Origin of the sequence: Janthinobacterium kochi (assembly GCF_051380715.1) — a bacterium.
GTDB lineage: Bacteria > Pseudomonadota > Gammaproteobacteria > Burkholderiales > Burkholderiaceae_D > Janthinobacterium.
This window is the reverse complement of sequence record NZ_JBNYXO010000001.1, coordinates 737,909-794,875: the sequence shown is the minus strand read 5'-3', so window position 1 is coordinate 794,875 and position 56,967 is coordinate 737,909. Positions and strand designations below refer to the sequence as shown.

Genomic DNA, 56,967 nt, shown 5'->3' with positions numbered 1-56,967 from the left:
GCATCAACCTGGCCGAGTATCCCGCTTCGTTCGAGATGGCCCGGCGCCTGCCGCGCCGCTTCATCGCCCTGCTTGGGCCCACCAATTCCGGCAAGACGCACCGCGCGATGGAAGCGCTGGTGAAAGCAAAGAGCGGCATCTACCTGGCGCCATTGCGCCTGCTGGCCCTGGAAAACTACGAACGCCTGCAGGAAGCCGCGCCGCATGGCAAGCCGCTGGCCGTGAGCCTGATCACGGGCGAGGAACGCAGGGTCGTCGAAGGCGCCACGCACGTGGCCAGCACGGTGGAAATGCTGGACACGAAAACCGTCGTCGAGGTGGCCGTCATCGATGAAATCCAGATGCTGGCCGACCCGGACCGGGGCGCTGCGTGGACGGCGGCCGTCTGCGGCGCGCCGGCCCACACCGTGTACCTGGTGGGCGCGCCGGAAGCGCGGCGCGCCATCGAAGCGCTGGCCGAGCGCCTGGACTGCCCGCTGGAAGTGCACGTATTAAAACGCATGGCGCCCCTGTCGATGGAGCCGAGCGCCGTGCGCAAGGTGCGCAACCTGCGCCGCGGCGACGCCGTCATCGCCTTTTCGCGCCGCGAAGTACTGATGTGGCGCGACATGATCACGGAAACGGGGCTGTCGGTAGCCACCGTCTACGGCAACCTGTCGCCCGAAGTACGGCGCGCGCAAGCGCAGCGCTTCCGCGACGGCACGGCCGATATCGTCGTCGGCACGGACGCGCTGGCGATGGGCCTGAACATGCCGATCGCGCGCATCGTCATGACCACCTGCGTCAAATACAATGGCCGCGAAGAGGAAGAGATTTCGGCCGCGCTGGCGCGCCAGATCGCCGGGCGCGCGGGCCGCTATGGCGTGCATGAAGAGGGCCTGGTGGCCGGATACGACAACGAGACGCATGAAGTCATGCGCGCGCTGCTGAAGGAAAAGCTGCACCCGCTGAACACCAGCGGCTTTGCCGTGGCGCCGTCGCTGGAACATCTGCACCGCATTTCCTCGGTGACGGGCGAGCTGTCGCTGTCAAAGCTGCTGCGCCGCTTCATCCACAATATCGATGTGCCGGACGGCTTTTTCTTCCCCCGCATCACGGAAGACCAGAAGGAGCGCGCCGTCTGGCTCGACACCCTGCCCCTGTCCGTGGCCGACAAGTTCACGCTGTCGCTGGTGCCGATATCGAGCAAGGTGCCGTCCTTGCAAACGGCGTGGGAAAACTGGTCGAAGAATCTGTCGCAGGGAAAAACCAGCACCTTGCGCCAGCACGCGTACGGCGGTGGCACGCAGAATTTGCAGCAGGTGGAAGACACTTGCCGCTACTACTCGGCGTATGCGTGGCTCAGTTACCGCCTGCCGGAATTTTTCCCCGATATCGCCGTGGCGCAAAACCTGTCGCGCGATGCGTCCGAGCGCGTCGACTCCATCCTGCGCGCGCACAATGCGGCCTCGCGCGGACGCGCGGGCAAAAAGTTCAAATAAGCGTCAACGAATTTCCCAGAACCACACTTCCGCGCAATCCCAGTAGCAATCGGAACCGCACACCTTCACACCGATGGATGGCAACAGGATGTCGATATGCCCGCCCGCGCCACCCAGGTAACCGGGAATGCGGAAGAAGGCGACGAGGCCCTTGCGCTGGCCGATGCCGGCGATGGCCGCATCGCGGCTGAATTTCTCGGGTGCGCCAAACATTGAGGGGCTGGCCAGCATATGCGCCAGCTTGGCCTGTCCCGGTTCGATCAGCGCGCCCTTGAACGGGCCCTTGCGGATGGCCATGCGTCCCTTGACCTTGACGCCGACCTTGATCAGGGCCAGGCTGACGCGGATGGCGCAGGTGTTGGCAAAGCTATCCTTGCCGATCAAGTCTTCCCAGCCGATTTCGCCGAACAGGGCCGCCTGGTCGACGGCGGCCACGCTCGAATAATTCTCACGCAGCTTGATGAATGCAGGTTTCACGTCAGCCTCCCGTTGGTGGTGGAGTGGAACAGGGAAAACGCCGCGCCAGAATGGCGACGATCAGGGTGGAAGCGTCACCCTGGCGCGCCCGCGCGGGCAGCTTTTTCAGTTCGGCGACGATGTGCGCGTCGATTTCCACCGTTTTCAGGCGGCCCGTGTCGCACCACTGCCGGCCCTGCGCCGCGTCGGCCGTGCCAGCCAGGTAGCCCTGGGCGTAGCGCTGGTTGAGCAGGAAGGCGGGATCGGCGGATGCGCCCTGAGGCGGCACGTCGTGGTAATAGGCGATCAGCTGGTCGGCGCTCAGGCGCGGCGCCGGCAGGTAGCCGGCGGCGGACGCGCACACGGAAAACGCGCTCACGGACAGCGCGGCAAGGAGTACAACATGGCACATGGCCAGCCCGGGTCAGTGGTGGGATGTCTGACCGATTGTAGGGCGCTGCGGCGACCTCGCACTGAGCGAGGTCAAGCGATATGCATTACGGTTTGGCCGCCTCGTAATGCAGCTTGAGCACCAGCCCATTATGGTCATCGGCCATGTAGATATCGCCATCCTGCCCCAGCTTCACGTCGACGGGCGCGCCCCTGCCCTGCTTGCCCTTGCGCTCCCAGTTGCCGATCAACTCGACGGACTTGCCCAGCGGCGCACCGGCCTTGTCGGGCAGCAGGGCCACCAGGCGGTGGCCATTGCTGCGGTAGCCGTGGTAGCCGATGATCAGGCTATTCTTGTACAGCTCGGGGAAACGGCTGGCCGTGTAAAAGGTCATGCCCAGCGGCGCGGCGTGGCCGGGCAGCAGGCGCTGCGGCGCCGCGTATTGCGCGGAGCAAGCCGTCTTCGGATATTCGGGACTGGCGACGTTGTCGTCGTAGCAGTACGGCCAGCCATAGTGCCGGTCGGCCTTGATCAGGTTCAGCTCTTCATGCGGCAGGTTCTCGTCGCTTTTCAGCTGCGGCATGGCGGCCTGGATAGCGTCGCGCGCGTTTTCCGCCTGCCACAAGTCGCCCGTCGCCGGGTGGAAGGCCAGCGCCATCGAATTGCGCAAGCCGCGCGCATGCGTGCGCCAGCCCGTCACCGTGCCGGCCGGCCAGGCCATCTTGTATTCGCGGATGGCGCCCAGGGCTTCCGGACCTTCCGCCGAGGCGCACGGCTTGGCCGGATCGGGTGCCTTGCCATCGTTCTCGCAATGGTCGGTGCTTGAGCCCACGTTCACATACAGGTCGCCTTTGGGGCTGAAGCGCATGGTCGTCAGCAGGTGCAAGCCCAGTCCCGGCAGGCGCGGCGTCTTCGCCGTGCCGCCGATGATATCGGTGAGGGCGTGCGATGGATCGCGCAAGTCGAAGCGGAAGATGCGCCCCACCTCGCCCACGTAGACCATGCCGTCCGGTCCCTGCACGATGCCGTTCGGGCGATCGAGCTTGTCGAGCAGCAGCTTGCGCTCATACCCGGGACCGGCCGCCTTGCGCTGCAACAGCCATAATTTACCCTGCTTCGGCGCCCATCCCGCCATGTCCGTGACGAGGATGCCACCATTCGTCAGCGGCAGCACGCCACGGGGGAATTTCAGGCCGTCAGCCAGCACGGCCACGCAAAAGCCGGCCGGCGTACTGACGTCGAGGCGCGGCATGCCATCGCACTGGGCACCGGGCGCCGCCAAGGCGGGAGCCAACGCGCCGCTCAAACAGGCCGCCAGGGCGCCGGTGATGATCTTCTTGTTCATGAGGGTATTTCCATCAAAGGTAATCGGGGCAGCACGGCGCGCGCATTGGCGCTGGTCGCAGCGGCCACTTGCGCGATATCCAGGCCGCGCAATTCGGCCAGCACGGCGCCGATGCGCGGCAATTCTTCGGGGCTGTTGCGGCCAGGGTGTATCCAGGCAGGGGAAATATCGGGCGCGTCCGTCTCCAGCACGATGGCGTCGAGCGGCAAATCCGTGGCCATGCGGCGTATCTGCAGCGCGCGCGTAAAGGTCATGGCGCCGCCGAAACCGAGCTTGAAACCGAGGGCTATATAACCCTGCGCCTGCTGGAAGCTGCCGTTGAACGCATGCGCGATGCCGCCATTCGGGCGGATCTGGCGCGCATGCTTGAGGACGATGTCCTGCGAGCGGCGCACATGGGTCAGCACGGGTAAATCGAAGTCGCGGGCGATCTTCAGCTGTTCGCGCAGAAAATGCTCCTGCTTCACGCGCATGGCCGGTTCGCACAGCATGGGGAGGAAGAAATCGAGACCGATTTCGCCGATGGCGACGAAACGCGGGTCATTCATGGCCTGCGCCACGGCCTCGCGCAGGGCGATCAGATCGTCTTCCGTAGCATGCGGCACGTAGATCGGGTGGATGCCCAGGGCATAGCAGGCGTTGGGCGCCGTTGCCGCCAGCTCGCGCACGATGGCAGAATTGGCCCGTTCAACGGCGGGAATGACGATCATCGCCACGCCCTGCTGCTGCGCGCGCGCCGCCACCTGCAGCGATTCGCTGCCGAATTCGTGGGCGTCGAGGTGGCAGTGCGTGTCGATCCACAGCATGGCGGCTCCTTAATACTGGTACGGCTGCAGCCCTTCGTCCGTCAGGCGCAGCACGCGGTCGCAGCGCTTGGCCAGTTCAACATCGTGCGTGACGATGACGAAGGCCGTGCCCAGGGTGCGCGACAATTCCAGCATCAGGTCGAAAATCTGTTCGGCCGTGGCGTGATCGAGGTTGCCCGTCGGTTCATCGGCCAGCACGCAGGCCGGCTGCGTGACGAGGGCGCGGGCCAGGGCCACGCGCTGGCGCTCGCCACCCGACAATTCACCCGGCGTGTGCGTGACGCGCTTGGCCAGGTTCACGCGCGTGAGTATCTGCTGCGCCAGCTCGGTGGCGGGCGCGCGCTTCATGCGGCGGATCATCAAGGGCATGGCGACGTTATCGAGCGCGGAAAACTCGGGCAGCAGGTGGTGGAACTGGTAGACGAAGCCCAGCGAGGCATTGCGCAAGTCGCCACGCGCCTTTTCGCTGAGGGTAGCAAAATCCTTGCCCAGCAAGGTCACCTTGCCGCTGGTGGGCGTATCGAGGCCGCCCAGCAGATGCAGCAGGGTCGACTTGCCGGAGCCGGAAGCGCCGACGATGGCGACGCGCTCGCCACGATGCACGTCGATGTCGATGCCGGCCAGCACCTGCACCTTGTAGCTGCCCTGCGTGAAAGTCTTGCCCAGGCCACGGCAGGACAGGACGGCGGAATCGGCGGAAGCGCCGTTGGAAGCGGGTTTGTTCAGATCGGTCATGGTCGTCGTCAGTGGTTTATTCATAGCGCAGGGCTTCCGCAGGTTTGACGCGGGCAGCCCACCAGCTTGGGTACAGGGTCGCCAAAAAGGCGAGGATCACGGCCAGCACGCCGATCTTGCTGACGTCGGGCCAGCGCAGGTCGGACGGCACGGTGCTGATGAAATAGATGTCCTTGGAGAGGAACTGCACGCCCAGCAGGTGCTCGATGAAGGGCACGATGACGTCGATGTTCATGGCCACCAGCACGCCGCCGCCCACGCCCAGTATCGTGCCCAGGATGCCCACCAGCGCGCCCTGGATCATGAAGATCTTCATGATGGAGCGGGGAGATGCACCCAGGGTGCGCAAGATCGCGATATCGGCCTGCTTGTCCGTCACCGTCATCACCAGGGTCGACACGAGGTTGAACGCGGCCACGGCGATAATCAGGGTCAGGATGATGAACATCATGCGCTTTTCCGTCTGCACGGCAGCGAACCAGTTCGCGTTCAGCTTGGACCAGTCGCGCAGCCACAGGTCGCCCGGCATGGTTTTTTTCAATTCTGCTGCCACTTGCGGCGCCCGGTTCATGTCGGCCAGGCGCAAACGCAGGCCGGATGGACCGTCGAGGCGCAGCAAGCGCTGGCCGTCTTCGATATTGATGAAGGCCAGGCCGGCGTCGAATTCATTGTGGCCCGCCTGGAAGATGCCGCTGACGGTGAAGCTGCGCATGCGCGGCAGCACGCCGGCCGGCGTGACCTGGCCCTGCGCCAGCATCAAAGTCACTTTTTCACCGAGGTTGACGCGCAAGGCGCGCGCCAGCTCGATGCCCAGCACGATATTGAAGGTGCCCGGCTGCAGCGCCTTGAAGCTGCCCATGCGCGTCTGGCCGGCCACGTCGGACACGTTCGGCTCTTCCTCGGGCAGCACGCCGCGCACGATGGCGGGGCGCAGCGCATCGTCGCGCAGCAACATGCCCTGCGTTTCCACGAACGGCGCGGCGCCTTTCACGGCCGGATTTTTAAAGGCCTGCGCCGCTTCGGCGCGCCAGTCGGGCATGCTGCCGCTGTTGTCGAACACTTCCACGTGGGCCAGCACGGACAGCATGCGGTCGGTCACTTCCTTCTGGAAGCCGTTCATCACGGACAGCACGACGATCAGCGCCGCCACGCCCAGGCCGATGCCGGCCATGGAAATGAGGGAGATGAAGGAGATAAAACTGTTACGGCCACTGCGCTTGCCGGCCCGCGTGTAGCGCAGGCCGACCAGCCATTCGAAGGGAAGATTTTTTAACATGCTCATTGATTCATTATTTCTAAGGGGTCAGACCCGCCGGGTCTGACCCCAGCAGTTTGTTGATCAGCCAATTACTCATACCGCAGCGCTTCGGCCGGCTTGACTCTGGCCGCGCGCCAGCTCGGGTAGATGGTCGCCACCAGCGCCAGGCCAAAGGCGATCAGGCCGATCTGCGCCACGTCCAGCCAATGCACGTCGGACGGCACGGCGCTGATCTGGTAGATTTCCTTGGAGATGAAATGCAGGCCGAAGATGCCTTCGATGAAGGGCACGATGACGCCCACGTTCAGCGCCAGCACGACGCCGCCGATCACGCCCAAGGCACTGCCCAGCAAGCCCACCAGCGCGCCCTGGATCATGAAGATCTTCATGATGGAGAACGGCGAGGCGCCCAGGGTGCGCAAAATCGCGATGTCGGCCTGCTTGTCGGTGACCGACATCACCAGGGTCGAGACGAGGTTGAACGCGGCCACGGCGATGATCATGCTGAGGATGATGAACATCATGTTCTTCTGGCTTTGCACCAGCGCATACCAGCTGGCGCTGGCGCGCGACCAGTCGCGCATCCACAGCTGGCCCGGCATCGACGCTTTGAGTTCGCGCGCCACCTGCGGCGCCTGGTTCATGTCATGCAGACGCAGACGCAGACCGGACGGGCCGTCGAGCTGCAGCAGCTGTTCGGCGTCCTGCATGTTCACAAACGCCAGGCTGCCATCGAGTTCATTGTGACCTGCCTCAAAAATGCCGGCCACCTTGAGCGCGCGCATGCGCGGCATGACGATGCCAGTGGCCGGATCGCCCGCCCTTGGCTCGCGTTCCAGCATCAGGGTCACGTTCTGCCCCACTTTCACGTCGAGCGCCTTGGCCAGGTCGATGCCCAGCACGATGTTGTACGAGCCTGGCGTCAAGTCCTTGAAACTGCCCTGCTTCATCTGGCTCGCCACGCTGGAGACGGTCGCTTCCTGCTGCGGCAGCACGCCTCGCACGACGGACGGGCGCATGGTTTCATCATTGAGCAGCATGCCCTGGGTTTCCACGAACGGCGACACGGCTTTGACTTGCGGGTTGGCGTAGGCGGCGCGCTCCTGCGCCTGCCAGTTGGGCATGGAGCCGCTGGTGTCGAATACCTCGACATGGGCCAGCACCGACATCAGGCGGTCGGTGACTTCCTTCTGGAAGCCGTTCATGACGGAGAGGACGACGATCAGGGCGGCCACGCCCAGGCCGATGCCGGCCACGGAAATGAGGGAGATGAAGGAGATGAAGCTGTTGCGGCCACTGCGTTTCCCGGCGCGCGTATAGCGCACGCCGACCTGCCACTCAAAAGGAAATTGTTTGATGATGCTCATGCGCTCCCGCGACAACGATAATATGCGAGCGCGCAGTGTGCCACACAAATGACACTCATGCGTGAAACACATCACCGTGGCGCCACTTTCCCGCGCCCGCCGTCAAGGGAAAAACCGCGGGAACTACTCCCCCACCGCCACAATCGCCTACAATCTCGGGATGAATCAACTTACCCTCGTCCTGCCCTTCGCCTTGCCCAATGCCGAACTGGCTGCCGACCTGCTCAAGGTCTTGCAGGCGCCCGCCCTGGCGGCCCTGCTGTCGCGCACTTCCAATTGCAATTTGGAAACTTTTGACAACGCCAACCGCTTGCTGCCGCACGAAGCGTGGCTGGCGCACGCGCTGGGCCTGGCGTCCGCACCCAACGGCGAGGCGGCACAGGCAGCCTTTGCCGCCCAGGCCATGCGCGGCTACGGCCTGGCGCCGGAACCGGGCGCGCGCTACTTCCTGCTGCATCCGGCCCACCTGGCCATCGCCCGCAGCCATATCAGCCTGGAAGACTTGCGCCAGCTCACGTTGAGCGAGGCCGATGGCCGCGCCCTGTTTGACATTGCGGCCCCCTATTTCGACGAGATCGGCCAGCCGCTGGCGTATGGCGACGCGGGCACCTGGTTCATGCGCGCCGATGGCTGGAGCGACTTGCAGTGCGCCTCGCCGGACGCCGCCACCACGCAAGACTTGTCCGTCTGGATGCCGGAAGGCGAGCACGCGCGCGCCGCGCGCCGGCTGCAAAACGAAGTGCAGATGCTGTGGCATGAACATCCCGTCAACGCGGCGCGCGAAGATCGGGGCTTGAAAGCCATCAACTCCTTCTGGATCTGGGGCGGCAGCCTGGCCACGGCTGCATCTGCTCCTGAACCTGCACGCTGCGCCGCCAGCCTGCATACAAAGGACGCGCCCGGCTGGCTGGCGGCACTGGCGGAACCATCACGGCGCGATGCCAGTCCAAGCAGTGTGCTGGCAGACCAATCCGACGCGATCGTCGTGCTGGGCGGCTTGACCCAAGCGGCGCAAGCCCAGGAATGGGGCATGTGGCTGCAGCAGTTGCAAGCACTGGAAGCGGACTGGTTCGCCCCCCTGCTGGCGGCCCTGAAAGATGGCCGCCTGGGGCAGCTGCGCCTGGTGCTGAGCCACCGCGACGCCTGGCTAGCTTGCACCACCAGCAAGCATGCGCAGCGCAAATTCTGGCGCGCGATTACCCTGAACAAGTTGAAAGCATCATGACCCGTACCCGCATCGCCACCCGCCCCTGCCCTTACCGCGAATCCGAATCGCTGCGCCAAGGCGGCATCCACCCCGTGCTGGCCCGGCTGTACGCCTCGCGCGGCCTGTCCGACGCGAAGGAACTGTCGAGCGAACTGGCGGCCTTGATGCCGCCGTCCGGCTTGCTGCACATCGGTGCAGCCGGCGTCTTCCTGGCCGACGCGATTGCCGCCAAGAAACGCATGGTCATCGTGGCCGACTACGATTGCGACGGCGCCACCGCCTGCGCCGTCGCCATTCGCGGCTTGCGCGCCATGGGCGCCGACGTCGATTTCATCGTACCCAACCGTTTTGAGTACGGCTACGGCCTGACGCCGGAAATCGTCGAACTGACGGCCCGCGAAAAGTCGCCCGACATCATCATCACCGTCGACAACGGCATCGCCAGCATCGACGGCGTGGCCGAGGCCAACCGGCGCGGCATCCAGGTGGTCGTCACCGACCACCATTTGCCGGCCGACACCCTGCCCGACGCGGCCGTCATCGTCAACCCGAACCAGCCCGCCTGCGGCTTCCCCAGCAAACACCTGGCCGGCGTGGGCGTGGTGTTTTACGTCTTGCTGGCCCTGCGCGCCGAAATGCGCCGACGCGGCATCTTTGATGCGCAAACGCAGCCCAAGCTCGACAACCTGCTCGACCTGGTGGCGCTGGGCACGGTGGCCGACGTGGTGCGCCTCGATACCAACAACCGCATCCTCGTCGCGCAAGGCCTCAAACGCATGCGCAAGGGCAATATGCACGTGGGCGTGGCCGCCCTGTTCCGCGTAGCGGGCCGCGAAGCGCGCAGCGCCACGCCATTCGACCTGGGCTTTGCCCTGGGACCGCGCCTGAATGCAGCCGGGCGCCTGCAAGACATGTCGCTGGGCATCGAATGCCTGATCACGGACGACGAAGGCCGCGCCTGGGCGCTGGCGCAGCAACTCAACGACATCAATCTGAAGCGCCGCGAAATCGAGGCCGAAATGCAGGATACGGCCCTGCTGCACCTTGATGATTTCGAGCCTGCCAACAGCAGCACCATCAGCGTCTTCGACGAATCGTGGCACCAGGGCGTGATCGGCATTGTCGCCTCGCGCCTGAAAGAAAAGTTTTACCGACCGACCATCACGTTTGCGCCCGGCGCCGATGGCTGGATCAAGGGCTCGGGCCGCTCGATTCCCGGTTTTCACTTGCGCGATGCGCTCGACCTCGTATCGAAACGGGCGCCCAGCCTGATCGACAAGTTCGGCGGCCACGCCATGGCGGCGGGCTTGACCATCCGCGCCGACGCCTTCGACGCGTTTTCCAAGGCCTTCGAAGCCGTGGGCCAGGCCTGGCTCAGCCAGCAGCAACTGGAACGGGTCGTGGAAACGGACGGCCCGCTGGAAGACGCCTACTACACGACGGCCTTCATCGAGCTGATGGATGGGCAGGTGTGGGGCCAAGGCTTCGCCCCGCCCGTCTTCTGCGATGAATTCCGCGTCGTCAGCCAGCGCATATTAAAAGAGCGCCATTTGAAACTGCTGCTGGAAAAGAACGGCGTGCGCTTCGACGCCATCTGGTTCGGCCACACGGACGCGCTGGGCGAACGCACCAGGGTCGCCTTCCGCCTCGATGCGAATGAATACAATGGCACGACCAAGGTGCAACTGATGGTGGAGCATGCGGAGGCCGTCTGACAAGATCGGCCCAAATCCGTGACTTACCTTATTGACACATTCAAGTCCATGTTGACCGGCCTGAACCACCTCACCCTGTCCGTGCGCGACCTGGCGCGCAGCGTCGTCTTTTACCGCGACACGCTGGGCCTGCGCCTGCATGCGTGCTGGGACAGGGGCGCATACCTGTCGGCCGGGGATTTGTGGCTTTGCCTGTCGCTGGACGCGGAGGCGGCCAGCGACACGGGCCGCACCTACACGCACTACGCCTTTTCCATTCCCCAGGAAAATTTTCCCGCCTTTGCCGCCCGCCTGCGCACCATCGGCGTGCCCGAATGGCAGCAAAACCGCAGCGCTGGCGATTCCCTGTATTTTCTCGATCCGGACGGCCACCAGCTGGAAGCCCATGCGGGCAACCTGGCGCAGCGGCTGGCGGCCTGCCGCGCAGCGCCGTATCCAGGCATGGTGTTCGAGGATTGATGCGCGAAAACTATATATTCGTTAAATTCATGAAATTTATTCAATCATCAGAAAATGCAAGTACCGTTGCTGGGGAAAAACACTGTCACGCATCGATACCCCTCTGATAACCTTGCCTATAAGGCTTAATCAAGCTGGCAATATTACCTTCGAGAATAGGCAAATTCGCCACATAACATTGCAAAAATGAAAATGTTCATTGAAAATAGTTAACATTTATTTGGCAAATTCGCTAGAATTGATAACGCAGCAGGAAGTCTGTAACGATGCATGATCAATTCTGAGGGCAAACCCGTCGAAAGGCGGGGACGCAAAGCCACCGGCCTACCGCGCGCAAGCGCCACGGCAGCGGGGCTGCCAATGCAGGGCCGGGACCGCCAGCGCGCGGCGCCATGCCTGGATACATTGTCGAGATGTGGCCCTCGCCAACTCGGAGAGTTTCGCCATGAAAAAATTCACCCCTTTGCATCCCTGCCACGGACGCCTGCTGCTGGGCGCCACTGCCGCCCTCCTGCTGGGCGCTTGCGGCCCCGGCCAGGAGACATCGGCGCCACCCGCCGCCATCGCCACGGCCGCGACACAGTTCACTGTCGAGGTGCCCGTCATCCCCGCCGCCGTCGGCGCGCTGGTGGTGCAACCGATGTTCCATGCCGCCCCCGCCCTGCTCGATGCGCCTGACGGACGCGACAGCGCCAACAGCAGCGGCTCGGCCCACTGGCGTCCGCACTTGCAGCACGTGCCCGGTGCCATGACGGAAATGCGCACGCGGCGCCTGACGGCGCAAAAGATCACCGCCGCGGAACAGGTGGCACAGGTGGCACAGGATATCGCGCCGCTGCTGGACGGCGGCGCGAGCGACATCGCCGCGCCCATGGCCGGCAGCAGCGTGGTGGCCACCTACTCGCCCGCGCAAATCCGCGCCGCCTACGACCTGCCCGCCCTGCCGGCGGCGGGCACGGCGCTGACGCCAGCCCAGGCGGCACAGCTGGGCGCGGGGCAGACGATCTACATCGTTGACGCCATGCACAACCCGAACGCGGCCGCCGAACTGGCCATCTTCAACCAGAAATTCGGCTTGCCAGGCTGCACCCCCAAGACCATCGCCACGAATGCCACCCTGCCATTGCCGCCAGCGCCGGCCAGCGGCTGCGAATTTTCCGTCGTGTACAACACGCCATCGAGCACCATGACGGCCACCGCGCCCGCCTATAACGCGGGCTGGGCCATGGAAATCGCGCTCGACGTGCAGTGGGCGCATGCCACGGCGCCGCTGGCGCGCATCGTGCTGATCGAGGCACCCGACGCATCCATCAACAGTCTGCTGGGCGCCGTGCGCCTGGCCAACATGATGGGACCTGGCGTCGTCTCGATGAGCTTTGGCGCCGCCGAAGGCAACTGGACAGCTTCCGTCGACAGCGCCTTCACGGGCAAGAACATGAGTTACCTGGCCGCCACGGGCGACTCGGGCAGCGGCGTGTCCTGGCCCTCCGTATCGTCCAACGTGCTGGCCGTGGGCGGCACCACGCTCAGCTACAGCGGCAGCGGCGTGCGCAGCGAAACGGCCTGGTCCGGCACGGGTGGCGGCATCAGCGCCTACACGGCACTGCCAAGCTACCAGACGGCCAGCGTCCCCGGCCTGACCAACCTGTTGCGGCGCAACGTGGCCGACGTGGCCTTCAATGCCGACCCCGCCACAGGCCAGTACACGGCCGTGATGGCTCCCGGCAGCAGCACCGCCAGCTGGCTCAGCATCGGCGGCACCAGCCTGTCCACGCCACAGTGGGCCGGCCTGGTCGCCATCGCCAACGCCAGCCGCGCGTTGCAAGCGAAGACGGCGCTCGGCTTGCCGCACAGCATGTTGTACGGCCAGATCGCCACCGTGCCCGGCACCTTTGCCAGCAGCTTTGCCGACATCACGCGCGGCAGCAACGGCACGTGCAGCGTGTGCACGGCCAGGGTCGGCTACGACCCACTGGGCGGCCTGGGCACGCCCAACGTGAAAAGCCTGCTGGCCAGCCTGTCGGGCACGCAGATCGCACCCGCCGCCCCCGTGGTGGCGCCGGCCAGCATCAGCGGCGCGGCCGGCAAGCCGCTGTCGTTCACCGTCTCGGCCAGCGCAGCCCATCCTCTCAGCTACGCCATGCTGGGCGCGCCGGCCGGCATGGGCATCGCCGCCACGGGCGTCGTCAACTGGGCCGTCCCCGTCGCCGGCACGTATGCCGTGACCATGGTGGCCCGCGATACCGTCAGCGGCCTGAGTGGCCAGGGCGTGTACAGCATCGTCATCGCACCCGTCGCGCCGCCCATCGTCGCTGCCGGCGCCATCATGGGCAAGGTTGGTACGGCGCTGGCATTCAATGTCAGCGTCAGCGCCGCCAATCCTGTCAGCTACACGCTGAGTGGCGCGCCTGCCGGCATGACCATCAGCAGCGCCGGATTGGTGAGCTGGGCGGTGCCGCTGGCGGGCACCTATGCCGTCACCGTCACGGCCAAGGACAGCAAGACCGGCTTGAGCGGCAAAGGCATTTACACGGTGGCCATCGCCGCCCCGCTGCCGCCCGTGGTGACGGTGGCCAGCGTCAGCGGCAAGCCGGGCGTGGCCCTGTCGTTCACCGCCACGGCGGTGGCGCCCAACCCCGTCACCTATAGCCTGGCGGGCGCGCCGTCCGGCATGGCCATCAGCGCCGCCGGCGTCGTCAGCTGGGCCAAACCCGTGCTGGGTAGCTACAACGTGACCGTCATTGCCAGAGACACCAGGACGGGCTTGACCGGGCAGGCCGTGGCCACGGTGAAAATCGCCGCCACCGGGCCCACGATCAGCGCCGCTGCCATGACGGGCGTGGCCGGCAAGACCATGAGCGGCAGCATCGTGCTGACGGCGCCGGGCGCGAATGCGCTGTGGATCTCGATCACCGGCGCGCCCCTGGGCATGCAGTTTTCCATGAGCGGCATGACCATCACCGCCCGCTGGCCCCTGCCCGTGACGGGCAGCTATGCGCTGAAGGTCGTGGCGCTGGACAATAACGGCTTGACGGCGCAGCTGACCGTGCCGGTCACCGTCAAAGCAAAATAAGCTGGCGCGGCCCGCTTTCCAACGGGGCGCACCGGGACACCCGTCCTGGCGCGCCCCGTTTTTCATGCGCGCGGCCGTTGCAATGAATCCGAAAAAGGAGTATAAATAATCCGCAAACAGAGTTTTATCGAAGGAGTGCCATGAATCTCGCCTATGCCTACCCCAAGAGCCGCTTCGAGCCGGCCGTGCTTGTCGACCTGAACGCCAAAGCCGAGCGCGAGCGATTGTCGCAGGCGGCACTGAAGGGATTTTTCAAGCTGGTCGCCGCCTGGAAGTTGCGCGACGACGATGCGCGCGAATTGCTAGGCGGCCTGTCCAGCAGCGCCTACTACGAGTGGAAGAAGCACCCGGACCGCGTGCTGGAAGTGGACCGCATCACGCGCATTTCCTATTTGCTGGGCATCTACAAGGCCTTGCACATCCTGTACGGTGACAAGCTGGCCGACAAATGGGTGAGTTTGCCCAACAAAAACCCCATCTTCGGCGGACGCACGCCCCTGTCGCAGATGCTGGCCGGCGGCTTGCTGGCCATGCAGACGGTACGCAAGCTGCTCGATGCGCGCCGCGGAGGGCTGTAAGCGTGCCTGCCATCGCCGATGCATACCTGCCGCCGCTGGCCGCCCTGCGCCAGATCGACACTTGCCGCCTGATTCCCTCGCGCTTCGCCGACATGGAAGACTCCGTGCTGGCGCCGCTGGCCGAGGACGACGCACACCTGCGCGAGCTGTTCGAGCTCGATAACGCGACCAACGCGCGCCTGGTGGCCGAGTATGGCGGCGCGCCAGGAATTGGCGTGGACGAGCTGGTTTTTGGCGTGCCGCACTTCCGCATCATCAACGCCGCCTACACCTACGCCCGCCCGGAAGGGGCGCGTTTCAACGATGGCGAGCGGGGCGCCTGGTATTGCGCCTTCGACATGGAAACGGCGCTGGCCGAGATCATTTTCCACAAGACCGTGGAATACCAGGAAATCGACTATTTCGACGACAGCGTCAGCTACCAGTCGCTGCTGGCCGATTTTTCCGCCAGCTTCCACGACCTGCGCGGCCAGGAGCGCTATGCGGCCTGCCTCGACCCGGTCAGCTACATCGCCTCGCAAGACCTGGCCGCCATCCTGCTCGAAGCCGGTTCCATGGGCGTCATCTTCCCCAGCGTCCGGCACGCCAGCGGCACCAACCTGGCCTGCTTCCGCCCTGCACTGGTCGGCAATGTTCGCAAAGGCGCCGCCTATCGGTTAACATGGCGGGGTACGTCGACGCCGCAGGTGGAAGCCCTGTAAGGCCACGCAAGCGCGCATCGGCACCCGACTCACCGCAACTTGATATTTCGCATGCAAACCAATCCTGAAAAAGACACCGAACTGCGCCTCAAAGTCAACAGCGAAACGGCCCGCCTGGCCTGGAGCGAACTGGAAAAGCACTTCGCCCAGGGCAATGTCGTCTGGGTCGCCAATGAACTCGATCTGGTCGAAGTGGCCGTGCGCATCTCGCACGACGACAAGGCCACCATCACGCAATGGATGGCCGATAGCAAAGTGGCCAAGGTATCGGACCAGCAGGCGCTGGACTGGCAAGCGGCCGATGCGGCGCTATGGGCTGTCGTCGTCAGCCCGTTTATTTTGGTGCAGCAGGAAAAGCCGACGCAACACTAAAGGCTGCGTTCGAGCATCAGGCGCAGCGAAGCGCTGCCGTCCAGGCGCGTCACGCTGTCGCTGCGGCCCGCATCATCAACATACGATTGCCCTTGCACCTGTAGCTGGCGCAGCAAGTTGGCCGCCGACAGGCGCACGCGCGTTTTCGCGTCCGGCTGCCACAGCGCATATGCGTCGAGGGTGCGCCGCACGCCCGCATGGCTGCTGGCGTGCGCATCGAGCCGCGCCAGGCCGCCCGTCTGCACGTTCAGATTGCCGCCCATGCTCATCCTCGGCGAGAGCCGGAAATCGAGTCCCAGGTTGAGCGTGGCCGGCACCTGGCTGGCCAGGCGGTTGCCGGGACCCGGCACGGCGGCGACGCTGGACCAGTTGCGCCCCGCATTGGCGCGCACATCGATGTCGGGCGCCTGCACCCACCAGGTCCGCACCGGGAACTTCACATCCAGCTCGATGCCCCGCACCGTGGCCGTGCCGTTGTTGAACGGGCTGGCGGTCCAGATGCCATCGTGCTGGAACAGGCGCTGCACGGTGACGTCGCTGATACGCCGCGTGTATGCCGACACGCTGGTCACGCCGCTCTTGCCAAAATAGCTCTCCCAGGCCGCGTCCAGCCCCCACGCCAGTTCCGGACGCAGCTCGGGATTGCCCTGAAAATCGGGGTTATTGGCGCTGTTGCCGTTATTGATCGTGTAGCGGCGCGGCACCAGGTTGCGCGTGGTGGGCGCCTTGTAGGTGCGTGCCAGCGCCAGCCGCAGCTGATCGCGCTCCTGCCGCGGCGGCTTCCACAACAGCTGCGCCACGGGACTCCAGACGCTGGCCCGCGTGCGCACTTCGCTCAAAGTGCGGCCCTCGGTCGCCGTCTGCAAGCCTTCCCAGCGCACGCCCGCATACATTTGCAGGCGTGGCGTCACGTCCCATTCATCCTGCGCATACAGGGCCAGGCGCCGCACATCGGCCGTGTAGTCTTCATCGAGCGCATACGGTGCGCCACCGGCAAGATACGTGTCACGCTGGCGGCGCGATTCGCTGCGGCGTATCAGGCTACCATCCCAGCCCAGGCTCAGGGCATGCCCGCCGCCCAGCCTTCCCAGGTATTTGCCGCTGCTGTTGACGCTGTCGTCGATGGCGTCGGAGACCACGCCGCGCAGCAGCAGGGGCGCGCCATCGGCCGCCGCGCCATGAAACGCGTAATCCGTATCGCGCCGGTTGTGGTTGACGCCCAGCTTGGCCGTCAGCTTGCCCGCCGCCCCCAGCGCGTGCGCCCAGCTCACATCGCTGCGCGCCGAAAACACGCTGGCTTGCGAGGTGGCGCCATTGCGCGGGTAGCTGCTAGCCGCGCCCGTCAACACCGTTTCGCGGGCCACACCGTCAAACCCCGTGCGATACCAGTCCAGCAGGCTTTGCCAGGTGAGCGTGTCACCATTGTCCAGGGTCCAGTGCAGGCGCGGCGTCAGGCTGGCCTTGTTGACAGAAGAAGCATTGCGCGTGCGCGTCTCCCGCAGCGCCAGCGGCGTGCCGGTGGGATCGGATATTGTCTCAGTCATCCTTCCCGCCACGTCATCGGCCGTGCGCTCCAGCGCGCCCGTCAGCGCGTAGGCGAAACCCGGCAGCTTGCCCGCCACGCGCAGGGACGCGGCAGGCTGCCAGCGGCCATCGCCCCGGCCCGCGCCCAGCTTCCATTCGCGCTCGGCGCCGCTGGCGCCCTTGCGCAAGACGACGTTGATGCTGCCGGCGACGGCCTGCATGCTGTATTCGGCCGTCGCGCTGCGCAAAATCTCGATGCGCTCGATCATCTCGGGCGCGATCGATTCGATGGAAAACCCGGGTGGCGCCGGTTCGCCATTGATCAGTATTTGCGTGTAGCCGGCGCCCAGGCCGCGCATGCGCACCTCGCCGCCGACGACGGAGACGCCGGGCTGGCGCTTCAGGGCCGCCGCCAGGCTGCTGTCGCCATATTGAACCAGGTCGTCACGGCTGACGATGATCTTCGCGGCCGTATCATCGCGCCGCTGCTGCACGCCGCTGGCGGCTGAAATAGTGACTTTCTGCAGCGGCGCATCTTCGGCGCAGGCAACGGCTGGCAAGAACAGAAAAGACAGAGAAAAGAACGGTAAAGTCGAACTGGCGCTGCGCATGATGCCTTTTCTACACTGCGGGAAAGGAAGCGCGCAGTGTAGAGGATTTGACAATATTCGGCAAGCGCCTTGTCAGTGCCCTCCCCCCAGATACGCGGCGATCACCTTCGGGTCGGTTTTGAGACTCTCGGCCGGGCCGTGCACGGAGATGCTGCCGTTTTCCAGCACATAGCCGTAATCTGCCACGTTCAGGGCGGCGGCGGCGAATTGCTCCACCAGCAGCATGGTCACGCCTTCGGCCTTTAATCGCGTGATGATGCGGAAGACTTCTTCCACCAGGATGGGCGCCAGGCCCATCGACGGCTCGTCCAGCAAGATCACTTCCGGGTTCAGCATCACGGCGCGCGCCATGGCCAGCATCTGCTGCTCGCCGCCCGACAAGGTGCCCGCCAACTGGTCGCGCCGCTCCTTCAGACGGGGGAACAACTCCAGGGCCTTGTCCAGGTCGCCCTTGATGTCACCTTTCGGGCGCGAGCGCGTAAAGCGGGGGAAGGCGCCCAGCAGCAGATTGTCCGTCACCGACATCGAGGCGAACACGCGCCGGCCTTCCGGCGAATGGGCCAGGCCGGCGCGCGCGATGCGGTGCGAGTCGAGGCCCGTGACATCCTTGCCACCCAGCGTGACGGTGCCCGATTTGGGTTTCAGCATGCCGGAAATGGCGCGCATGGTGGTGGTCTTGCCGGCGCCGTTCGATCCGATCAGGGTCACCAGCTTGCCCTTCGGGACGTCGAGCGAAATGCCGTGCAGGACCTCGACTTTGCCGTAGGCGGCGTGCAGATTTTGAATGGTCAGCATGGTCTTCCTCTCAGTGCGCCGCAGGGGCCAGGGTTTCGGCGCTGCCGCCCAGATAGGCTTCGATCACTTTCGGATCGCTCTGGACAAGCGCGGGCACGCCTTCGGCGATCTTCTGGCCGAAGTCCAGCACCGTCACCACGTCCGACAGGGACATCACCACATCCATGTGGTGCTCGATCAGGATGATGGTGATGCCATGCTCGCGAATCTTGCGGATGATGGCCATCAGTTCCTTGATGTCGGGCGCCGTCAGGCCCGCCGCCGGTTCATCGAGCAGCAGCAGGCGCGGATTGAGGCCCAGCGCGCGGCCGATTTCCAGCAGCCGCTGCTTACCATACGGCAAATTGCGCGCCTCTTCGTTGGCCAGGTCGGCCAGGCCGACGAATTCGAGGATGCTGGCGGCCCGCTCGCGCGCCGCCGCCTCTTCGCGCTTGTAGCGGGGCGTGTGCAGCATCACGTCCAGCACGTTCGACTTGAAGGTGTTGTGCAGGCCCACCAGCACGTTTTCCGTGGCCGTCATCTCGCCGAACAGCTGCACGTTCTGGAACGTGCGCGCCACGCCGCCCAGCGCAATCTCGGACGGCGTGCGCCCGGAGATCACGGCACCGGCAAACTCCACCTTGCCTGCCGTCGGCTTGTAAATCCCCGTCAGCACATTCATCATCGTGCTCTTGCCCGAGCCGTTCGGCCCGATCAAGCCATGCACCGAGCCTTGCGTGACGGTCAGGTCCACCTGGTTCAGCGCTTTCAGGCCGCCGAACTGCATCAGCGCCTGGTCCACGCGCAGCAAAGGCGCTCCGTGCGATCCGCCCTGCGCAGGGTCGATCTGCGCGAACGGCGCCACGCCGTGGGAAGCGACGGCCTGCACATGGCGCCGGCCCTTGCCCACAAAGCTCATCAAAAAGCCGACGATGCCGTCCTGCAGGTAGTAGACGACAAATAAAGTCATCAGGCCGAAGATGGTCAAACGCCAGTCAACCATGTTTTCCAGTTTGTAGGAAAACGCGGCCAGGCCGATGGTGGCGACCAGGGGCACGAGCACGCCGCGCACGGTGGAGCGCTTTTTCGCCAGCATGAAGGCGGAGCCGATCACGCCCAGCACGGCGGCGCTGACGGCGATCTTGCGGAACAATTCGATGTCGGCCAGCAAACTGGGCAGCATGACGACGATCAGCGCGCCGATCAAGGCGCCCGAACGCGTCTTGCGCCCGCCCATGATGACGGCCAGCAGGAACAAGATCGTCAGCTCGAAGTTGTAGGTGTTGGGCGAGATGTATTCTTCCGAATACGCATACAGGCTGCCGGCCAGGCCTGCGAAACCGGCGCTGATGACAAACGCATAGACCTTGTAGCGGTACACGGACACGCCCATGCAGTCCGAGGCGATCGGACTGTCGCGCAAGGCTTCAAATGCCCGTCCCAGGTTCGACTTCAAAATGCGATGCACCACCACCAGCGAGATCACCATCAGCGCGGCGACCATGTAGTAGTACTCCACCTCGGAGAGCTTGTGGCCGAACAGGACAGGCTTGTGGATCTTGATGCCCATCGGGCCTTCCGTCAGGAAGCTCATTTCATTGATCAGGATTTGTATGATGGTGCCGAAGGCCAGGGTCACCATCGCCAGATAGGGCCCCGTCACGCGCAGGGCCGGCAAGGCCAGGATAGCGCCAAACACGGCCGCGCCCAGGATGCTGGCGGGGATGGCCAGCCAGAACGACAGGCCCAGCTTGAACACCAGCACGCCTGTGACGTACGAGCCGATGCCGAACAGGCCAGCATGACCCAGCGACACCTGCCCCGTGTAGCCGACGACGATGTCGAGGCCGAACAGCAGGATGGCGTAGATCAGGATGGTCTCGGCCAGGTGGATATAGTAAGGGTTCGGGATAAGGATGGGGAACAGCGCGAGCGCGGCCAGACCCGCCGCGCTCAGCGCCAGCATGGTGATTTTCTTGTTCATGTGATCCTCAGACTTTCTTGATCGCGGCTTTGCCGAACAGGCCGGACGGCTTGACGGCCAGCACCAGCAGCAGGAGCAGCAGGCCAGGCACTTCCTTGTAGCCGGTGGAGATGTAGTAGCCGGTGGTCGTTTCCGCGATGCCCAGGATCAGACCGCCGACGATGGCGCCCACGCCCGAGGTCAGGCCGCCGATGATGGCCACGGCAAACGCTTTCAAGCCCAGCGACGCGCCCATGGTGGCCCCCGTCAAGGTCAGCGGCGCCACCAGCACGCCCGCAAAGGCGGCCGTGGCCGACGACAGCGCGTAGGAAAACGTGATGACCATGCCCGTATTGATGCCCATCAGGCCGGCCGCGTCGCGGTCGTTGGCCGTCGCCACCACGGCCTTGCCGTAGATCGATTTGCGGTTGAACACTTCGACGGCCAGCATGATGGCCAGCGCGCCGACGATGACGGCCACCTGCATCTGCTGCACATTGGCGCCAAACACCTGGAACGGCGCGGCCGACAGCGGCGACGGGAACATCAGGTCATCCTTGCCCCAGATATTTTCCGCCACGTTCTTGAAAATGATGGCCAGCGCGATGGTCGACATGATCCAGCCGAATTCGGACTTGATCTTGATGGCGGGCCGCACGCCTATCCATTCGACGAACACGCCCTGCAAGGCGCCGAAGACGATGACGATGGGGATCATCAGGAGATAGCTCATGTACGGGCCGCCGTGGATGGTGCCCACCAGCGAGAGGCCCACCAGCGCGCCCAGCATCAGCGATTCGCCCTGGCCGAAATTGAGGGTGCCGGAAGTGGCAAAGGTCAGCTGGTAGCCGAAGGCGATGACGGCATAGATCATGCCCAGGGCTACGCCGCTGAAGACAAGCTGCAGGAAGATTTCCATGGTGTTCCCCGGAAGACGAAAGATGAAAAAATGGCCAGTCCTGATTCCTCAAGGCTGGCCACTGCGCGGCGAATGTCTGCCAGGCTTATTTCGCGAGGACGACTTTGCCGTCCTTGACTTCACCGAAGACTGTCAGCTCGGCCGTGATCGCTTCATGGTTGGTCTTGCTGAACGGTTTGTTGTAGGTGGTGACGGCGCCTTCCACCTTTTCATTCAGGTTTTCCAGCGCGGCGCGCACTTTCGGGCCATCCGTGCCGCCGGCCTGCTTGAAGGCGGCTGCCAGCAGGTAGATGGAATCGTAGCCTTGCGCAGCCGAGACGGCCGAAGGCATGCGTCCGCCCGATGGCTTGTAGGCGGCCACGTAGGCGTCGATGAAGGCCTTGCGCTTCGGTGTGCTGGCATCCTGGATGAAGGTTTGCGGCATGCGCGTGCCATTGCCGTTCTTGCCAGCGTTGTCGATGAAGTTACCCATGGCCAGGGTCCAGCTGCCGATCAGCGGCACTTTCCAGCCCAGTTTTTCCATGCCGTTGGCGATCTGCGCCAATTCCGGGCCGATGCCGTAGGTCAGCACGACTTCCGCACCCGCCTGCTTGGCTTTCAGCAGCTGGGCCGTCATGTCGACGTCCTTGATGTTGTATTTTTCCACAACGACGGCCTTGATGCCCTTCTTGTCGAGCGCCTTTTCCAGGTCTTCGCGGCCCAGCTGGCCATAGTTGGTGGAATCGGCCAGGATCGCCACTTTCTTGAACTTGCGGTTCTCGATCGCCTCGTGCACGATCATGCCGGACTGGATGGTGTCATTGGCCGCATTGCGGAAGATATAGTTTTCCGGCTGGTCGGCGAATTGCTTGGTGACGATGGAGCCCGTCGCCACATTGTTCATGACGGGAATTTTCGCTTCCTGGTAGAAGCGCTGCGAAGCCAGGGCCACGCCCGTGTTGATGTAGCCGACGGTGGCGGCGACTTTTTCCTTGTTGATCAGCTCCTGGGCGATCTGCACGCCGCGTTCGTTCTTCGCTTCGTCATCGCGCTCGATCAGCAGCAGGGAACGGCCCAGTACGCCACCCTTGGCATTGATTTCAGCCACGGCCAGCTTGACGCCGTCGCGCATCGACACGCCCATCGGCGCGGAACCGCCCGTAAACGGTCCGGACACGCCGATCTTGATGGGGTCGGCTGCGACTGCCGCCTGCGAGAAACCCAAAACCAAACTTGCCACGAGCAATTTCTGTTTCAAATTCATTGTCATCTCCTCTGATACAACGTTTTTAATGCCACTTATTTTTATAGTCGTACGCTGGATAACCGCCCCATCGATAAATCATTGTAGGTGAGTAAACATGCACCAGCAACAACTACATATGACGCGTCGCAACATGCGGAAAAGACGCAATTGCTGTTCCGCTGTCAGTCTTTTGTAAGGAAAATATGACGCAAATTGACACAGGTGCTGCACATCGTCACACGGTGCATGTATCTGATCTATGTCAAAAGTATGGCGACGCCATGCTGATATGGTCATTGAACCAGGGTCAACCGGCCGTGGCGGCAATCCCACCCACACCATGGAGTCCCCCATGCGCCAGACCATGACTACCATCTGCGCCTGCCTGCTGATCGGCGGCATGAGTAGCGCCTGCAAGAACTTCACGCCGGTCGACAAGTTCGCGGGACAGACGGTGGCGATAACGGAAGTATTCAAACCCATGCTGACGCATTCCATGGGCAGTTGCACCAATAATGTACGGCGCAACAGCATCATCACCGACCGCCCCTACGTTGCGCAGGAAACGGAACAGGATCTGGTCCGGCGCTGCAAGGACTATGCGACGCAATTGGCGGGCACGGCCGAACTGAACGAAGTATTGAAACGCTACGCGGAAGTCCTTGCCGCGCTGGCCAGCGACAAACTGGCGAACTACAGGGAAGAGATCGGCGCCCTTGGCGGTTCGCTGGGCGCCTTGCAGTCCAGTAGCACGACGCCGGTGCTCGACGCCGACCAACTGGATAAAGTCACACGCCTGAGCGCGCTGATCAGCCAGATCGTGACGCAGCAAAGACAGCAGTCGGGAATCAAGGAACTGCTGGCGCGCGAGGAAGATATTTATATCATCAGCAATGCGCTGAAAAAGTATGCGCAGCAAAACTACCAGGCCAATCTGCACGACGAGAGCCTGACGCTGGCTTCCCTGAATCGCTCGCTCGACAACGCCGCCAGCAGGGAACCCGTTGCAAGCAACTATCTGAAAGCCAAACTCTATCTGGATGGGCGGCAACTGCAGGAACGTGGCAAAGTCATCGACGCCTATATTGCCGCCATGACGGAACTGCAAAACAGTCTCAGCGCCTTACGCGCCAAGTCCATGAAAGACCCGGCATTGGAGCGTCAGCTGGACACCTTCGCCAAGCAGGTCGATACCCTGCAAAAGCGGGCCGCCGATTATTCACCATCCCACTGGTAGGAGCAAGACATGGGCAACGCTATCGCACTCGATGAAAAACACACCACGGAAATCGCCGACAAGCTGGCACAGGCCTCGAACCAGGTACTGGAACTACGCATCGCGCTGACCGACCGCACGCCGCCAACGCCGCCAGCCGTGCTGCATGATCTCAAACAATATGAAAGCCACCTGGACCAGATGGTGTCTTTTTTCCGCGCCCATGGCATCTACCTGATCAACCAGGGGGCACAACAGGCATTGGCCAATGTGAACACGGCCATCGAACAAGGCAGGAAAACCGTGGCCGACATCCAGCATACGCACGCGGCCGTCAAGGCAGCGGCAGGCCTGCTGGACCTGGCTGCCGCCCTGCTGTCGCGCAACCCGCTGGCCATTGCCGAGGCTGCAGACAGCCTGCGGAGCTGACCTGGCGGACAATCACGGCGCGTCGGACCGGTGTCCCATCGCGTGCGTGGCCATCTTCAGGTACAGGAACGACTGCTCCTCGTTGTGCGCATAACCCATGCGGCCCTCCGCCAGGGCCACGGATTTCTGCTGCAGCGCTTCCGGATACTCCAGGTCGCAGGCCGCGTCGAGCCAGTAGCGCGCCCTGGCTTCGTCGCTGTCCTGCAGCAGGTTCGCCACGATGAACATGGCCGGCGCCACGCCGCGTTGCGCGGCCAGCTCCAGCCAGCGCAGCGCACCGGCGCTATCCTGCGGCCCGCCCATGCCATTCTTGAACATCAAGCCCAGGTAATACGCGGCAGGACCGCTGCCCTGCCCCGCCGCCTGTTCGAACAGCGCGCGCGCCTGCGGCTGGGACGCCGTCCCGGCACGCATCAAGGCCTTGGCCTGGGCCGTGACATCCGATGCAGGAGAAGCCGCCACGGGTGTCGCAAACACTGCGGCCAGCAACCATGCCGCCAGCTTCATTTGGACAGGTCGAGCTGATACAGCGCAAAGCCCTTGCCTGCGCCATCATCGGCCTTCAGCTGCGTCACATTGGTGATGCCGGCCGCCCTGGCCAGGTCGATCACGTTCGGCGCCGAGTGAAACACCACCGGGCCTTGCGTGGCGACCTTGGCGAAGCGCCAGCTGCGCGCCGAACCGTTTTTCGCGCGCGTCAGGTGCTTCTGCTGCGTGACGTAGGCGATCAACAGTTCGCGGTTGTTGTCGGGCGACGCCACCACCGTCTTGCTGCCGTCGAGGCCAGGGAAATTGCCACCGCCGCTGGCGCGGTAGTTATTCGTCGCGATCAAAAATTCCTGCGCCGCATTCACAGGTTGACCTTTATAGGTGAGCGCCTTGATGCGCTGGCCCGGCGGCTGCGTGACGTCGATCTGGTAGCGCACGTCGGCGCTGGTGAGCGTATCGAAGTTGTAGCTCGGATGGGCCGTGTTGACCAGTTCCTGTGGCTCGGCCTTGTGCGGATCGATGGTGTTGAAGCGCTGCGCCGACTGTTCCAGCCAGGCTTTCAGTTCCGCGCCATTCATCTTCACGCCGTACAGCGCGTTCGGATACAGGTACAAATCGGCCGCGTTGTTCAGCGCCACATTGCCCGCCTTGACGTCCGTGTAGTCGGACACGCCGGCCGAGCCGCTCTTGAACGGCGACGACATCGACAGCACGGGCAAGTGCGCATATTGCGGCAAGTTCGCCTTCACATACGCGGCCAGATAGCCCGATTGCGCCTGGTTCACCACCTCGATGGCGCTGACATCGCCCACGTCGGCGAAATACGTCGACATGCGGAAATCGGTGGCGCCGACCGGTGTCTGCACGTAGGCGATGGTGGCCGCGTGCTCCTCGGCCACGAGTGTGGCGATGGCCGCATCGGGCGTTACATAGCTCTTGTCCGCATTCTGGATGCCGCGCGCTTCCACCGTGGTGGCGCTCTTGTCGATGACCCACTGCTTGCCGTCATGGCGCAGGGAGAGGCCGATCACGCCCAGGTGCTTGCCCCACAAATTGGCCATCACGGTGGGCACGCCATTGACCAAGCCACGGGCCTTGTCGACGCCGGGCAGATTAAATTGCGGCACCGTGCTGGCCGCGTTCGGAAACAACTGGTGCGAGTGGCCGATCAGCATGGCGTCCACGCCCGGCACTTGCGACAGGTAGTAATTGCCGTTTTCCATGGTCGGCGAGTACGGGCTGTCATCGAGGCCGCCGTGCGAGATCGCCACCACCAGCTCGGCGCCCCTGGCGCGCATCTCGGGGATGAATTTTTCCGCCGTCTCGCGCACGCCCTGCGTGTAGACGCGGCCTTCGAGCCAGCGCTTGTCCCAAGCCATGATGGTGGGCGGCGCGAAACTGATGATGCCCACTTTCACGGTACTGGTCATGGGCTTGCCATCGGGGCCGGTCGCCGTGATTTGCTTGGCGATGATGTGATATGGCGCAAACAGGGGCTTGCCCGTCTTGACGCTGTAGACGTTGGCCAGCACTTGCGGAAATGCGGGGCCGGCGCAGCGCGGTTTGCTGGCGTCGACGCTGTCGACGTCGAAGCGATTGCCCGTCACCTGGCTCAAAAACGCCAGGCCGTAGTTGAATTCATGGTTGCCGATGCCGCCGCCATCGACCTTCAGCAGATTCATGGCCTTGTAGATGGCCAGCGTCTGGTCGCAGGCCAGCGGTTTCACGAGGGCCTGGTAGTCGGCCAGCGCCGTGCCCTGGATGGTGTCGCCGTTGTCGAGCAAAAGGTTGTTCGGGTACTGCGCGCGTGCCTGGGCGATCAGGGCCGCCGTGCGTTCCAGGCCGATCGACGGTTCCGCCTGCAGCTTGTAGTAATCATAACTGAGCACATTCGCGTGCAAGTCCGTCGTCTCCAGCAGGGCCAGGGTGGCGCTGCTGCCCGCTGGCGCAGCGGCCAGCGCCCGGGCGGGCGCGTGGGCGGCGGGCGGCAAGGCGCCGCAGCCGGCCAGCAGCAAAGGTAACAGGGCAAGACGGGGGAGCTGAAGCATGATGTATTCCTGTGGAAAGACAATATCGCCAGCATCATACGCAGCACGGCAGCCATCTTCAAGGCAAAAATATTGTCGCAAATACAGCAAAATCGTCATTTTATTGCCCTGTGCGGCAGCAATTGCGCTGCGGCGGCAGCGGAAACGCGCCGCGCTGGCGTATAATTCAAGGTTTGATTTCACCATAGAAGACCAGAACATTATGGAAGCCGAACGCATCAATATCATCTCCGCCCTGCTCAACGACCTGACCGTCCGCGAAGCCGAACTTCGGAGGTATCTTTGACTTCACTGTCAAGTCGGAGAAACTAGAGCAAGTCAACGAAGAACTGGAAGATCCGACCGTCTGGAACGATCCCAAGCGCGCCCAGGACCTCGGTAAAGAGAAAAAGGCGCTGGAAGCGATCGTCTTCACGCTGACCCGTGCCGATGCCGACCTGCGCGACACCCGCGACCTGTTCGACATGGCCCGCGAAGAAGGCGACGACGAGACGCTCGAAGCGATCGAGCAGGACGTCCAGGAAATCCGCAAGGTCATCGAAAGCATGGAATTCCGCCGGATGTTCAACAATCCGATGGACCCGAACAACTGCTTCATCGACATTCAGGCTGGCGCCGGCGGTACGGAAGCCCAGGACTGGGCCTCGATGCTGCTGCGCCAGTACCTGCGCTATTGCGAACGCAAGGGCTTCAAGGTCGAAATCCTCGAGCAGTCAGACGGCGAGGTCGCCGGCATCAAGACGGCCACCCTGAAGGTCGAAGGCGATCACGCCTATGGCTTCCTGCGCACGGAAACGGGCGTGCACCGCCTGGTGCGCAAGTCGCCATTCGACTCGGCCAACGGCCGCCACACCTCGTTTACGTCGCTGTTCGTATATCCGGAAGTCGACGATTCGATCGAGATCGACGTCAACCCGGCCGATATCCGCGTCGATACCTACCGCGCGTCGGGCGCCGGTGGTCAGCACATCAACAAGACCGACTCCGCCGTCCGCATGACCCATGCGCCGACCGGCATCGTGGTGCAGTGCCAGAACGACCGTTCGCAGCACCGCAACCGCGCCGAAGCGATGGAAATGCTGAAAGCCAAACTGTACGAGCATGAACTGCGCAAGCGCATGAGCGAGCAGCAAAAGCTGGAAGACTCGAAAACGGACGTGGGCTGGGGCCACCAGATCCGCTCCTACGTGCTGGACCAGTCCCGCATCAAGGACTTGCGCACCGGTTTCGAGACGGGCAATACCAAGGGCGTGCTCGATGGCGACATCGACGAATTCATTTCCGCCTCGCTCAAACAAGGCGTGTAATGAGCACTTCCGCTCCGGCACTGGCGAAGCAAGCCTTCCTGTTCGACATGGATGGCACGATCGTCGACAACATGGCCTTCCACACGACCTCGTGGCTGGCGTTCTTTGAACGCCAGGGCCATGTGCTGGAGGCGGACGCTTTTTTCCGCGACACGGCAGGACGGCAAGGCCGCGAAATCATCGCCAAGTACCTGGGCGAGGATGCCGACCACGTTACCCTGCTGGCTGAAAAGGAAGTCGTCTACCGCGAACTGTATGGCCCGCACCTGGCTACGGTGGCCGGTTTCGACCGGCTGATCGCCTGCGCGCGCCAGGCTGGCGTGGGACTGGTGGTGGGTACGGCTGCGCCGGACGAGAACATCGCGTTCACGCTCGACGGCCTGGACCTGCGCCACCGCTTCGACGCCATCGTCGGCGCGGCCGACGTGGAGCAGGGCAAGCCGCACCCGGACGTTTTCCTGAAAGGCGCGCTGCTGGCCGGCGCGCTGCCGCACAACTGCATCGTCTTTGAAGACGCGCCCCTGGGCGTGGAAGCGGCGCGCCGTGCCGGCATGCGCGTCGTGGTGCTCACCACCACCTTGCCGGCCGAAGCATTTGCCGCCTTCGATAACGTCATTGCCATCGTGCCGGATTTCTCCGCACTCGACGTCGACGCACTGTTTGCCAGCGTGGCGCCAGCGCTGGCGCCACATCATCAATAATCACCAACGAAGAACACCATGACTACGGATATCCAAGAACAAGCCGCCGCCCCCGATGAAAACAAGATCATCGCCGAGCGCCGCGTCAAGCTGGCAGCACTGCGCGAACAAGGCATCGCCTTCCCGAACGATTTCCGCCCCGAGCACAAGGCGGCCGATCTGCACGCGCAATACGGCAGCAAGACGCGCGAAGAGCTGGAAGCCGAACCTGTCACCGTGGTGCTGGCCGGCCGCATGATGCTTAAACGCGAAGCCGGCAAGAAAGCCGCTTTCGCCACCCTGCAAGACGCTTCCGGCCCGAAAGCCGACGGCCGCATCCAGATCTACGCCACGCTTGATCTCACCGGCGAAGCGGCCATGGCCGCCCTGCACCACTATGACCTGGGCGATATCCTGGGCGTAACGGGCACGCTGTTCAAGACCAAGACGGACGAACTGACCATCAAGGTCACGCAACTGCGGTTGATCACCAAGTCGCTGCGCCCGCTGCCGGACAAATTCCACGGCCTGGCCGATCAGGAAACCAAGTATCGCCAGCGCTACGTCGACCTGATCATGAACGAAGAGACGCGCCGCACCTTCAAGGCGCGTACCGCCGCCATTTCGTCGATCCGCCGCTTCATGGAAAAGAACGAATTCATGGAAGTGGAAACGCCGATGCTGCACACGATTCCGGGCGGCGCGGCGGCAAAGCCGTTCATCACGCACCACAATGCGCTGGACATGCAAATGTTCCTGCGTATCGCGCCCGAGCTGTACCTGAAGCGCCTGGTCGTGGGCGGCTTCGACCGCGTGTTCGAGATCAACCGCAACTTCCGCAACGAAGGCGTGTCGATCCGTCACAACCCTGAATTCACGATGATGGAATTCTACGCGGCCTACACCGACTACAAATGGCTGATGGATTTTACCGAAGCCGTCATCCGCCAGGCCGCCATCGACGCGCACGGCACCGCCACCCTGACCTACGGCGGCCGCGAACTGGATCTGGCCAAACCGTTCCACCGCCTGACCATCGTCGAAGCGATCAACAAGTACGCTCCGGGCTACACCGCCGAGCAGTTGAACGATGCCGAATTCATCAAGGAAGAGCTGAAAAAATTCGGCGTCAAGCCGTTCGCCACGGCCGGCCTGGGCGCGCTGCAACTGGCGCTGTTCGAAGAGACGGCTGAAGCGCAGCTGTGGGAACCGACCTACATCATCGACTACCCGGTCGAAGTGTCGCCACTGGCGCGCGCTTCCGACACGGTGGCCGGCATCACCGAACGTTTTGAATTGTTCATGGTGGGCCGCGAAATCGCCAACGGCTTCTCCGAGTTGAATGACGCGGAAGACCAGTCGGCCCGCTTCCTGGCGCAAGTCGCTGCCAAGGATGCCGGCGATGAAGAGGCGATGTTCTACGACGCCGACTACATCCGCGCGCTGGAATACGGCATGCCGCCGGCCGGCGGCTGCGGCATCGGCATCGACCGCCTGATGATGATCATCACGGATTCGCCAAACATCCGCGACGTCCTGCTGTTCCCTCACCTGCGCCGCGAAGAGTGATGAACACCTGAAAAATCTACTGCGCGTCGCGATTTGCGGCCTGCGATGCTCACTGTGCTATAGCACAGTTGCGCTTCTTAGCCGCAACTCCCATCCGCTCGCTACGATTTTTCAGGCGTTCGATGCTTCAAGGCAAAAAAAGCCGCCTGATTTTGCGATCAGGCGGCTTTTTTACTTGTGCGGCCGGCCGTCAGCCGGCCAGGGTCACGCGCTGGTGGCTGCGGCTGGCCTGCTGCGCCGCCAATGCCGTGGCCAGCGCGCGCATGCCGTCGTCGCCAGTGGCGGCCGGCTGCCCTTCGCCGCGCATGGCCCGCTGGAAGGCGCGCACCGAACGCACATACAGGTTTTCATGCTCGACGGGGATGTCGACGCTGCCACCGTCGCGCGTCAGGCAAATGGTGCCGACGGGGCGCTGCGTCATGACGCCGGTGGCGAAGATGGTGCCCTTGGTACCGATGATTTCCACGCCGGACAGCGAATGCGGCGCGTTGAACGCGTCGTGCACCTGTACCAGGGTGCCGTTGTCGAACTCGATGACGGCCATCAACCCCTCGTCCAGCCCGGCCACCGTCATGCCGCCGCTGGTGGCGCAGGCGGTGACGTGGCGCGGCTCTGAATCGAGCAGGAAGCGCAGGGTGTCGATATCGTGCACGAACATGTCGAGCGTGACGCCGCCCGACTCCGGCGCGTCCAGGCGCCAGCCGCGCAAGTGCTGCGGCAGGTTGTTCGCGTGCAGCACACGGCAATACAGGGGCTGGCCGATCTCGCCGGCGCGTATCAGCTCGCGCACCTTGCCATGGCTGGCGGCGTTGCGCAGATGGTGGTTAATCCCCAGCACCACGCCCGCTTCGGCGCAGCCGTCGACCATGCGGCGGGCGTCGTCCAGGTTCAGCGCCAGCGGCTTCTCGCACAGCACGTGCTTGCCGGCGCGCGCCGCCTGCAAGGTCTGCGCCATGTGCCACTCGTTGGTGGTGCTGATGTAGACGGCGTCCGCGCCCGGATGGGCCAGCGCCGCATCGAGGTCGGTATAGCTGGCGGCGATGCCGAACCGCGCCGCAAAGGCGGCGCCGCGCGCGGCATCGCGGCTGACCACGGCCAGCACCTCAGCGTCGCCCTGTTGGCCGATAGCGTCGACCATCCATTCGCGCGCCACGGTGCTGGCGCCGACCAAAATCCATCCGATCTTCTTCATTCGATTCTCCCGTTAAAAAGTGTGGCGCAGGCCGAGGTTCCATGCCTGGTTGCCGGTACCGTTATCGGTGGCGTTGCCCACCACATAGGCGGCGCCGTTGCGGTTGTCGATATGCGCATAGGCCGCATACAAGGTGCTGCGCTTCGACAGCGCATAGGTGTAGCCGATGCCGACCTGGGAAGCGTCGCCGTTGGCGGCGCGCCGGTCGTCGCGCCGCACGTACGAGAACAAGACACGGTGCGGACCCACCGGCAAGGTGGCACCCAGCATCAGGTCCGCGCTGTCGACCGTGGTGGCGGCGCCCGCCGTGCTCTTGCTGACGGCGACGGCGCCATGCGCCTTGACCACGCCGAAGTCCCAGGTGGCGCCAAGCACCGTGTTCCTCGCCGTCCCTGCCACCAGCGCGCTTGACAGGGTGTTGGCGGCCTGGTGCGCCAGGCGCACATACAACGGTCCGCTGGCATAGGTGGCCGCCGCGCCCGTGTAGCGCCTGGCCGAGGCGTCGCCGAGCACTTCGCCGAAGCCGTACGCCAGTTCACCGGAAAGGCCGCCGCGCACGGGCGAGCTGTAAGTGATGCTGTTGTCGACGCGGCTGATGTAACCGGCCGCGAAGACATTGCTCATCCTGCCCGCAAAACCCAGGTAAAACGGATCCAGCACCCCCAGGCTGCTATCGATGAAGGTGTACTGACGGCCCAGGCGCAGCGTACCCGCCGCGCCGGCGAGGCCGACGAAAGCCTGGCGCCCGAACAGCAAGCCGCCCTGGGCCGAAGCGCCCGTGTCGGCCAGGATGCCCGCATCCATCGTGAACAGCGCCGTCATGCCGCCGCCCAGGTCTTCGCTGCCCTTGAAACCGAGCCGCGAACCGTTGGCGATGCCGCTGGTCACCTTGAGCACCCGACCGCCGGGGCCGCCGCTCTCGGACACCACGCCCAGGTCCATGATGCCGTACATGGCCACGTTCGACTGCGCCGAGCACAGGCCGCCGCAGGCGCCGGCGCCGATGATGATTGCTCTTGCTACCTTGTTCTTCATGTCTTGCCCTGTCTGTCTTTTGATGAAAACTGCGCCTAGCTCACCAGGTGGCGCGGACGCTCGCCACGCAGGCCGGCCAGCAGGTTGTCCACCGCCTGCTGCGCCATGGCAAAGCGCGTTTCGTGCGTGGCCGAGCCGATGTGCGGCAGCGCCACCACGTTGGCCATGCGCGGCAGAGGATTGTCCGGCGCCAGCGGTTCGCGCTCGAACACGTCGAGACCGGCACCGTGGATGGTGCCCTGTTGCAGCGCCTCGATCAGCGCTGCCTCGTCGACGATGCGCCCGCGCGAACCGTTGATGAAGATGGCGCCGGGGCGCATCAGCGCGAACTCGCGCCGGCCCATCAGGCGTTCCGTCTGCGCGCTCAGCGGCAGCACCACGCAGACGAAATCGGAGCCGGCCAGCAAGTCGTCGAGCGACACCTGGCGCGCACCCAGCGCCGCTTCCACCTCGGGCACGGCTTCGCCATTCACGTACAGCACCTGCATGCCGAAACCCAACGCGGCGCGGCGGGCGACGGCGCGGCCGATGCGGCCCATGCCCAGCATGCCGATGGTTTTTCCATGCACGTTGACGCCGTACTGGCTTTCGCCCACGCTGCGCGTCCAGCCTCCAGCCTTGACGAATTCGGCCAGTTCGACGACGCGCCGCGCGCTGGACAGGATCAGCGCGAAGATCGTGTCGGCTGTCGTTTCCGTCAGCACGTCAGGCGTATTGGCCAGCAAGATGCCCCGTTCGCGCAAATAATCGACGTCGAACTGGTCGACGCCCACCGAAATGGTGGAAATGATGCGTAGGTCAACGGCCGGGTCCAGCAGTTCGCGGTCCAGGCGCACGCTGGCGCCCAGCAGGCCGTGCGCGCCACGGATGGCGGCGGCGAACGCGGCGCGGTTGCCCGCATCGATGGCCTCGAAATACGTCACATCACATTCGGCGCGCAGGCGCGCCAGCAGCGGTTCGGCCAGTTTTTTATATACAAGCACATGTTTTTTCACGTGTGTTTCCCCTGTTCGATTCAAGATGGGACCAGCGCGTCGAGCTGGGCGCGGGTCGGCAAGCCTTCCATGTCGCCGGCCACCTGGATGGCGAAGGCGCCGACCCGGTTGCCGCGCCCTACCGCCTGCGCCAGCGGCAAGCCTTCCAGCAAGGCGCTGACCAGGCCGGCCGCGAAGCCGTCGCCGGCGCCCACCGTGTCGACCACATTGGCCACGCGCTCGCCCGGCACCATGCCGCTGTCGCCGTCGGCCGTGCGATAGTAGGCGCCGTCGGCGCCCAGCTTGATGACCACCAGGCGCGCGCCCTGCTGCAAATAAAAACCGGCGACGTCGTGCGGCAGGTCGTGGCCGGTGAGGATTTTCCCTTCCCCCAGGCCGGGCAGCACCCAGTCGGCCTTGGCGGCGAGACGGTTGATCTCTTCGACCATGACGGCTTGCGAGGGCCACAGCGAGGGCCGCAGGTTCGGATCGAACGACACGCTCCGGCCATGCTCGCGCATGAAGTCGAGCGCCTGGCCGGCGAACGCCAGGCTGGTCTCGGACAGCGCCGCAGCCACGCCCGTGGCGTGCAAGTGGCGCGCGGACAGGAAATAGGCAGGGTCGAAGTGCTCGGGCGCCAGCCGGCTGGCGGCGGAACCCTTGCGGAAGTATTCGACCAGCGGATCGGCGCCGTGCTCGGCCTTCTCCTTGAGCAGGAAGCCGCTGGACTGGCCGGCGACGGCAACGACCCGGCTGCAATCGACGCCTTCGGCCTGCACGCTGGCGCGGATGAAGCGGCCGAACGAGTCGTCGCCCACCCGGCTCAGCCAGCCGACTTTCAAGCCCAGGCGCGCCAGGCCGATGGCGACATTCGTCTCGGCGCCGGCCAGGCGGCGCGTAAAGTGCGCCACGGCCGCCAGGTCTCCCGTTTGCTCGGCAACGAACATCGCCATCGCCTCGCCATAGGTGACGACGTCGAGCGCATGCGCTCCTTGAATTTCCTTTTGGCTCAGTTCATGTTCCATCATGCGGCCTCCAGCATCTGGATGTAGCGGCCCGTTTCGGCCACCAGGTCGGCGCCGTCGAGCGGGAATTCGATGGCCCGCTGCACGCCCGGCGCAAAATGCGCGAAGACGGCGCGCCAGGCGGGATCGGCCTCGGAGACGGCGCAGGCGGACAGCCTCCCCCCGTCCTCCAGGACTGCCTTGCAATGCACATAGCGCACGTACGGCGCCAGCAGGCGCGCCGCCTGCTGCGCGTCCTCGCCCACCCAGCGCCAGTTGCCGATGTCAAACGTCAGCCCCACCGGCAGGCCGGCTTCGCGCGCCGCCGCCAGGAAGCGCGCCATCGTCGCCAGCCTGCCGCCATGGGCCGTCTGGTCGTTTTCCACCAGCAGCGCCACGGGCGCGACCTCCAGCCGGGCCTTCAAGGCTGGCAAGTCCGGCGCGGCCGGGTAATGGCCCAGCGACACCTTCAGGTAGCGCGCGCCCAGGCGCGCCGCCTCGTCCAGCATCTGCTGCAGCAGCGCCAGCTGCAGCACACCGTCCTCGCCCCACAGTTCGATGGGCGTGGAATACACCGAGTACAGGCCGCGCGCGGCCACCGCCGCGCCCATGCGCACCAAGTCCGGCAAGTCGGACGTAAACAGTTCGCGGCGAATTTCGATGCCGGCGCCGCCCGCATCGGCCACCACATCGATGAAATGGCTTTGCCCCAGCTGCCTTACCCTGCTTGCGCCGTACGCCGACGCCGCCACCAGGACGGGGCTCATTTGATCGCTCCCGCGCCGACGAACTGGCGCGCTTCGGGCGTTTGCGGGTTGCTGAAGAAGGCTTCCGACGGCCCGCTTTCCCACACCAATCCCTGGTGCATGAAGACGGTGACGTCGGCCATGCGCCGCGCGAACTCCATCTCGTGCGTCACCAGCAGCATCGTCATGCCCGCCTGCGCCAGCTCTTCCATCACCTTCAGCACTTCCTGCGTCAGTTCCGGATCGAGCGCCGACGTCACTTCGTCGAACAGCATCACTTGCGGCTCCATCGCCAGCGAACGGGCGATGGCCACGCGCTGCTGCTGGCCGCCCGACAGCTGCTCGGGATAAGCTTCGCGCTTATGATCCAGGCCCACCTGCTTGAGCACGCGCAGGGCCGTGGCGCGGCCCTGGGCATCGGGCACCTTCTTGACGATGCGCGGTGCCAGCATGACGTTTTCTTCCACCGTCAGGTGGGGAAACAGGTTGTAGCTCTGGAAGACCATGCCGACATCCTTGCGCAAGTCGAGCAGGTGCTCCTGGCGCGCCGTCAGCGTATGGCCGGCCACGACGATGCTGCCGCTATCGATGGTTTCCAGGCCGTTGATACAGCGCAGCATGGTGCTCTTGCCGGAGCCGCTGCGGCCGATCACGGCGATGACCTGGCCCCGCTCGACGGCGAACGAGACGCCCTTGAGCACGTGATTGGCGCCGAAGCTCTTGCTGATATTGTCGATTTCAACGATGGGCATGGAATTTCCTTTCCAGTGAATGGCTGTAGCGCGACAGCGGGTAGCACATCGCAAAGTAGATCAGGGCGACGACGGGGAAGACGATGAAAGGCAGGAAGGTCGCGTTGCTGACCAGTTGCCCTGCCCGCGTCAGTTCCACCACGCCGATGATCGAGGTGATCGAGGTGTTCTTGATGATCTGCACCATGAAGCCCACCGTCGGCGGCAGCGAATGGCGCAGCGCCTGCGGCAGGATGACGTAGCGCAGCTGCTGGTAGCGGTTCAGCGCCAGCGCGGCCGATGCTTCCCACTGCTGGCGCTGCACGCCTTCGATGCAGCCGCGCCAGATCTCGCCCAGGTAGGCGCTGGCAAAGATCGTCATCGCCGCGCCGGCCGCGATGATCGGCGACAGCTTGTAGCCGAACAGGGCCAGGCCGTAATAGGTGAGAAACAGCACGATCAGCACGGGCGTACCCTGGATCAGCTGGATGTACAGGGCGCTGATGCAACGCAGGAACGGGCTGCGCGCCGTGCGCAGCAGCGCCACCGCGAAGCCGGCGATGCCGCCCGTGATGAAGACGATCAGCGACAGGCCGATGGTCCAGCGCGTGGCCTCGAGCAGGAATTGCAGGTTATCCCAGGAAAAGTCACTGATCATGTCATGCTCCCATGCGCGCCGCGCCCAGACGGCGGCGGCGTTTGAAGACGATCTGGCCCAGTACCCAGAAGCTGAAGCGGAACAGCAGGGCCAGCAGGATGTACAGCACCATCACGACGATGTAGATCTCGAAGCTGCGGAAGGTTTCCGAGTCGAGCAGGTGGGCGGCGGCGGTCAGCTCTTCGGCGGAAATGGCCGACACCACGCTCGAGGCGAGCATCATCAGCGTGAACTGGCTGGCCAGCGCCGGATACACCTTTTCCAGCGCCGGCAGCAGCACCACGTGGCGCATCACCTGCCAGCGCGTCATGCCCAGCGCCTGCGCCGCCTCCAGCTGCGACGGATGCACGGCGCCGATGCCGGCGCGCACGATTTCGGCCGCGTAGGCGCCCAGGTTGACCGTCATGGCGACGAGCGCGGCGCCGTTCGCGTCAAGCTGGAGGCCCAGAGACGGCAAGCCAAAGTAAATGATGAACAGCTGCACCAGGAACGGCGTGCTGCGGATCACTTCGACATACGCGCGCACCGCCACGCGGGCATAGGCGGGACCATTCTTCAGGATGACGGCGGCGCACACGCCCACCGCCAGTCCCAGCACCATAGCCAGGGCGCTCAGGCGTATCGTCAGCGCCGCGCCCCACAACAGGCGGTCCAGCGATTGCATGACGAGCTCGAAATGAAATTCATACGGCATACTCAACTCCTTATCTACGTGCGCATCCCCGGCGACGCCACCATGGTGGCGCGCCGTATGGACAAACACTTTCCCTAGGCGGCTTGCGGTATCAGAAGGTCGGCAATGGCGGCAGCGGCGCGCCGCTCCACTTGCGCGCGATGGCGTCGAGTTCGCCGTTCAGCTTGACGTAGTAGATGAAATTGTTGAGCCACTGGTGCAGCTCGAAGTCACCGCGGCGCACGGCCATCGAATTCGGTTGCACGGAATACGTGAACCGGACCTCGATCTTGCCCGCGCCGCGTGTCTTGATGATGTCGAGCGCCATCGTGCTGGGGATAGAGACGGCATCGACCTGCTTGCTGAGCAAGGCCTGGGTGACGGTGGCGTCATCCTCGAAACGCACGATGGCCGTGCCGGCTGGCGCCATGCGGCTCAGCGCCGTGTCATTCGTGGTGCCGCGCGTCACGCCTACCTTCTTGCCCTTCAAGTCGGCCAGGGCCTTGAATTTGCCGCCGACCGGCGCGACGATCGCCAGTTCGAACGCGCTGTAGGGCATGGTGAACATCAAGGTCTTGGCCCGTTCCGGCGTGGGCGCCAGGGTCGCCACGAGGAAGTCGACCTTGCCCGATTCCAGCGACGGCACGCGCGACGGCGCCGTCAACGGCACCACTTCCACCGGCAGGTTCAGGTATTTGCCGATCAGGTTGGCGACGTCGACGTCATAGCCGATGGGCGCCCCCTTGGCGTCGATGCTGCCAAACGGCGGCGTGCCGCTGACCACGCCGATGGTCAGCTTGCCTTTTTTGATCAAGTCACCCAGCGTCTGGGCGCCAGCGTCGGCGGCCGCGCCCAGGGCACACGTTGCTGCCAGCGCGCAAGCCACGAACTTCGCGTAAAACAGTGTCGTCATCTTCATTTTTCCGTCTCCTGTGATCCCGGTACCGGCCTCGTCGAGGCACTTCCGGGAATATTGTCAAATGGACGATTCAGATCGTCTCTTGCCGTGTCGTTACAACCTCGTGCAACCATTGTCCTGCCTGCCGCTCCACGCCCCTTTCCAGTGTGAAAACATTCTATGAAACCGGTTCCATACCTTCCCCAAAAAAAAGGGCAACGCCCTCTTCCCCGTCAATCGCCGTCCTTGCGTTCTGCGCTGCGCTGGGTGGAGTTGCGCACAATCAACTTACCTGGCAACAGCACCTCGCGCGGCGGGCACTGCTCGCCCTGCAGACGCGACAGCATGCACGTCATCGCCGTAAAGCCGATTTCATAGGTCTGCTGCTCGATCGTGCTCAGGCCCGCCAGCGGCGACCACGGCAATTCGTCAAAGCCCAGCAGACCCACGTCCTCCGGCATGCGCAGCGCAAGGCGCTGCAGCATCAGCGCCAGTTCCAGCGCCACCATGCCGTTCGAGGCCAGCAGCGCCACGCGGCGGCCGTGCCACTGCGCCAGGCATAGACGCACTTGTGCGTCGATGGAAGGACGGTCGTCCAGGTCCACCGCCAGCACTGCGCCCACGCAGCCCGGATGCTCGGCCATCACGGACTGGAAGCCGTCGGCGCGCATCAGGCGCGAGCTGACGCCCGTCAAGGGCGGCGCGACGAAGGCGATAGCGTCGAAACCCTGCTCGATTAAGTGTTGGGTTGCCAGGCGACCCGCCTGCACATTGTCCAGGCCCACCAGGTCGAAATCGGCGCCCTCGATGCGGCGGTCGACCAGCACGATGGGCATGTCCGCCTGCTGCAAGTCGGACGATTCGATGTTGCGTCCCTGCGTGTTGACGATCAGGCCTTCCACGCTGTACGAACGCAGCGCGGCCAGCGACTGGCGTTCGCGCTGTTCGTCATTGCCGGTATTACACAAGATCAAGGTATAGCCATGCTGCTGGCAGGCCGCCTCCACGCCTTGCAGCACGGCCACCGTGTAGGGGTTCAGCATGTCCGCCACGACCATGCCGATCAGGCGCGTGCGGCCGCGCTTGAGGCCGCGCGCCATCTGGTTCGGCTGGTAGCCGAGGCGCGCGATGGTGCTTTCGATCTGCTGGCGGATGTTTTCGGACAAAGCGTCCAGTTCACCACCGAGAAAGCGCGACACGCTGGTCTTCGACACACCGGCCTCGCGCGCCACCTGGGCGATGGTCACGGGCCGTGCCGGCTCGCCGGAGAGGGTTTTTTTATTGCCGCGTACTGAATCCAAGCTTGTTCTCCACTACCTGTTGACTTGCATATTTTTATTTTGGAACCGGTTCCAAAGATAGCACCCACGCATCGATGACGCAAGCGATTTGATTACTTGTGGTAGCGAAAGCACATGCTGGGGGCCAAATGTGAAAAGCGCCACCCTCCCCCGGCAAACGCAGGGGGTGGGCGGCGCGATGGTGTCAAGACTGTTTACTGGACCACGGTGTAGCAAGGCACATACGCCGTACCCGCCAGTTTCATCCGGTGCTGCGCCACGAAAGAGGCCAGCAGCGCGTCCATGGGGCCGGCGATGGATTTGTCGCCATGGATTTCAAAGTTGCCGTGCTCTTCGATCGAACGGATGCCGTCGTCCTTGACGTTGCCCGCCACCACGCCGGAAAACGCGCGGCGCAGCTGGGCTGCCAGCAAGTGCGTGGGCTGGTTCTTGTGCAGGCTCAGGTTGCGCATGTTTTCATGCGTGGGCTGGAACGGCTTCTGGAACTCGTGGTCGATCTTCAGCAGCCAATTGAAGTAATACGCATCGCTGTGCGCCTTGCGGAATTCGCGCACCAGGCGTATGCCTTCGAGCATTTCGCGCGCCACCAGTTCCGGGTCGTCGATGATGATCTTATAGCGCTGCTGCGCTTCCGGGCCCAGCGTGTCGCTGATGAACTGGTTGATCTGCACGAAATACTCGCGCGAGGTTTCCGGTCCCGTGAAGATCAGCGGGAATGGAATCTCGGCATTGTCCGGGTGCAGCAGGATGCCGAGGATGTACAGAATCTCTTCGGCCGTGCCGGCGCCGCCGGGGAACACGACGATGCCGTGGCCGGCGCGCACGAACGCTTCCAGGCGTTTTTCGATGTCCGGCATGATGACCAGGTCATTGACGATGGGGTTCGGCGATTCGGCGGCGATGATGCCCGGCTCGGTGATGCCTAGGTAGCGGCCATTGTGCAGGCGCTGCTTGGCGTGGCCGATGGTGGCGCCTTTCATGGGCCCCTTCATCGCGCCCGGGCCGCAACCGGTGCAGATATCAAGGCCGCGCAAGCCCAGCTGGTAGCCCACTTCCTTCGAATAATTGTATTCGGCGCGGTTGATCGAATGGCCGCCCCAGCAAACAACGAGGTTCGGGTTGAGCTGGGTTTGCAGCACGTTCGCGTTGCGCAGTATGTGGAAGACGGCGTCCGTCACGCCTTCCGTGCTCTGCAAGTCGAATTTCGGGTTACCCGTGACTTCATCGCTGACGAAGATGATGTCGCGCAGCACGGCAAACAGGTGCTCGTGGATGCCCTTGATCATCTTGCCATCGACAAAGGCGATGGCTGGCGCGCCCTTGATGTCGAGCTTGATGCCGCGCTCGCGCTGGATGATGGAGATTTCAAACGATTGGTAGCGCTCCAGCAAGGCGCGGCCATCGTCGATGGTACTGCCGCAATTCAAGACCGCCAGCGCGCAGCGGCGGAAGGTGTTGTACAGGCCGCCCTGGCTGGTGTCGAGCAGTTTGTTGACTTCAGTCTTGGAGAGCACGTCCAGGCGGCCTTCCGGTGAAACCAGAGTATCGATAACGTCGTGTTCCATAATGCGAAAAATCCCTTTAAAAATCGATGCTCGAAGGTCTTGCAGCCTTAATATACGACAAGTCGGGCAAGTTGTGCTGTGGCGCCGCCAAATCGCCCCGGCCGCCCTTGCCTGCAAACCGGTTTGACCAATATGAAACAGTCATTCTTGCTAATGCAAATCGAAATCTTCGCTCAGCGCAATTTGTAGATTAGAATGCCAGCCTATTGGAATTCCCGTGCGTGAGGTTCTTCATGAGAGTCCCCGCCGCCCGCAGGCTTCCATAAGTTTGTTTTATCGATTGACTATAATAATTTTTCAGGAGGAACCGCATGAGCGGTGCGACTACGCCCAACAAGGAAGCCGTTATTCCCGAGTTCAAGCAGATTATGGGCCATCCAAGCCCATTGTGGATGTTGTTCATGACTGAATTCTGGGAACGCTTCGCGTTCTACGGAGTTCGCTGGGCGCTGGTACTGTACATCGTTGCCCAGTTCCACGGCGGCGATGGTTCGGGACAGGCAGCGGCCAACCTGACCTACGGTTCCTTCCTCGCGCTGGTGTATGCCGGCGCCCTGTTCGGCGGCTATATCGCCGACCGGGTCATCGGTTACCAGCGCTCGATCCTGCTGGGCGCCGTCTTCATGGCTGCCGGCCTGTTCTGCATCTCGGTACCGAACCAGGACATCTTCAACCTGGGCCTGGCCACCATGATCGTCGGTAACGGCATGTTCAAGCCGAACATCTCGACCATGGTCGGCAAGCTGTACACGACAGCCGATCCGCGCCGCGACAGTGGCTTCACGATCTTCTACATGGGCATCAACATGGGCGCCATGGTTGCGCCCGTCTTCACCCAGTGGCTGGCCGAGTCGATCTTCGGCACCAGCGCCATGCCTTCGTACAAGATGGTCTTCATGGCGTCCGGTTTCGGCATGCTGATCAGCCTGGTATGGTTCTTCATCGGCCGCCGCGCCCTGAAGGGCATCGGCGCACCGGAGGCCGGTTCCGGCAACCCGATGCGCGTCGTCTGGGTGGCCGTCGGCTCGCTGTGCGTGATCCCGCTGATGTACTTCCTGCTGACCGTCGGCGCTGAAAAGTTGCAAATCGTCCTGACCGTGCTGTTCATCGGCCTGGCCTTCATGCTGATGATCGAAGGCATCCGCAACGGCAAAGTGGCGCGCGACCGCGTCATCGCCATGCTGCTGATCTTCGTCTTCAACATCCTGTTCTGGATGTTCTTCGAACAGGCTGGCAGCTCGTTTACCTTCCTGGCTGACAAGATCGTCAACCGCGACCTGGGCTTCTGGATCTTCCCGACCGCCTATTTCCAGACCGTCAATTCGGTCGCCATCATCGTCTTCGCGCCGATCATCGCCGCCATCTGGGTCTTCCTGGCGCGCCACAACGTCAACCCTTCGATCCCGCGCAAATTCGGCCTGGGCTTGCTGGGCAATGCACTGGCCTTCGGTTTGCTGATCTTCGCTCTGTCGAGCCTGGTTGGCGCCGATAACAAGATCCCGTTCTGGACCCTGACCACCGTGTACGTGCTGCAATCGATCGGTGAGCTGTGCCTGTCGCCTATCGGCCTGTCGATGGTCACCAAACTGGCGCCAGTGCGCCTGGTTGGCCTGGGCATGGGCGGCTGGTTCCTGTCGACCGGTATCGGCAACAACCTGTCGGGCATCTTCGCCAGCCACGTCAGTGGCACGAGCGGCATGTCGGTGCAATCAGCCCTGTCCGGCTACACCTTCGGCTTCTGGTCCCTGCTGGGCGCCGGCGTCGTGCTGTTCCTGATCGCACCGCTGATCAACAAACTGATGCACGGCGTGAAGTAAGCGTTCTGCCTTGGATAAAGACGGCGGCCTGCGGGCCGCCGTTTTTCATTCCGGCAGCCGTTTTCTCCTGGGCGAGCGGTACAATACCGCCAGGGCCACCGGCCATCCACCCACATTACTGAAAAATCCCATGTCCAGCATCTCCACCACCACGCCCCTCTCCGACGACGAATACGCCGAACTCGACACCCTGCTGGCGGCGCCCGCCCTGGCCGGCGCCGCCATGGATGTCTCCATGCTGGAAGGCTTTCTCACGGCCGTCGCCCTGAGCCCGAAACAGATCACGCTGGAACAATGGCTGCCCTGGGTGTGGGACAAGGCGGCCGGCACCACGGCGCCCGCGCCGGATGCTGACAGCGAACGGGCAGCCAGCCTGGCCCGACGCCACCATGCCTACATGGTCGAATGGCTGGCGAAGGACCCGGACAGCTTCGAGCCCATTTACGTCTGCGGCCCCGAATGGAGCGTGCCCGCCTGGTGCGCAGGTTTTGTACTGGGCACCAGTCTGGACAAGCCCCAATGGGCGGCCCTGGCCGTCAGCCACCCGCAATACCTGGCGCCGTTCCAGCACCTGGCCGCTGCCAGCGAGCTCGACGACGATGCGGCCGAAACGGCCATGGATGGCGTGATTCCCGCTGTCATTGCCATCAATGCGGCCTGGGCGCGCCAGCGCCACCTGAAAAGCCAGGCACACAGCCAGCCCGGCGCCACCATGCTGCGCGACGTGCCAAAGACGGGCCGCAACGACCCGTGCCACTGCGGCAGCGGCAAAAAGTATAAAAAATGCTGCGCCGACGCCGATAGCGCGGCCAGCTAAGGACGTATCTCCTTGCGCCAGCTGCTGACGGCCATCCTGCGCTTCCTGCTGCGCCACGCGCTGCAGTTCGCCCTGTTCATCGTCATCCTGCTGGCCGGACGCCTGTTGCTGGCCGAATGGCGCGCCTACAGCGCCGGAAGCGAGGCCGTCGCCGCGCTCAGGCTGGCCGCCGGCGGCGCCGGCAACCATGGCGCCGGCCTGGCCGCTGCCGCCACGGCCAGGATCAACGCCCTGCAACACGCCTCGCAGACCGTCATCGCCACCCGCCTGCAGCAAGTGCAGGCGCACCTGCGCCAGCTGCGCGCGCAACAACAGCCGTCGCTGTTTACTATTCCCCTGCCCGACACGGGCACGCTGGCCTTGCATGCGCAGGAGGAAGCGGCGCGCCGCGTGGAAATCGAAGTGCTGGCGCAGGAAGCCCGTTATCTGACCTCTTTGCAAGCAGCGATCAGCGGCGAAGATGCGCGGCACACGCTGGCGCGCCTGCACGCGGAACACGTCAGCGCATATGCGGCGCTGCAGCAGAACCTGGCCCAGCGCCGGGAGCTGGAGGCGCGACACCCGCTGGCGGCCCGCCTGCCCGGCAGCGACGCTTATGCGCAGCTGTCGCAGCTCGAAGCCGAGGGCCAGCGCTTGCGCGAGATCAATCTGCAAGCCTACAAGGCCTGGGCAGCGCAGCGCGCGCGCACCATCGACGCCACGAACGCCGCCCGCCCCGCGCCATTCGCCATCAACGAGCAAGCCTTGAGCGGCGCGCTGGCGCCCGTGCAGGCGGCGATCAAGGCTGCTGAAGGGCAGCTGGCGCGCAACTGGATCGCCCGCTGGCGCGCTCCCGTCATGGACGTGGCGCCCACGGCCGCCCTGCTGGTACTGTCGGCCATCGCGCTGCCCGTTGCCATCAAGGCCTTCTTTTACTTCGTGCTTGCGCCTATCGCTTCCCGTTTGCCGCCGCTGTCGATCGCGCGCGAGCTGCAAATCGCGGGCAGCTCCCTGCCCCTGCCGCCGCATGGAGAGTCGCGTATCTCTGCCGTCTCGCAGGCGCTGCAACTCAAACCTGGACAGCAGATGCTGATCCACCCCGAATACCTGCAATCGTCGCCCGTCAGCACGCATAAATGCACGCAATGGCTGCTGGACTGGCGCTTCCCGTTCACCAGCCTGGCCGCCGGCATGGTGGCGCTGACCCGGCTGGAAAGCGCTACCACGGCATCCGTGACGATCTCCGCCAGCGACGACCCGCTGCTGGAAGTGGCCATCATCCACCTGCCCGCCGGCAGCGCATTGGTATTTCAGCCACGGGGCCTGGTGGGATTGATCTGCTACGCCGGCCAGCCGCTGGCGATATCGAGCCACTGGCGCCTGGGCAGCCTGCACGCCTGGCTCACCCTGCAGCTGCGCTTCATCGTCTTTCGTGGCCCCGTCACCCTGATCGTGCGCGGCTGCCGCGGCGTGCGCCTGGAGCGGGCGGGCCAGGGCCGCTCCATCAGCCAGTGCGCCACCCTGGGTTTTAGCACCGACGTGCAGTACTCGACCCTGCGCAGCGAAACCTTCATCCCCTACCTGCGCGGCCAGCAAGCCTTGCTCAACGACCGCTTCGACGGCGACAACGGCATCTACCTGTACGAAGAAACCCCGCGCCACGGCAAGCAGCCCGGCAAGGTGGGCAGCTGGTTCGAGGGTTTCACCGATGCGATCTTGAAAGTGTTCGGCATCTAGCCGAGGAAACCATGATGAACGACTTCCTGTTTGCCGATTTTCTCGAGGACCATGCCGCCTATGCGGCAGCACAAGCCTACTGGCAGGCACGCATGGCCTTCCTCGACGGCCAATGCACACTGTATCTCTGCGCACGGCGTTTGCCAACGGTCAGCCATTTAATGACGGCAATCCCGTCGTCAACCTGGCCGACCGGAGCGCTGGCAAGGCGGCGCGCATCGTGCAGCAATGCCCGCATGAATTCGGCCCCTGCTACACCAGTTTCGAGCACGCCATCGAACTGGCCGCCGGCGATGAGTGCCGACCGGCGCAGGAAAAGGTCATCGTGCTGACCTTGACGCAGGCGGCGGCGCAACGCGCCGAGGATGAACTGCGGGCCTGGTTCAGGCCAGGCCAAGGGCAGCACCATCCGGCACAAAAGCCGGCTGCAGCAAGCCATACACATGCAAATCGACAAACGCACCATTCAATAATTCCGCCTGACGCAACACGCCTTCGTGCATAAATCCCAGCCGCCCGGCCAGCGCACTGCTGGCATGATTGCTTGCTGCGCACTGCAATTCGATGCGGTGCAACTGCAGCACGCCAAACGCATGCGCGAGGACGGCGCGTACCGCAGCGCTGGCGATGCCCCTGCCCTGGAACTGGCGGGCCAGGTAATAGCCGATTCTGGCATTGCGGTCCGCTGCGTCGATGTCTTTCAGGCGGATGCTGCCGCATAAAGCCGTGCCGGAAAAAACATGCCATTCCAGCACTTCACCGCTGGTGGCGCGCGCGGCAGCGGCTTCCAGATAGGCCCTGGCATCGTCGACGCACGCCAGTTGCACCACGGCGGGAAGGAAAGCGTGCAGGTGTTCACGGTTTTCCCCGACCAGGGTGGCGAGCGCTTCGGCGTGTTCAGCCAAGGTTGGAACAATAGAGATATCAGGAAATGCTGAAAGAGTCAGATGCATATGTCCCTGGCGGGCCGGTAAAGTGAAACAAGAAACACGCAGCAGTATCGCTACGCCGCAATCGAATGCGACACCGTCAGCCACTCGCCCGGCTGCAAATTCGCCGCCGCCTCGCGGGTGGCCAGCACGCTGTCCGGGTCCAGGTCGGACCGGTTCAGCTTGTAGGAATAGGCGAAATCGTCGGCATCGAATGCCTGCCCCGCCTTGACGTAGTACTTGAAGCCGACAAAGGAGTCGGGATTGGTGACGACCGAGTACTCAAGCGTGACATTGTTCATGGCGGGCCTCGTCAACGATGGTGAAGTAGCTATTATGCGTCAATTTGCGTCAATTCCGGCGGCAGCGATGCGGCGGCTAATCCTTGCGGCAAGTCAATGGCCCTGCCGGCTGCCAGCGCTACAGTAGCCGGAACCCACCACCACGCCTTTACTGTCCATTACTGCCATGCACACCTTGCTCACGAAGCTCAGGAACACACTGGTGCCGCAGGCGGGCTTGCCGGCGGCGGCGCGCATGGAGCGGCTGTCGGATCGGCGCGGCCCGCCCGCCGTCGACCCCGGCCCGCAAGCCGTCATCCATGCCTGCACCGCTTGGCTATGCGCGGCGCAAGACCATTCCAGTTCAAACGACGGCGGCGTCGCGCGCGACTACAATTTGCTGACGGGCTGGTCGAGCTCCTACCCCGAGACCACCGGCTACATCATCCCCACCATGATCGCCCTGGCGCAGCGCACGGGCGATCATGGTGGGGATGATGCCCTGCACGGGCGCGCGCGGCGCATGCTCGACTGGTGCGCGGCCATCCAGTTCCCGCAAGGCGGTTTCCAGGGCGGGAAGATCGATTCGACGCCGCGCGTGCCGGTCACCTTCAACACGGGGCAAATCCTGCTTGGCCTGGCCGCCGGCGTGCAAGCCTACGGCGCGGCATACCAGGACGCCATGCACCGCGCGGCAAGCTGGCTGCGCGACAGCCAGGATGCCGACGGCTGCTGGCGCAGGCATCCGACGCCGTTCGCCAGCGCCGGCGACAAGGCCTACGAAACGCACGTGGCATGGGGCTTGTTCGAAGCGGAGCGCGTCGCGCCGGGCCACGGCTATGGCGCGGCCGGCTTGCGCCAGGTCGACTGGGCGCTGAGCAAACAGCGTCCCAACGGCTGGTTCGCCTCGAACTGCCTCGACAACCCGCTGCTGCCCCTGACCCATACCATCGGCTACGCCTTGCGCGGCGTGCTCGAAGCGCACCGCTTTTCGGCGCGCGCCGACCTGCTGCACGCCGCAGCGCGCACCGGCACGAGCGTCGCCAAGGCCGTGGCGGCCGATGGCTATCTGGCGGGCCGCCTCGGTCCGGACTTCCAGCCGGGGGCCAGCTACGCCTGCCTCACGGGTTCCGCGCAAAACGCGCATTGTCTGTTCCTGCTGTACCAGCTTACGGGCGAGCGGCGCTATCTCGATGCGGGGCGCCGCCTGAACCGCTACGTGCGGCGCTCGGTCAGCATCGACGGCCCCGCGCACGCGCGCGGCGGCGTCAAGGGTTCGTTTCCCATCGATGGCGACTACGGCACCTGGGCTTACCTGAACTGGGCCGCCAAATTCTGCATCGATGCCAACCTGCTGGAGCTGGAGCTGGCGCGGGAAGCCGGCGATGCTTGAGCAGGCCAAGCGCGCCGCCAGGGCCGCGCTGGAAGCGTGGCGCCGCACCGCCAGCGCCCGGCACATGCGCCACAGCGCGCCCCATGTGACGCGCGCCGGATTGGCCGCCGATCTTGCACGGCTCGGCATCGCGCCAGGCGATACGCTGTTCGTGCATTCTTCGCTGAAAAGCCTCGGCTACGTGGAAGGCGGCGCGCTGGCGGTGATACGCGCCCTGCAGGACGCCGTCGGCCCGCAAGGCACCCTGCTGCTGCCCACCTACTATCTGCCCGGCGGCACGCTGCGCGCCACCTGCGCCATGCCGGATTATGTGTTCGATCCGCGCCGCCATGGCACGCACATGGGGCGGTTGCCGGAAGCCTTCCTGGCCAGTGATGCGATCCATCGCAGCATCCACCCGACACACTCCGTGTCCGCGTGGGGCCGCCATGCCGCCGGTCTCACCGAAGCGCACCACCGCGCGCCCTCGATCTTCGGCATGGACTCGCCCTGGCAGCGCTTCATCGGCTGCGAGCACGCGAAGGTGCTGGGTCTGGGCATCTCCATGGGACCGGTGACGTTCTATCACGCACTGGAAGACGCCATGGGCGACGCCTTTCCCGTGCCCGTGTGGGAAAACGATACAACGCTGCTGGCCTGCCTGGACCACGCCGGCCGTCGCTGGGACGTGCCCGTGCGCCCTTTCGATCCGGCAGTCGCGCAGCACCGCATCGACCATCCCGGCCGCGGCGACCTGCGCGACTACTTTCACCGGGAATTCGACGCCGCCGGCCTGCGCGTGAATGGCCAGGTCGGCGATGCGGCGTCGTGGGTCATTCCGGCGCAGACGTTTTATGATCACCTGCACCGGCTGGCGGCCGACAACGTGACGATCTACGCCAGCGCGGCGCAGCTGGCGGCGCGGCGCATCGGGCGCGCATAAAAAAACCGCCCGGATCGTCATGACACCGGGCGGTTTTCATTGGATAGGCTAGAACATCAAGCCTGCGGGCGGTTCGTCTTTTTCTCTCTTGCGACGCTATACAGCAGCACGATGATGATCGCATACGGCAGCAGGGACAGCGCATCCGAGTGCAAGCCTGCGTAGAACGGGTTGCCATGCTCGGCCCAGTCGGCCATCATCTGGTCGAAGTGCGTCAGCACGCCGGCCGTAATGGCGATGATGATGCCGGCCAGCGCGCCGCCGGCGATGTAGCCAGACGCCAGCAGCACGCCCGAACTGCGGTCTCCCGCCAGTTGGCGCTCTTCGTCGTTCAATTTGGCGTTGTGTTCCAGCTTGTTGTTGCGGCGGTCCGCCAGCCAGCGCACCAGGCCGCCGACGAAGATCGGCAAGGTGGACGACAGCGGCAGGTACACGCCCACCGAAAACGCCAGTGACGGGATGCCGGCCATTTCCAGCACCACGGCGATCATCACGCCGAACAGCACCAGGGTCCACGGCAGTTGCTGGTCGAGGATACCCTTGATGATGTAGGACATCAGCACGGCTTTCGGCGCATCGTATTTTTTCACTTCCGAACCGTCGGGACGCTTGCTGTAATGGCCATTGATGCCCGGATCGACCAGGTAAGCCAGCTGGCCATCGTCCTTGACAAAATACTTGCCGGCCGGGCCGCCCACGGTATCGGTCTTTTGCCAGACTTTATACGTATTGTGGTCGGTATCGGCTTGCGGGCCATGCAGCTCGCCCGTCACCGTCAGCTTCGACGCATCAACCGTCAGGCCAGGCGCCACTTGCGCGGCCGGCACGTAGACGGTGCTCGCCTCGTTCAGTTTCAGCAGAATCGGTCCGAGGATCAGCGCCGACGACAGCGCGCCGGCCAGGATCGCGTATTGCTGCAGGCGCGGCGTGGCGCCCACCAGGTAGCCGGTTTTCAAATCCTGCGACGTGGTGCCGGCATTGCTGGCAGCGATACACACGATGGCGCCCACCGACAAGGCGGTCACATAGTAACGCCCGCCCGTCCAGCCCATGATCAGGAAGATCAGGCAAGTAAACAGCAAGGTGGCCACGGCCATGCCGGAGATCGGGTTCGACGAGGAGCCGATTTCTCCCGTCAGGCGCGACGACACGGTGGCGAACAGGAAGCCGAAGACGAGGATCAGCAGCGCGCCGAGGAAATTCATGTGCAGCGGCGTGGCGAAGGTGATCACGGCGATGATGGACAGGCAGCCGATGATGACCCATTTCAGGGGGATATCCTGGTCGGTGCGCAGGGTGGAGTTGTTCTTGACGCCCTTGCCGAGGCCTTTCAGGCCAGCCGACAGGCTGCGCCAGATCATGGGCATGGCGCGCACCAGCGAAATCAGGCCTCCGGCGGCCACGGCGCCCGCGCCGATATACAGCACGTAAGCGCTGCGCACGTCGTCGGCGCCCATTTCGCTGATCAACTTGGTGCCCGGCGAGAGCACGGTGGTCAGGCTGTCGCCGAAGAACTTGATCATCGGGATCAGCAGCAAGTAAGACAGCACGCCGCCGGCCGCCATGGTGGCAGCGATGCGCGGGCCGATGATGTAGCCCACGCCCAGCAATTCAGGGGAAATCTCGGCGCCGATGGAGCCGCCCTTCAGCGGCGCGGCGAACTCCACGCCCGGCGTATCCCTCCAGCCCTTGAACGAGATATTGAACACTTTATACAGCAAGCCGACGGCAAAACCGCCGAAGATGATCTTGGCGCGGCGCTTGGCGTCCAGCGCGGCAGCCGAGTCTTTCTCGATGCTTTCGCCGGCGGCGATGCGCGATTCTTCCGTGGCGGCCGCCTTCAGCACTTCGGCGCAAGCCGTGCCTTCGGGGAATTTGAGTTCCTTGTGCTGATCGACAATCATGGTGCGGCGCATGGGGATCATCATCAGGATGCCCAGCAGGCCGCCGAGGATACCGACCAGCATGACGCGCGAGATTTCCAGGTCGAAGCCGAGGATCAAAATGGCGGGCATGGTCACGCCAAGGCCAAAGGCCAGCGATTCGCCGGCCGAACCGGCCGTTTGCGTGATGCTGTTTTCCAGGATCGACGAATCCTTGCCGCCCACCTTCTTGGCCAGGCCGAACAGGGTGATGGCGATCACGGCGACGGGAATCGAGGCGCTGACGGTCAGGCCCACTTTCAGCACCAGGTACAGCGAGGAGGCGCCAAAGACCATCCCAAGGATGACGCCCATGAACAGCGCGCGGAAGGTCATCTCGGGCAGCTTCGCATCGGCCGGAATATACGGCTTCACGGCGCTCGGTGTTGCATCTTTTGCCATGGATAAATCCTTAATTGTATAAAATAAACAGCCCGGATCGAGATCCGGGCTATTTGCTTGAAGCCGAGACTATCGCACAGCCGCGTTTCGATGAAAAGGTTTTTTGCTTCAGGTCCCGGCGCCTGACCCCGGCGCCCCGCCCGCACAGGAAGCGCTGGCGCATTGGTCTATAATCGCTGCCACCGTGCCTTGCACGCTCACGTGAGACTGCCTTGACTGCCAAACGATCCGGATTCCCCTGGCCTTCCCGCCGCGCCACCGTGCGCGCTATCATCCTCGCCGGCGGCGCCGCGCTGGCCGCAGCCGTGCTGCTGGTCGCCTACCTGTTCCTGTACGTGCGCCCGCGCCTGCCCGAACTGGACGTCATCACCGACTACCAGCCGAAGATACCGCTGCGCGTGTACACGGCCGACAATGTGCTGATCGGGGAATTCGGCGAAGAGCACCGCGACTTCGTGCCGATAGCGCAAGTGCCGGAAATGATGAAGAAGGCCTTGCTGGCCATCGAGGATGGCCGCTTCTACGAGCACCACGGCATCGACTTCGTGCGCGCCGGCGGCGCCGTGCTGTCGAACCTGCGCCACGGCTTCGGCCACGGCGGCGGCTCCACCATCACCATGCAGGTGGCGCGCAATTTCTTCCTGACGCGCGAAAAAGTCGCCTCGCGCAAGCTCAATGAAATCATGCTGGCCCTCAAAATCGAGTCGGCCCTGTCAAAAGAGCAGATTCTCGAGCTGTACATGAACCAGATGTACCTGGGCCAGCGCTCGTTCGGCTTCGCCAGTGCGGCGCAGACATATTTCGGCAAGCCCTTGTCCGAACTGTCGATCGCGGAAATGGCCATGCTGGCGGGCCTGCCGCAAAACCCCTCGCGCCACAACCCGATCAGCAATCCGAAAAAGGCGCATGCGCGCCAGCAGCTGGTCTTGAAACGCATGCGCGAACTCGATTACATCAGCGAAGGCCAGTATCAGCAGGCGCTGGCCCAGCCGCTGCATATCAATACCCGCGGCAAGCAGGGTTTCGACACGCACGCCGAATACGTGGCCGAACTGGCGCGCCAGACCGTGTTTGCGCAGTTCAAGGAAGACAGCTATACCAAGGGCATCAGCGTCTATACGACAATCCTGAAAGCCGACCAGGATGCGGCCTACGCCTCGACGCGCCGCAACGTCATCGCCTACGACCAGCGCCACGGCTACCGCGGCCCGGAAACCTTCATCGACATGCCGGCTGACCCTGAACAGCGCGACGACGCCATCGATGCTGCGCTGCAAAAACGCCCGGACAGCGACGGCCTGATCGCCGCCGTCATCACGCAAGTCGCCAGCGGCAAGGTGGTGGCCGACACGGGCGACGGCGACACCAAGGCCATCACGGGCGAGGGCTTGCGCTTTGCCGCCCCTGCTCTCTCAAGCAAAGCGAGCGCCGGCATCAAGCTGCGCCCGGGCGCAGTGATCCGTATAGCCAAAGATGCCAAGGGCAACTGGGCCATCACGCAAGTGCCGCTGGTGGCCGCCGCCTTCGTCTCGCTCGATGCGGACACGGGCGCCTACCACGCCATGGTGGGCGGCTTCGACTACAACCTGCAAAAGTTCAACCACGTCACGCAGGCCTGGCGCCAGCCCGGTTCGGCCATGAAGCCCTTCGTGTATTCGGCGGCGCTGGAAAAAGGCTTTTCGCCGGCTACCCTGATCAACGACGTGCCCCTGGAAATGCAGGCGGGCGGCAAGGTGTGGGCGCCGCAGAATGATGACTTCAAGTTCGACGGCCCCATCACCATGCGCTATGCGCTGGCGCAATCGAAGAACGTGGCCTCGGTGCGCATCCTGCGCGCGCTGGGCGTGTCGTACACGCACGACTTCCTGGAAAAATTCGGTTTCGACCCGGCCCGCCAGCCCAGCAATCTCACCATGGCGCTGGGCACGGGTTCCGTCACGCCCGTGCAGATGGCGGGCGCCTACGCCCTGTTCGCCAATGGCGGCCACCAGGTGGAACCGTATTTGATCGACCGCATCGTCGATGCCAAGGGCACGGTGCTGATGCAAACCAAGCCGCCCGCGCCGAACGACGACAAGACCCTGGCGCTGGACCCGCGCAACGCCTTCGTGATGGACAGCATGCTGCGCGAAGTCACCCGCACCGGCACAGGCGCGGCGGCGACGAAAAAACTGGGGCGCGGCGACATCGCCGGCAAGACGGGCACAACCAGCGACGCCGTCGACGGCTGGTTCGCCGGCTACGGCGGCGGCATCGTGGCCGTGGCGTGGATGGGCTATGACGAACCGAAATCACTGGGCGGACGCGAATTCGGCGCTACACTGGCCATGCCGATCTGGATCGACTACATGCGCACCGCCCTGTCGACGCGCCCGCAAATCACGCGCGCCGTGCCGGCAGGCCTGAGCCAGGTCGATGGCGAGTGGCTGTACGACGAGTTCATCGACATGAACGGGATCAGGACCCTGGATATGGACGTGGAGACGCCGACGGATCCGGCGGCCGTGCCGGAGACGCTGCCCATCGAAACCACGAACTGACGCAGGTATCTTGTCGGATTACGCTTCGCTAATCCGACCTACCTGTTAATGCATCAATCACCAATCGTAGGTCGGGTTAGCCGGAACGGCGTAACCCGACAAGTGCCGCCGAGGTTTACACAGCGGTCACGCTCAAATACCCGCGCACCGTACCGACGACGCTATCGGCGAAATCGTCGACATTGACCTTCGCGGCGCGGTACTTCCAGCGCTTCACGTACCAGTCCTGGAACAGGGCCAGGCAGTGCGCGGCCAGCAAGGTGGGGTCGCACTGCGGCTTCGGCTCGATTTCCCCGATGGTGGCGGCGATCAGCGTCTGCACATACAGTTCCGAATTCTTCGCCATGCTGCGCTGCTCCACCTGCAGCACGCGCGAATCCATGAAGACAAAATAAAACCACGGCTGCAGCACTTCGGACAGATAGATCGACGAGCGTATCATCGCCTCCAGGCGGTCCAGCGGCGACTTCACATCGGCAAACAGCAGCGGCAAGGCTTGCGTCGCGTGGCGCACCACATCCTCGATCATTTCCGCCAGTTGATCCTTGCTGGTGATGTAGCCATACAGGCCGCCCATCGACAGCCCGGTCTCGCGGCACAGGTCGCGCAAGCTCATGGCGCGGAAGCCCACGTCATTGGCCAGGCGGAAAGTGGCGACGAAGATGCGTTCAAGATTTTCCAGCGCCGGCTTGCGGCGTTTGACGCCGATGCGCTCCGCATGGCGGTCAAGAATATATTCCCAGATGTTTTCGCCATTCAAAGGCGTCATCTGCTGAAACTGTTCAAAATTAAAATGGGTCGACAAGTGCATTCCCAAGTAACGGTGTAGGAGCGATATCCATGCAATGCATGGAACGGCATTGCAAGACGGCGGGACGGCTGATGCCGGGCCGATTATAGCTCAGGAAAACAACTGTGACTTTTCAATTATGCAATGGGCGCATAAGCAACGCCAAATTCCCACAGTTATTGCGCTGCATCATGCAATTCACTGCAATTTACATCCAGCGATGCTACATTCTAAAAACCGAGCGCTCGCTATGTTTAATGCATCGATAGAATGTGCAGGAGCGCACGGTTCATCGCTACAGCATCGACATTTCCACTATTAATCGAGTATTAATACATAACGGAGACAAAATGAAGACTCGCTTTTGGCAACTGCTATCGACCCTGCTGCTGTCCCTCGCCATCCTGCCCGGCAGCGCCAGCGCCGCCGGCTACACGCAAACGAAGTACCCGATCGTGCTGGTGCACGGCCTGTTCGGCTTCGACAAGCTGGGTCCCGTCGAATATTTTTATGGCGTGCCCGCTGCCCTGCGCAGCGGCGGCGCGCAAGTGTATGTGACCACCGTGTCGGCTGCCAGCAGCACCGAAATGCGCGGCGAACAATTGCTGTCGCAAGTGCGGCAAATCCTCGCCGCCACGGGCGCGTCCAAGGTCAATTTGATCGGCCACAGCCACGGCGGCCCGACGGCCCGCTATGTCGCTTCCGTGCGGCCCGACCTGGTGGCGTCCGTCACCAGCGTGGCGGGCGTCAACAAGGGTTCCAGGGTGGCCGATATCCTCAGCGGCGCCATTCCCAACACCAGCGGCGCGCTGGGCAATGCGCTCGCCTCCCTGATCGGCATTTTGTCGGGCAACAAGGGACTACCGCAAAACGCGGGCGCCTCGCTGACATCGCTGTCCACTGCCGGTTCGCTGGCCTTCAACAGCCGCCACCCGCAAGGCGTGCCCACCTCTGCCTGTGGCGAAGGCGCCTACCAGGTGCAAGGCGTGTACTACTTTTCGTGGAGCGGCGCGCAACCGTACACGAACGTGCTCGACGTGGGCGACCCGGCCCTGGCGGCCATCAGCCTGGCCTTCGGCGGCATCAAGAACGATGGCCTGGTCAGCAGCTGCTCCAGCCACCTGGGCAAGGTGATCCGCGACGACTACGCCATGAACCACCTCGATGAAGTCAACCAGTTCGTCGGCATCGTCAACCTGTTCGAGACGAACCCCGTTACCGTCTTCCGCCAGCAAGCCAACCGCCTGCAAGGCCTGGGACTGTAAGGAGGCTACGATGCGCACGAACGCGAAATGGATCATCGGCGCCAGCCTGGCAGCCCTGGCCCTGTACCTGGTACTGCGCCCGGGCGAACCGCCCGCCCCGCCGCCGGAAAAAACGGAGCCGGACCTGTTCGCGTTCGTGCGCTCGATGCAAGGCACGCGGCCCGACGGCAACGTGACGGTGGCCGCCGGCGACAAGCTGGTGGTCGACGCGGAACTGGGCCATCTGTTCGACTACTACCTGGCGGGCCTGGGTGAAAAGCCGCTGGCCGCCATCCGCAGCCAGATCGAGGCGGAACTGGAGCGGCGCCTGGCGCCCGTCCCCGCCCGCGAAGCGAAACGCCTGCTGGGCGCCTGGCTGGCCTACAAGCAGGCGCTGGCCGGTGCGGAGCAAGCCTTGCCGGCGCAAGCCGATCCCACCGTGGCGGCGCGCGCACGCCTGCAAGCCATGCGGGCCTTGCGCGGCAATTATTTTACGCCCGAGGAAAGCGCGGGCCTGTTCGGCGCCAGCGACGCGTATGACGACGATGCCGTGGCGCGCATGGCGATACTCGGCGATGCCACGCTGGACGAAGCGCAGCGCCAGGCGCAACTGGCCGCACTCGATCAGCAACTGTCACCGGCCCAGCGCGCAGCGCGCGATGCACCGCTGCAGGTGGCCCAGCTGAACGCCTCCGTGAAGGCGCTGCGGGCCCAGGGCG

The 56,967-nt window shown here is 64.0% G+C and carries 52 protein-coding genes and 1 riboswitch (2 of these 53 only partly in view); of the genes, 23 read left to right on the top strand and 29 right to left on the bottom strand.

Annotated elements, in window-relative coordinates; translation table 11 throughout:
* Window positions 1-1,481, top strand: the 3' portion of a protein-coding gene (locus ACQ4WL_RS03715) for a helicase-related protein (RefSeq protein ID WP_436508150.1). The gene continues 508 nt to the left of window position 1, outside the view; the window shows 1,481 of its 1,989 coding nt (coding positions 509-1,989); its start codon lies off the left edge, out of view; the stop codon is at window positions 1,479-1,481.
* Window positions 1,482-1,484: 3 nt separating this feature from the next.
* On the opposite strand, the gene ACQ4WL_RS03710 is transcribed toward ACQ4WL_RS03715, so the two are convergent.
* The 7 genes from ACQ4WL_RS03710 to ACQ4WL_RS03680 all read right to left on the bottom strand — a co-directional run bounded on the left by ACQ4WL_RS03710 (window position 1,485) and on the right by ACQ4WL_RS03680 (window position 7,839).
* Entirely contained in the window at window positions 1,485-1,958 is a 474-nt protein-coding gene (locus tag ACQ4WL_RS03710; RefSeq protein ID WP_436508148.1) for a T6SS effector amidase Tae4 family protein, read from the bottom strand.
* A gap of 1 nt (window position 1,959) precedes the next feature.
* Window positions 1,960-2,349 carry a Rap1a/Tai family immunity protein gene (locus ACQ4WL_RS03705; protein ID WP_436508147.1) on the bottom strand — a complete coding sequence of 130 codons (390 nt, stop codon included), beginning with the start codon at window positions 2,347-2,349 and terminating at the stop codon, window positions 1,960-1,962.
* Between the two features lie 85 nt (window positions 2,350-2,434).
* Complete coding sequence (locus tag ACQ4WL_RS03700; RefSeq protein WP_436508146.1) at window positions 2,435-3,673, bottom strand: PQQ-dependent sugar dehydrogenase; 1,239 nt, start codon at window positions 3,671-3,673, stop codon at window positions 2,435-2,437.
* Window positions 3,670-4,476: a TatD family hydrolase gene (locus ACQ4WL_RS03695; protein ID WP_436508355.1), complete on the bottom strand. Its 807-nt coding sequence runs from the start codon at window positions 4,474-4,476 to the stop codon at window positions 3,670-3,672. The genes ACQ4WL_RS03700 and ACQ4WL_RS03695 overlap by 4 nt, the downstream gene beginning before the upstream one ends.
* A 12-nt stretch (window positions 4,477-4,488) precedes the next feature.
* Entirely contained in the window at window positions 4,489-5,214 is a 726-nt protein-coding gene (gene lolD, locus ACQ4WL_RS03690; protein ID WP_436508354.1) for a lipoprotein-releasing ABC transporter ATP-binding protein LolD, read from the bottom strand.
* Window positions 5,215-5,230: 16 nt separating this feature from the next.
* Window positions 5,231-6,496, bottom strand: coding sequence for a lipoprotein-releasing ABC transporter permease subunit (locus ACQ4WL_RS03685; protein ID WP_436508145.1), 1,266 nt, complete (start codon window positions 6,494-6,496; stop codon window positions 5,231-5,233).
* A 65-nt stretch (window positions 6,497-6,561) separates the two neighbouring features.
* Window positions 6,562-7,839, bottom strand: a complete 1,278-nt coding sequence (locus ACQ4WL_RS03680; protein ID WP_436508143.1) for a lipoprotein-releasing ABC transporter permease subunit — start codon at window positions 7,837-7,839, stop codon at window positions 6,562-6,564.
* A gap of 160 nt (window positions 7,840-7,999) precedes the next feature.
* Here ACQ4WL_RS03680 and ACQ4WL_RS03675 point away from each other — a divergent pair, with 160 nt between their 5' ends.
* The 7 genes from ACQ4WL_RS03675 to ACQ4WL_RS03645 all read left to right on the top strand — a co-directional run bounded on the left by ACQ4WL_RS03675 (window position 8,000) and on the right by ACQ4WL_RS03645 (window position 15,944).
* Entirely contained in the window at window positions 8,000-9,064 is a 1,065-nt protein-coding gene (locus tag ACQ4WL_RS03675) for a hypothetical protein (protein WP_436508142.1), read from the top strand.
* Window positions 9,061-10,761 carry a single-stranded-DNA-specific exonuclease RecJ gene (gene recJ / locus ACQ4WL_RS03670; protein ID WP_436508141.1) on the top strand — a complete coding sequence of 567 codons (1,701 nt, stop codon included), beginning with the start codon at window positions 9,061-9,063 and terminating at the stop codon, window positions 10,759-10,761. Before ACQ4WL_RS03675 ends, recJ begins: the two co-directional genes overlap by 4 nt.
* A gap of 48 nt (window positions 10,762-10,809) precedes the next feature.
* On the top strand, window positions 10,810-11,220 hold the full coding sequence (gene fos, locus ACQ4WL_RS03665) for a fosfomycin resistance glutathione transferase (protein ID WP_436508353.1): 411 nt from the start codon (window positions 10,810-10,812) through the stop codon (window positions 11,218-11,220).
* Between the two features lie 275 nt (window positions 11,221-11,495).
* Window positions 11,496-11,582: riboswitch (cyclic di-GMP riboswitch) on the top strand.
* Between the two features lie 83 nt (window positions 11,583-11,665).
* Complete coding sequence (locus ACQ4WL_RS03660; RefSeq protein ID WP_436508140.1) at window positions 11,666-14,293, top strand: S53 family peptidase; 2,628 nt, start codon at window positions 11,666-11,668, stop codon at window positions 14,291-14,293.
* Between the two features lie 140 nt (window positions 14,294-14,433).
* A complete protein-coding gene (locus ACQ4WL_RS03655; RefSeq protein ID WP_436508139.1) occupies window positions 14,434-14,871 on the top strand; it encodes an MbcA/ParS/Xre antitoxin family protein in 438 nt (145 codons plus the stop codon).
* 2 nt (window positions 14,872-14,873) lie between these two features.
* A complete protein-coding gene (locus ACQ4WL_RS03650) occupies window positions 14,874-15,572 on the top strand; it encodes an RES family NAD+ phosphorylase (RefSeq protein WP_436508138.1) in 699 nt (232 codons plus the stop codon).
* A 51-nt stretch (window positions 15,573-15,623) separates the two neighbouring features.
* Window positions 15,624-15,944, top strand: a complete 321-nt coding sequence (locus ACQ4WL_RS03645; protein ID WP_436508137.1) for a DUF2288 domain-containing protein — start codon at window positions 15,624-15,626, stop codon at window positions 15,942-15,944.
* Here ACQ4WL_RS03645 and ACQ4WL_RS03640 read toward each other — a convergent pair.
* From ACQ4WL_RS03640 to ACQ4WL_RS03620, 5 genes are all read right to left on the bottom strand, one after another.
* Complete coding sequence (locus tag ACQ4WL_RS03640) at window positions 15,941-18,079, bottom strand: TonB-dependent receptor plug domain-containing protein (RefSeq protein ID WP_436508136.1); 2,139 nt, start codon at window positions 18,077-18,079, stop codon at window positions 15,941-15,943. The two genes, ACQ4WL_RS03645 and ACQ4WL_RS03640, sit on opposite strands and share 4 nt — an antisense overlap.
* Before the next feature lie 72 nt (window positions 18,080-18,151).
* The gene (locus tag ACQ4WL_RS03635; protein ID WP_436508134.1) at window positions 18,152-18,874 is read right to left on the bottom strand and encodes an ABC transporter ATP-binding protein; all 723 of its coding nucleotides are present in this window, start codon (window positions 18,872-18,874) and stop codon (window positions 18,152-18,154) included.
* Between the two features lie 10 nt (window positions 18,875-18,884).
* Window positions 18,885-20,837, bottom strand: a complete 1,953-nt coding sequence (locus ACQ4WL_RS03630; RefSeq protein WP_436508132.1) for a branched-chain amino acid ABC transporter ATP-binding protein/permease — start codon at window positions 20,835-20,837, stop codon at window positions 18,885-18,887.
* A 7-nt stretch (window positions 20,838-20,844) separates the two neighbouring features.
* Window positions 20,845-21,735 carry a branched-chain amino acid ABC transporter permease gene (locus ACQ4WL_RS03625; protein WP_099377468.1) on the bottom strand — a complete coding sequence of 297 codons (891 nt, stop codon included), beginning with the start codon at window positions 21,733-21,735 and terminating at the stop codon, window positions 20,845-20,847.
* An 85-nt stretch (window positions 21,736-21,820) separates the two neighbouring features.
* Window positions 21,821-22,978 (bottom strand): ABC transporter substrate-binding protein, encoded by a 1,158-nt coding sequence (locus tag ACQ4WL_RS03620; protein WP_436508131.1) that lies wholly within the window; start codon window positions 22,976-22,978, stop codon window positions 21,821-21,823.
* Between the two features lie 334 nt (window positions 22,979-23,312).
* Here ACQ4WL_RS03620 and ACQ4WL_RS03615 point away from each other — a divergent pair, with 334 nt between their 5' ends.
* Together ACQ4WL_RS03615 and ACQ4WL_RS03610 are read left to right on the top strand one after the other, a co-directional pair.
* Window positions 23,313-24,197, top strand: a complete 885-nt coding sequence (locus ACQ4WL_RS03615; protein WP_436508130.1) for a GumC domain-containing protein — start codon at window positions 23,313-23,315, stop codon at window positions 24,195-24,197.
* Window positions 24,198-24,206: 9 nt separating this feature from the next.
* Complete coding sequence (locus ACQ4WL_RS03610; RefSeq protein WP_436508128.1) at window positions 24,207-24,605, top strand: hypothetical protein; 399 nt, start codon at window positions 24,207-24,209, stop codon at window positions 24,603-24,605.
* A gap of 12 nt (window positions 24,606-24,617) precedes the next feature.
* On the opposite strand, the gene ACQ4WL_RS03605 is transcribed toward ACQ4WL_RS03610, so the two are convergent.
* Window positions 24,618-25,112: a tetratricopeptide repeat protein gene (locus tag ACQ4WL_RS03605; protein ID WP_436508127.1), complete on the bottom strand. Its 495-nt coding sequence runs from the start codon at window positions 25,110-25,112 to the stop codon at window positions 24,618-24,620.
* Entirely contained in the window at window positions 25,109-27,142 is a 2,034-nt protein-coding gene (locus ACQ4WL_RS03600) for a bifunctional 2',3'-cyclic-nucleotide 2'-phosphodiesterase/3'-nucleotidase (RefSeq protein ID WP_436508125.1), read from the bottom strand. Before ACQ4WL_RS03600 ends, ACQ4WL_RS03605 begins: the two co-directional genes overlap by 4 nt.
* On the opposite strand from ACQ4WL_RS03600, the gene ACQ4WL_RS03595 reads away from it, so the two are divergent.
* From ACQ4WL_RS03595 to lysS, 4 genes are all read left to right on the top strand, one after another.
* The gene (locus ACQ4WL_RS03595; RefSeq protein ID WP_436508361.1) at window positions 27,141-27,428 is read left to right on the top strand and encodes a hypothetical protein; all 288 of its coding nucleotides are present in this window, start codon (window positions 27,141-27,143) and stop codon (window positions 27,426-27,428) included. The two genes, ACQ4WL_RS03600 and ACQ4WL_RS03595, sit on opposite strands and share 2 nt — an antisense overlap.
* Window positions 27,345-28,449 (top strand): peptide chain release factor 2 gene (gene prfB, locus ACQ4WL_RS03590; RefSeq protein ID WP_289949229.1). Its coding sequence is split into 2 segments (ribosomal slippage): window positions 27,345-27,425 and window positions 27,427-28,449, totalling 1,104 coding nucleotides; the frame shifts between segments, so codons are not numbered across the junction. Before ACQ4WL_RS03595 ends, prfB begins: the two co-directional genes overlap by 84 nt.
* Window positions 28,449-29,150: an HAD family hydrolase gene (locus ACQ4WL_RS03585; RefSeq protein WP_436508124.1), complete on the top strand. Its 702-nt coding sequence runs from the start codon at window positions 28,449-28,451 to the stop codon at window positions 29,148-29,150. Before prfB ends, ACQ4WL_RS03585 begins: the two co-directional genes overlap by 1 nt.
* 18 nt (window positions 29,151-29,168) lie before the next feature.
* Window positions 29,169-30,698, top strand: coding sequence for a lysine--tRNA ligase (lysS, locus tag ACQ4WL_RS03580; protein WP_436508123.1), 1,530 nt, complete (start codon window positions 29,169-29,171; stop codon window positions 30,696-30,698).
* Between the two features lie 190 nt (window positions 30,699-30,888).
* Here lysS and ACQ4WL_RS03575 read toward each other — a convergent pair whose 3' ends face one another.
* The 11 genes from ACQ4WL_RS03575 to ppnN form a co-directional block, all read right to left on the bottom strand.
* On the bottom strand, window positions 30,889-31,890 hold the full coding sequence (locus ACQ4WL_RS03575; protein WP_436508122.1) for a Gfo/Idh/MocA family protein: 1,002 nt from the start codon (window positions 31,888-31,890) through the stop codon (window positions 30,889-30,891).
* 12 nt (window positions 31,891-31,902) lie between these two features.
* The gene (locus ACQ4WL_RS03570; RefSeq protein ID WP_436508121.1) at window positions 31,903-32,925 is read right to left on the bottom strand and encodes a porin; all 1,023 of its coding nucleotides are present in this window, start codon (window positions 32,923-32,925) and stop codon (window positions 31,903-31,905) included.
* Between the two features lie 35 nt (window positions 32,926-32,960).
* Window positions 32,961-33,920, bottom strand: a complete 960-nt coding sequence (locus tag ACQ4WL_RS03565; protein ID WP_436508120.1) for a 2-hydroxyacid dehydrogenase — start codon at window positions 33,918-33,920, stop codon at window positions 32,961-32,963.
* A 20-nt stretch (window positions 33,921-33,940) separates the two neighbouring features.
* Entirely contained in the window at window positions 33,941-34,927 is a 987-nt protein-coding gene (locus ACQ4WL_RS03560) for a sugar kinase (protein WP_436508119.1), read from the bottom strand.
* The gene (locus ACQ4WL_RS03555; RefSeq protein WP_436508118.1) at window positions 34,924-35,670 is read right to left on the bottom strand and encodes a sugar phosphate isomerase/epimerase family protein; all 747 of its coding nucleotides are present in this window, start codon (window positions 35,668-35,670) and stop codon (window positions 34,924-34,926) included. The genes ACQ4WL_RS03560 and ACQ4WL_RS03555 overlap by 4 nt, the downstream gene beginning before the upstream one ends.
* Entirely contained in the window at window positions 35,667-36,401 is a 735-nt protein-coding gene (locus ACQ4WL_RS03550) for an amino acid ABC transporter ATP-binding protein (protein WP_034755389.1), read from the bottom strand. Before ACQ4WL_RS03550 ends, ACQ4WL_RS03555 begins: the two co-directional genes overlap by 4 nt.
* Entirely contained in the window at window positions 36,388-37,038 is a 651-nt protein-coding gene (locus tag ACQ4WL_RS03545) for an amino acid ABC transporter permease (RefSeq protein ID WP_436508116.1), read from the bottom strand. The genes ACQ4WL_RS03550 and ACQ4WL_RS03545 overlap by 14 nt, the downstream gene beginning before the upstream one ends.
* Before the next feature lies 1 nt (window position 37,039).
* A complete protein-coding gene (locus ACQ4WL_RS03540) occupies window positions 37,040-37,732 on the bottom strand; it encodes an amino acid ABC transporter permease (protein WP_436508115.1) in 693 nt (230 codons plus the stop codon).
* A 91-nt stretch (window positions 37,733-37,823) separates the two neighbouring features.
* Complete coding sequence (locus ACQ4WL_RS03535) at window positions 37,824-38,630, bottom strand: transporter substrate-binding domain-containing protein (protein ID WP_436508114.1); 807 nt, start codon at window positions 38,628-38,630, stop codon at window positions 37,824-37,826.
* A gap of 212 nt (window positions 38,631-38,842) precedes the next feature.
* Window positions 38,843-39,910 (bottom strand): LacI family DNA-binding transcriptional regulator, encoded by a 1,068-nt coding sequence (locus ACQ4WL_RS03530; protein ID WP_436508113.1) that lies wholly within the window; start codon window positions 39,908-39,910, stop codon window positions 38,843-38,845.
* Between the two features lie 194 nt (window positions 39,911-40,104).
* A complete protein-coding gene (gene ppnN / locus ACQ4WL_RS03525; protein WP_436508112.1) occupies window positions 40,105-41,475 on the bottom strand; it encodes a nucleotide 5'-monophosphate nucleosidase PpnN in 1,371 nt (456 codons plus the stop codon).
* Window positions 41,476-41,786: 311 nt separating this feature from the next.
* On the opposite strand from ppnN, the gene ACQ4WL_RS03520 reads away from it, so the two are divergent.
* The 4 genes from ACQ4WL_RS03520 (at window position 41,787) to ACQ4WL_RS03505 (ending at window position 46,157) form a co-directional block, all read left to right on the top strand.
* Complete coding sequence (locus ACQ4WL_RS03520) at window positions 41,787-43,292, top strand: peptide MFS transporter (protein WP_436508110.1); 1,506 nt, start codon at window positions 41,787-41,789, stop codon at window positions 43,290-43,292.
* 130 nt (window positions 43,293-43,422) lie between these two features.
* Entirely contained in the window at window positions 43,423-44,109 is a 687-nt protein-coding gene (locus tag ACQ4WL_RS03515; RefSeq protein WP_436508109.1) for a UPF0149 family protein, read from the top strand.
* A gap of 12 nt (window positions 44,110-44,121) precedes the next feature.
* Complete coding sequence (locus ACQ4WL_RS03510; protein WP_436508107.1) at window positions 44,122-45,825, top strand: intermediate filament family protein; 1,704 nt, start codon at window positions 44,122-44,124, stop codon at window positions 45,823-45,825.
* Window positions 45,826-45,836: 11 nt separating this feature from the next.
* Complete coding sequence (locus tag ACQ4WL_RS03505) at window positions 45,837-46,157, top strand: hypothetical protein (protein ID WP_436508105.1); 321 nt, start codon at window positions 45,837-45,839, stop codon at window positions 46,155-46,157.
* Window positions 46,158-46,208: 51 nt separating this feature from the next.
* Here ACQ4WL_RS03505 and ACQ4WL_RS03500 read toward each other — a convergent pair whose 3' ends face one another.
* A complete protein-coding gene (locus tag ACQ4WL_RS03500) occupies window positions 46,209-46,730 on the bottom strand; it encodes a GNAT family N-acetyltransferase (RefSeq protein WP_436508104.1) in 522 nt (173 codons plus the stop codon).
* A gap of 98 nt (window positions 46,731-46,828) precedes the next feature.
* The gene (locus ACQ4WL_RS03495) at window positions 46,829-47,056 is read right to left on the bottom strand and encodes a hypothetical protein (RefSeq protein WP_035819625.1); all 228 of its coding nucleotides are present in this window, start codon (window positions 47,054-47,056) and stop codon (window positions 46,829-46,831) included.
* Window positions 47,057-47,222: 166 nt separating this feature from the next.
* Here ACQ4WL_RS03495 and ACQ4WL_RS03490 point away from each other — a divergent pair, with 166 nt between their 5' ends.
* Window positions 47,223-48,428 carry a prenyltransferase/squalene oxidase repeat-containing protein gene (locus tag ACQ4WL_RS03490; protein ID WP_436508102.1) on the top strand — a complete coding sequence of 402 codons (1,206 nt, stop codon included), beginning with the start codon at window positions 47,223-47,225 and terminating at the stop codon, window positions 48,426-48,428.
* Window positions 48,421-49,350: an AAC(3) family N-acetyltransferase gene (locus ACQ4WL_RS03485; protein ID WP_436508100.1), complete on the top strand. Its 930-nt coding sequence runs from the start codon at window positions 48,421-48,423 to the stop codon at window positions 49,348-49,350. Before ACQ4WL_RS03490 ends, ACQ4WL_RS03485 begins: the two co-directional genes overlap by 8 nt.
* A gap of 56 nt (window positions 49,351-49,406) precedes the next feature.
* Here ACQ4WL_RS03485 and ACQ4WL_RS03480 read toward each other — a convergent pair whose 3' ends face one another.
* Window positions 49,407-51,674, bottom strand: coding sequence for an OPT family oligopeptide transporter (locus tag ACQ4WL_RS03480; RefSeq protein WP_436508099.1), 2,268 nt, complete (start codon window positions 51,672-51,674; stop codon window positions 49,407-49,409).
* Between the two features lie 212 nt (window positions 51,675-51,886).
* Between ACQ4WL_RS03480 and ACQ4WL_RS03475 the strand changes: the two genes are divergently transcribed.
* Entirely contained in the window at window positions 51,887-54,214 is a 2,328-nt protein-coding gene (locus tag ACQ4WL_RS03475; protein ID WP_436508097.1) for a penicillin-binding protein 1A, read from the top strand.
* A gap of 115 nt (window positions 54,215-54,329) precedes the next feature.
* Here ACQ4WL_RS03475 and ACQ4WL_RS03470 read toward each other — a convergent pair whose 3' ends face one another.
* Entirely contained in the window at window positions 54,330-55,025 is a 696-nt protein-coding gene (locus ACQ4WL_RS03470) for a TetR/AcrR family transcriptional regulator (protein ID WP_436508095.1), read from the bottom strand.
* Between the two features lie 329 nt (window positions 55,026-55,354).
* Here ACQ4WL_RS03470 and ACQ4WL_RS03465 point away from each other — a divergent pair, with 329 nt between their 5' ends.
* Window positions 55,355-56,269 carry a lipase family alpha/beta hydrolase gene (locus ACQ4WL_RS03465; protein ID WP_436508094.1) on the top strand — a complete coding sequence of 305 codons (915 nt, stop codon included), beginning with the start codon at window positions 55,355-55,357 and terminating at the stop codon, window positions 56,267-56,269.
* A gap of 10 nt (window positions 56,270-56,279) precedes the next feature.
* On the top strand, window positions 56,280-56,967 hold the 5' portion of the coding sequence (locus ACQ4WL_RS03460; RefSeq protein ID WP_436508093.1) for a lipase secretion chaperone. The gene runs 239 nt beyond the window's last position; only the first 688 of its 927 coding nucleotides appear in the window; it begins with the start codon at window positions 56,280-56,282; its stop codon lies off the right edge, out of view.

Coding starts and splice junctions, on each gene's coding strand:
- ACQ4WL_RS03495 (WP_035819625.1), bottom strand. CDS start 47,056: ATGAACAATGTCACGCTTGAGTACTCGGTCGTCACCAATCCCGACTCC.
- ACQ4WL_RS03630 (WP_436508132.1), bottom strand. CDS start 20,837: ATGAACAAGAAAATCACCATGCTGGCGCTGAGCGCGGCGGGTCTGGCC.
- ACQ4WL_RS03680 (WP_436508143.1), bottom strand. CDS start 7,839: ATGAGCATCATCAAACAATTTCCTTTTGAGTGGCAGGTCGGCGTGCGC.
- ppnN (WP_436508112.1), bottom strand. CDS start 41,475: ATGGAACACGACGTTATCGATACTCTGGTTTCACCGGAAGGCCGCCTG.
- ACQ4WL_RS03465 (WP_436508094.1), top strand. CDS start 55,355: ATGAAGACTCGCTTTTGGCAACTGCTATCGACCCTGCTGCTGTCCCTC.
- lysS (WP_436508123.1), top strand. CDS start 29,169: ATGACTACGGATATCCAAGAACAAGCCGCCGCCCCCGATGAAAACAAG.
- ACQ4WL_RS03640 (WP_436508136.1), bottom strand. CDS start 18,079: ATGCGCAGCGCCAGTTCGACTTTACCGTTCTTTTCTCTGTCTTTTCTG.
- ACQ4WL_RS03595 (WP_436508361.1), top strand. CDS start 27,141: ATGATGTATTCCTGTGGAAAGACAATATCGCCAGCATCATACGCAGCA.
- ACQ4WL_RS03490 (WP_436508102.1), top strand. CDS start 47,223: ATGCACACCTTGCTCACGAAGCTCAGGAACACACTGGTGCCGCAGGCG.
- ACQ4WL_RS03505 (WP_436508105.1), top strand. CDS start 45,837: ATGATGAACGACTTCCTGTTTGCCGATTTTCTCGAGGACCATGCCGCC.
- ACQ4WL_RS03675 (WP_436508142.1), top strand. CDS start 8,000: ATGAATCAACTTACCCTCGTCCTGCCCTTCGCCTTGCCCAATGCCGAA.
- ACQ4WL_RS03705 (WP_436508147.1), bottom strand. CDS start 2,349: ATGTGCCATGTTGTACTCCTTGCCGCGCTGTCCGTGAGCGCGTTTTCC.
- ACQ4WL_RS03645 (WP_436508137.1), top strand. CDS start 15,624: ATGCAAACCAATCCTGAAAAAGACACCGAACTGCGCCTCAAAGTCAAC.
- ACQ4WL_RS03585 (WP_436508124.1), top strand. CDS start 28,449: ATGAGCACTTCCGCTCCGGCACTGGCGAAGCAAGCCTTCCTGTTCGAC.
- ACQ4WL_RS03555 (WP_436508118.1), bottom strand. CDS start 35,670: ATGAGCCCCGTCCTGGTGGCGGCGTCGGCGTACGGCGCAAGCAGGGTA.
- ACQ4WL_RS03480 (WP_436508099.1), bottom strand. CDS start 51,674: ATGGCAAAAGATGCAACACCGAGCGCCGTGAAGCCGTATATTCCGGCC.
- fos (WP_436508353.1), top strand. CDS start 10,810: ATGTTGACCGGCCTGAACCACCTCACCCTGTCCGTGCGCGACCTGGCG.
- ACQ4WL_RS03575 (WP_436508122.1), bottom strand. CDS start 31,890: ATGAAGAAGATCGGATGGATTTTGGTCGGCGCCAGCACCGTGGCGCGC.
- ACQ4WL_RS03570 (WP_436508121.1), bottom strand. CDS start 32,925: ATGAAGAACAAGGTAGCAAGAGCAATCATCATCGGCGCCGGCGCCTGC.
- ACQ4WL_RS03655 (WP_436508139.1), top strand. CDS start 14,434: ATGAATCTCGCCTATGCCTACCCCAAGAGCCGCTTCGAGCCGGCCGTG.
- ACQ4WL_RS03485 (WP_436508100.1), top strand. CDS start 48,421: ATGCTTGAGCAGGCCAAGCGCGCCGCCAGGGCCGCGCTGGAAGCGTGG.
- ACQ4WL_RS03515 (WP_436508109.1), top strand. CDS start 43,423: ATGTCCAGCATCTCCACCACCACGCCCCTCTCCGACGACGAATACGCC.
- ACQ4WL_RS03550 (WP_034755389.1), bottom strand. CDS start 36,401: ATGCCCATCGTTGAAATCGACAATATCAGCAAGAGCTTCGGCGCCAAT.
- ACQ4WL_RS03625 (WP_099377468.1), bottom strand. CDS start 21,735: ATGGAAATCTTCCTGCAGCTTGTCTTCAGCGGCGTAGCCCTGGGCATG.
- ACQ4WL_RS03600 (WP_436508125.1), bottom strand. CDS start 27,142: ATGCTTCAGCTCCCCCGTCTTGCCCTGTTACCTTTGCTGCTGGCCGGC.
- lolD (WP_436508354.1), bottom strand. CDS start 5,214: ATGACCGATCTGAACAAACCCGCTTCCAACGGCGCTTCCGCCGATTCC.
- ACQ4WL_RS03635 (WP_436508134.1), bottom strand. CDS start 18,874: ATGCTGACCATTCAAAATCTGCACGCCGCCTACGGCAAAGTCGAGGTC.
- ACQ4WL_RS03610 (WP_436508128.1), top strand. CDS start 24,207: ATGGGCAACGCTATCGCACTCGATGAAAAACACACCACGGAAATCGCC.
- ACQ4WL_RS03620 (WP_436508131.1), bottom strand. CDS start 22,978: ATGAATTTGAAACAGAAATTGCTCGTGGCAAGTTTGGTTTTGGGTTTC.
- recJ (WP_436508141.1), top strand. CDS start 9,061: ATGACCCGTACCCGCATCGCCACCCGCCCCTGCCCTTACCGCGAATCC.
- ACQ4WL_RS03535 (WP_436508114.1), bottom strand. CDS start 38,630: ATGAAGATGACGACACTGTTTTACGCGAAGTTCGTGGCTTGCGCGCTG.
- ACQ4WL_RS03560 (WP_436508119.1), bottom strand. CDS start 34,927: ATGATGGAACATGAACTGAGCCAAAAGGAAATTCAAGGAGCGCATGCG.
- ACQ4WL_RS03470 (WP_436508095.1), bottom strand. CDS start 55,025: ATGCACTTGTCGACCCATTTTAATTTTGAACAGTTTCAGCAGATGACG.
- ACQ4WL_RS03700 (WP_436508146.1), bottom strand. CDS start 3,673: ATGAACAAGAAGATCATCACCGGCGCCCTGGCGGCCTGTTTGAGCGGC.
- ACQ4WL_RS03540 (WP_436508115.1), bottom strand. CDS start 37,732: ATGCCGTATGAATTTCATTTCGAGCTCGTCATGCAATCGCTGGACCGC.
- ACQ4WL_RS03660 (WP_436508140.1), top strand. CDS start 11,666: ATGAAAAAATTCACCCCTTTGCATCCCTGCCACGGACGCCTGCTGCTG.
- ACQ4WL_RS03545 (WP_436508116.1), bottom strand. CDS start 37,038: ATGATCAGTGACTTTTCCTGGGATAACCTGCAATTCCTGCTCGAGGCC.
- ACQ4WL_RS03615 (WP_436508130.1), top strand. CDS start 23,313: ATGCGCCAGACCATGACTACCATCTGCGCCTGCCTGCTGATCGGCGGC.
- ACQ4WL_RS03520 (WP_436508110.1), top strand. CDS start 41,787: ATGAGCGGTGCGACTACGCCCAACAAGGAAGCCGTTATTCCCGAGTTC.
- ACQ4WL_RS03605 (WP_436508127.1), bottom strand. CDS start 25,112: ATGAAGCTGGCGGCATGGTTGCTGGCCGCAGTGTTTGCGACACCCGTG.
- ACQ4WL_RS03685 (WP_436508145.1), bottom strand. CDS start 6,496: ATGAGCATGTTAAAAAATCTTCCCTTCGAATGGCTGGTCGGCCTGCGC.